The 56,431-nt window shown below is 47.3% G+C and carries 62 protein-coding genes (2 of these 62 running past the window's edge); 50 read left to right on the forward strand and 12 right to left on the reverse strand.

Annotated elements, in window-relative coordinates; all coding sequences use genetic code 11:
- The 29 genes from ACOSVP_RS01340 to ACOSVP_RS01480 form a co-directional block, all read left to right on the forward strand.
- Positions 1 to 677, forward strand: the 3' portion of a protein-coding gene (locus ACOSVP_RS01340; protein ID WP_487345717.1) for a FliH/SctL family protein. It extends 106 nt beyond the left edge of the window; only the last 677 of its 783 coding nucleotides appear in the window; its start codon lies beyond the left edge, outside the window; its stop codon occupies positions 675 to 677.
- A 9-nt stretch (positions 678 to 686) separates the two neighbouring features.
- Positions 687 to 2,024 (forward strand): flagellar protein export ATPase FliI, encoded by a 1,338-nt coding sequence (gene fliI, locus ACOSVP_RS01345; protein ID WP_487345718.1) that lies wholly within the window; start codon positions 687 to 689, stop codon positions 2,022 to 2,024.
- A 49-nt stretch (positions 2,025 to 2,073) separates the two neighbouring features.
- Positions 2,074 to 2,511, forward strand: coding sequence for a flagellar export protein FliJ (gene fliJ / locus ACOSVP_RS01350; protein WP_487345719.1), 438 nt, complete (start codon positions 2,074 to 2,076; stop codon positions 2,509 to 2,511).
- Positions 2,511 to 4,220: a hypothetical protein gene (locus ACOSVP_RS01355; RefSeq protein ID WP_487345720.1), complete on the forward strand. Its 1,710-nt coding sequence runs from the start codon at positions 2,511 to 2,513 to the stop codon at positions 4,218 to 4,220. Before fliJ ends, ACOSVP_RS01355 begins: the two co-directional genes overlap by 1 nt.
- A 1-nt stretch (position 4,221) precedes the next feature.
- Positions 4,222 to 5,958, forward strand: coding sequence for a hypothetical protein (locus ACOSVP_RS01360; protein WP_487345721.1), 1,737 nt, complete (start codon positions 4,222 to 4,224; stop codon positions 5,956 to 5,958).
- A gap of 44 nt (positions 5,959 to 6,002) precedes the next feature.
- A complete protein-coding gene (locus ACOSVP_RS01365) occupies positions 6,003 to 6,302 on the forward strand; it encodes an STAS domain-containing protein (protein WP_487345722.1) in 300 nt (99 codons plus the stop codon).
- A gap of 18 nt (positions 6,303 to 6,320) precedes the next feature.
- Complete coding sequence (locus ACOSVP_RS01370) at positions 6,321 to 8,015, forward strand: SpoIIE family protein phosphatase (protein ID WP_487345723.1); 1,695 nt, start codon at positions 6,321 to 6,323, stop codon at positions 8,013 to 8,015.
- Between the two features lie 49 nt (positions 8,016 to 8,064).
- Positions 8,065 to 9,933: a flagellar hook-length control protein FliK gene (locus tag ACOSVP_RS01375; RefSeq protein ID WP_487345724.1), complete on the forward strand. Its 1,869-nt coding sequence runs from the start codon at positions 8,065 to 8,067 to the stop codon at positions 9,931 to 9,933.
- Positions 9,934 to 10,030: 97 nt separating this feature from the next.
- Complete coding sequence (locus tag ACOSVP_RS01380; protein ID WP_487345725.1) at positions 10,031 to 10,549, forward strand: flagellar basal body-associated FliL family protein; 519 nt, start codon at positions 10,031 to 10,033, stop codon at positions 10,547 to 10,549.
- A gap of 10 nt (positions 10,550 to 10,559) precedes the next feature.
- On the forward strand, positions 10,560 to 11,531 hold the full coding sequence (gene fliM / locus ACOSVP_RS01385; RefSeq protein ID WP_487345726.1) for a flagellar motor switch protein FliM: 972 nt from the start codon (positions 10,560 to 10,562) through the stop codon (positions 11,529 to 11,531).
- A 9-nt stretch (positions 11,532 to 11,540) separates the two neighbouring features.
- Complete coding sequence (gene fliN / locus ACOSVP_RS01390; RefSeq protein ID WP_487345727.1) at positions 11,541 to 11,999, forward strand: flagellar motor switch protein FliN; 459 nt, start codon at positions 11,541 to 11,543, stop codon at positions 11,997 to 11,999.
- A gap of 7 nt (positions 12,000 to 12,006) precedes the next feature.
- The gene (gene fliO, locus ACOSVP_RS01395; protein WP_487345728.1) at positions 12,007 to 12,393 is read left to right on the forward strand and encodes a flagellar biosynthetic protein FliO; all 387 of its coding nucleotides are present in this window, start codon (positions 12,007 to 12,009) and stop codon (positions 12,391 to 12,393) included.
- Positions 12,383 to 13,141, forward strand: a complete 759-nt coding sequence (fliP, locus tag ACOSVP_RS01400) for a flagellar type III secretion system pore protein FliP (protein ID WP_487345729.1) — start codon at positions 12,383 to 12,385, stop codon at positions 13,139 to 13,141. Before fliO ends, fliP begins: the two co-directional genes overlap by 11 nt.
- 2 nt (positions 13,142 to 13,143) lie before the next feature.
- Complete coding sequence (gene fliQ / locus ACOSVP_RS01405) at positions 13,144 to 13,413, forward strand: flagellar biosynthesis protein FliQ (RefSeq protein ID WP_055461985.1); 270 nt, start codon at positions 13,144 to 13,146, stop codon at positions 13,411 to 13,413.
- On the forward strand, positions 13,413 to 14,195 hold the full coding sequence (gene fliR, locus ACOSVP_RS01410) for a flagellar biosynthetic protein FliR (protein ID WP_487345730.1): 783 nt from the start codon (positions 13,413 to 13,415) through the stop codon (positions 14,193 to 14,195). The genes fliQ and fliR overlap by 1 nt, the downstream gene beginning before the upstream one ends.
- Positions 14,188 to 15,327, forward strand: a complete 1,140-nt coding sequence (gene flhB, locus ACOSVP_RS01415) for a flagellar biosynthesis protein FlhB (protein WP_487345731.1) — start codon at positions 14,188 to 14,190, stop codon at positions 15,325 to 15,327. Before fliR ends, flhB begins: the two co-directional genes overlap by 8 nt.
- Positions 15,328 to 15,349: 22 nt before the next feature.
- On the forward strand, positions 15,350 to 17,479 hold the full coding sequence (gene flhA / locus ACOSVP_RS01420) for a flagellar biosynthesis protein FlhA (protein WP_487345732.1): 2,130 nt from the start codon (positions 15,350 to 15,352) through the stop codon (positions 17,477 to 17,479).
- Positions 17,480 to 17,577: 98 nt separating this feature from the next.
- Entirely contained in the window at positions 17,578 to 18,933 is a 1,356-nt protein-coding gene (gene flhF / locus ACOSVP_RS01425; protein ID WP_487345733.1) for a flagellar biosynthesis GTPase FlhF, read from the forward strand.
- A gap of 122 nt (positions 18,934 to 19,055) precedes the next feature.
- Positions 19,056 to 19,775 (forward strand): RNA polymerase sigma factor FliA, encoded by a 720-nt coding sequence (locus tag ACOSVP_RS01430; RefSeq protein WP_487345734.1) that lies wholly within the window; start codon positions 19,056 to 19,058, stop codon positions 19,773 to 19,775.
- Positions 19,776 to 19,832: 57 nt separating this feature from the next.
- The gene (locus tag ACOSVP_RS01435) at positions 19,833 to 20,213 is read left to right on the forward strand and encodes a chemotaxis response regulator CheY (RefSeq protein ID WP_425324508.1); all 381 of its coding nucleotides are present in this window, start codon (positions 19,833 to 19,835) and stop codon (positions 20,211 to 20,213) included.
- 9 nt (positions 20,214 to 20,222) lie between these two features.
- A complete protein-coding gene (locus tag ACOSVP_RS01440) occupies positions 20,223 to 21,017 on the forward strand; it encodes a protein phosphatase CheZ (RefSeq protein ID WP_487345735.1) in 795 nt (264 codons plus the stop codon).
- 15 nt (positions 21,018 to 21,032) lie between these two features.
- Entirely contained in the window at positions 21,033 to 23,306 is a 2,274-nt protein-coding gene (locus tag ACOSVP_RS01445; protein ID WP_487345736.1) for a chemotaxis protein CheA, read from the forward strand.
- A gap of 21 nt (positions 23,307 to 23,327) precedes the next feature.
- A complete protein-coding gene (locus tag ACOSVP_RS01450; protein WP_487345737.1) occupies positions 23,328 to 24,398 on the forward strand; it encodes a protein-glutamate methylesterase/protein-glutamine glutaminase in 1,071 nt (356 codons plus the stop codon).
- A complete protein-coding gene (locus ACOSVP_RS01455; RefSeq protein ID WP_487345738.1) occupies positions 24,398 to 25,135 on the forward strand; it encodes a flagellar motor protein in 738 nt (245 codons plus the stop codon). The genes ACOSVP_RS01450 and ACOSVP_RS01455 overlap by 1 nt, the downstream gene beginning before the upstream one ends.
- Entirely contained in the window at positions 25,128 to 25,934 is an 807-nt protein-coding gene (locus ACOSVP_RS01460) for a flagellar motor protein MotB (protein ID WP_487345739.1), read from the forward strand. Before ACOSVP_RS01455 ends, ACOSVP_RS01460 begins: the two co-directional genes overlap by 8 nt.
- A 68-nt stretch (positions 25,935 to 26,002) precedes the next feature.
- The gene (locus ACOSVP_RS01465) at positions 26,003 to 26,776 is read left to right on the forward strand and encodes a ParA family protein (protein ID WP_487345740.1); all 774 of its coding nucleotides are present in this window, start codon (positions 26,003 to 26,005) and stop codon (positions 26,774 to 26,776) included.
- Positions 26,777 to 26,778: 2 nt separating this feature from the next.
- Entirely contained in the window at positions 26,779 to 28,014 is a 1,236-nt protein-coding gene (locus ACOSVP_RS01470) for a chemotaxis protein CheW (protein WP_487345741.1), read from the forward strand.
- A gap of 16 nt (positions 28,015 to 28,030) precedes the next feature.
- Positions 28,031 to 28,525, forward strand: a complete 495-nt coding sequence (locus ACOSVP_RS01475) for a chemotaxis protein CheW (RefSeq protein WP_487345742.1) — start codon at positions 28,031 to 28,033, stop codon at positions 28,523 to 28,525.
- Positions 28,526 to 28,552: 27 nt separating this feature from the next.
- A complete protein-coding gene (locus tag ACOSVP_RS01480) occupies positions 28,553 to 28,963 on the forward strand; it encodes a DUF2802 domain-containing protein (RefSeq protein WP_487345743.1) in 411 nt (136 codons plus the stop codon).
- An 8-nt stretch (positions 28,964 to 28,971) separates the two neighbouring features.
- Here the strand turns inward: ACOSVP_RS01480 and ACOSVP_RS01485 are convergent, their stop codons facing one another.
- Together ACOSVP_RS01485 and fliK are read right to left on the reverse strand one after the other, a co-directional pair.
- Entirely contained in the window at positions 28,972 to 29,250 is a 279-nt protein-coding gene (locus ACOSVP_RS01485) for an EscU/YscU/HrcU family type III secretion system export apparatus switch protein (protein ID WP_487345744.1), read from the reverse strand.
- On the reverse strand, positions 29,251 to 31,089 hold the full coding sequence (gene fliK / locus ACOSVP_RS01490) for a flagellar hook-length control protein FliK (RefSeq protein ID WP_487345745.1): 1,839 nt from the start codon (positions 31,087 to 31,089) through the stop codon (positions 29,251 to 29,253).
- Between the two features lie 105 nt (positions 31,090 to 31,194).
- Here fliK and ccmA point away from each other — a divergent pair, with 105 nt between their 5' ends.
- From ccmA to ACOSVP_RS01550, 12 genes are all read left to right on the forward strand, one after another.
- Positions 31,195 to 31,809 carry a cytochrome c biogenesis heme-transporting ATPase CcmA gene (ccmA, locus tag ACOSVP_RS01495; RefSeq protein ID WP_487345746.1) on the forward strand — a complete coding sequence of 205 codons (615 nt, stop codon included), beginning with the start codon at positions 31,195 to 31,197 and terminating at the stop codon, positions 31,807 to 31,809.
- Positions 31,806 to 32,468: a heme exporter protein CcmB gene (gene ccmB / locus ACOSVP_RS01500; RefSeq protein ID WP_487345747.1), complete on the forward strand. Its 663-nt coding sequence runs from the start codon at positions 31,806 to 31,808 to the stop codon at positions 32,466 to 32,468. The genes ccmA and ccmB overlap by 4 nt, the downstream gene beginning before the upstream one ends.
- Positions 32,468 to 33,214 carry a heme ABC transporter permease gene (locus ACOSVP_RS01505; protein WP_487345748.1) on the forward strand — a complete coding sequence of 249 codons (747 nt, stop codon included), beginning with the start codon at positions 32,468 to 32,470 and terminating at the stop codon, positions 33,212 to 33,214. The genes ccmB and ACOSVP_RS01505 overlap by 1 nt, the downstream gene beginning before the upstream one ends.
- Positions 33,204 to 33,380 carry a heme exporter protein CcmD gene (ccmD, locus tag ACOSVP_RS01510; protein WP_487345749.1) on the forward strand — a complete coding sequence of 59 codons (177 nt, stop codon included), beginning with the start codon at positions 33,204 to 33,206 and terminating at the stop codon, positions 33,378 to 33,380. The genes ACOSVP_RS01505 and ccmD overlap by 11 nt, the downstream gene beginning before the upstream one ends.
- Complete coding sequence (gene ccmE, locus ACOSVP_RS01515; protein WP_487345750.1) at positions 33,381 to 33,812, forward strand: cytochrome c maturation protein CcmE; 432 nt, start codon at positions 33,381 to 33,383, stop codon at positions 33,810 to 33,812.
- Positions 33,813 to 33,827: 15 nt separating this feature from the next.
- Entirely contained in the window at positions 33,828 to 35,765 is a 1,938-nt protein-coding gene (locus ACOSVP_RS01520; RefSeq protein ID WP_487345751.1) for a heme lyase CcmF/NrfE family subunit, read from the forward strand.
- Position 35,766: 1 nt separating this feature from the next.
- Complete coding sequence (locus ACOSVP_RS01525) at positions 35,767 to 36,279, forward strand: DsbE family thiol:disulfide interchange protein (RefSeq protein WP_487345752.1); 513 nt, start codon at positions 35,767 to 35,769, stop codon at positions 36,277 to 36,279.
- Positions 36,276 to 36,689, forward strand: coding sequence for a cytochrome c-type biogenesis protein (locus ACOSVP_RS01530; RefSeq protein WP_487345753.1), 414 nt, complete (start codon positions 36,276 to 36,278; stop codon positions 36,687 to 36,689). The genes ACOSVP_RS01525 and ACOSVP_RS01530 overlap by 4 nt, the downstream gene beginning before the upstream one ends.
- A 2-nt stretch (positions 36,690 to 36,691) precedes the next feature.
- Positions 36,692 to 37,870 (forward strand): c-type cytochrome biogenesis protein CcmI, encoded by a 1,179-nt coding sequence (gene ccmI, locus ACOSVP_RS01535; RefSeq protein WP_487345754.1) that lies wholly within the window; start codon positions 36,692 to 36,694, stop codon positions 37,868 to 37,870.
- Between the two features lie 66 nt (positions 37,871 to 37,936).
- Positions 37,937 to 38,956 carry a cell division protein ZipA gene (gene zipA, locus ACOSVP_RS01540; protein WP_487345755.1) on the forward strand — a complete coding sequence of 340 codons (1,020 nt, stop codon included), beginning with the start codon at positions 37,937 to 37,939 and terminating at the stop codon, positions 38,954 to 38,956.
- Positions 38,957 to 39,021: 65 nt separating this feature from the next.
- The gene (gene ligA / locus ACOSVP_RS01545) at positions 39,022 to 41,058 is read left to right on the forward strand and encodes an NAD-dependent DNA ligase LigA (protein ID WP_487345756.1); all 2,037 of its coding nucleotides are present in this window, start codon (positions 39,022 to 39,024) and stop codon (positions 41,056 to 41,058) included.
- Entirely contained in the window at positions 41,058 to 41,291 is a 234-nt protein-coding gene (locus ACOSVP_RS01550) for a YheU family protein (protein WP_487345757.1), read from the forward strand. The genes ligA and ACOSVP_RS01550 overlap by 1 nt, the downstream gene beginning before the upstream one ends.
- A gap of 86 nt (positions 41,292 to 41,377) precedes the next feature.
- Here ACOSVP_RS01550 and cysE read toward each other — a convergent pair whose 3' ends face one another.
- A complete protein-coding gene (cysE, locus tag ACOSVP_RS01555; protein WP_487345915.1) occupies positions 41,378 to 42,184 on the reverse strand; it encodes a serine O-acetyltransferase in 807 nt (268 codons plus the stop codon).
- Positions 42,185 to 42,300: 116 nt separating this feature from the next.
- Between cysE and ACOSVP_RS01560 the strand changes: the two genes are divergently transcribed.
- Entirely contained in the window at positions 42,301 to 42,630 is a 330-nt protein-coding gene (locus ACOSVP_RS01560) for a hypothetical protein (protein ID WP_487345758.1), read from the forward strand.
- Positions 42,631 to 42,648: 18 nt separating this feature from the next.
- Here ACOSVP_RS01560 and mnmC read toward each other — a convergent pair whose 3' ends face one another.
- On the reverse strand, positions 42,649 to 44,601 hold the full coding sequence (gene mnmC / locus ACOSVP_RS01565; RefSeq protein ID WP_487345759.1) for a bifunctional tRNA (5-methylaminomethyl-2-thiouridine)(34)-methyltransferase MnmC2/FAD-dependent 5-carboxymethylaminomethyl-2-thiouridine(34) oxidoreductase MnmC1: 1,953 nt from the start codon (positions 44,599 to 44,601) through the stop codon (positions 42,649 to 42,651).
- The gene (locus tag ACOSVP_RS01570; protein ID WP_487345760.1) at positions 44,591 to 45,142 is read right to left on the reverse strand and encodes a peptidylprolyl isomerase; all 552 of its coding nucleotides are present in this window, start codon (positions 45,140 to 45,142) and stop codon (positions 44,591 to 44,593) included. Before ACOSVP_RS01570 ends, mnmC begins: the two co-directional genes overlap by 11 nt.
- 87 nt (positions 45,143 to 45,229) lie before the next feature.
- Here ACOSVP_RS01570 and ACOSVP_RS01575 point away from each other — a divergent pair, with 87 nt between their 5' ends.
- Positions 45,230 to 45,538: an Rdx family protein gene (locus ACOSVP_RS01575; protein ID WP_487345761.1), complete on the forward strand. Its 309-nt coding sequence runs from the start codon at positions 45,230 to 45,232 to the stop codon at positions 45,536 to 45,538.
- A gap of 47 nt (positions 45,539 to 45,585) precedes the next feature.
- On the opposite strand, the gene ACOSVP_RS01580 is transcribed toward ACOSVP_RS01575, so the two are convergent.
- Positions 45,586 to 45,882: a YciI family protein gene (locus ACOSVP_RS01580; RefSeq protein WP_487345762.1), complete on the reverse strand. Its 297-nt coding sequence runs from the start codon at positions 45,880 to 45,882 to the stop codon at positions 45,586 to 45,588.
- 3 nt (positions 45,883 to 45,885) lie between these two features.
- The gene (locus ACOSVP_RS01585) at positions 45,886 to 46,422 is read right to left on the reverse strand and encodes a septation protein A (protein ID WP_487345763.1); all 537 of its coding nucleotides are present in this window, start codon (positions 46,420 to 46,422) and stop codon (positions 45,886 to 45,888) included.
- A gap of 66 nt (positions 46,423 to 46,488) precedes the next feature.
- Between ACOSVP_RS01585 and ACOSVP_RS01590 the strand changes: the two genes are divergently transcribed.
- The 6 genes from ACOSVP_RS01590 to ACOSVP_RS01615 all read left to right on the forward strand — a co-directional run bounded on the left by ACOSVP_RS01590 (position 46,489) and on the right by ACOSVP_RS01615 (position 51,835).
- Positions 46,489 to 47,334 (forward strand): PHP domain-containing protein, encoded by an 846-nt coding sequence (locus ACOSVP_RS01590; protein WP_487345764.1) that lies wholly within the window; start codon positions 46,489 to 46,491, stop codon positions 47,332 to 47,334.
- Between the two features lie 67 nt (positions 47,335 to 47,401).
- Entirely contained in the window at positions 47,402 to 48,022 is a 621-nt protein-coding gene (locus tag ACOSVP_RS01595) for an L-threonylcarbamoyladenylate synthase (RefSeq protein ID WP_487345765.1), read from the forward strand.
- 141 nt (positions 48,023 to 48,163) lie between these two features.
- Complete coding sequence (gene rluB, locus ACOSVP_RS01600; RefSeq protein WP_487345766.1) at positions 48,164 to 49,078, forward strand: 23S rRNA pseudouridine(2605) synthase RluB; 915 nt, start codon at positions 48,164 to 48,166, stop codon at positions 49,076 to 49,078.
- Positions 49,079 to 49,114: 36 nt separating this feature from the next.
- Positions 49,115 to 49,576: a DUF1499 domain-containing protein gene (locus tag ACOSVP_RS01605; RefSeq protein WP_487345767.1), complete on the forward strand. Its 462-nt coding sequence runs from the start codon at positions 49,115 to 49,117 to the stop codon at positions 49,574 to 49,576.
- 43 nt (positions 49,577 to 49,619) lie between these two features.
- Positions 49,620 to 50,339, forward strand: a complete 720-nt coding sequence (locus ACOSVP_RS01610; protein ID WP_487345768.1) for a response regulator — start codon at positions 49,620 to 49,622, stop codon at positions 50,337 to 50,339.
- A gap of 5 nt (positions 50,340 to 50,344) precedes the next feature.
- Entirely contained in the window at positions 50,345 to 51,835 is a 1,491-nt protein-coding gene (locus tag ACOSVP_RS01615) for an ATP-binding protein (RefSeq protein WP_487345769.1), read from the forward strand.
- 27 nt (positions 51,836 to 51,862) lie between these two features.
- On the opposite strand, the gene ACOSVP_RS01620 is transcribed toward ACOSVP_RS01615, so the two are convergent.
- Positions 51,863 to 52,789: a LysR family transcriptional regulator gene (locus tag ACOSVP_RS01620; RefSeq protein ID WP_487345770.1), complete on the reverse strand. Its 927-nt coding sequence runs from the start codon at positions 52,787 to 52,789 to the stop codon at positions 51,863 to 51,865.
- A gap of 92 nt (positions 52,790 to 52,881) precedes the next feature.
- Entirely contained in the window at positions 52,882 to 53,787 is a 906-nt protein-coding gene (gene argF, locus ACOSVP_RS01625; protein ID WP_487345771.1) for an ornithine carbamoyltransferase, read from the reverse strand.
- Positions 53,788 to 54,029: 242 nt separating this feature from the next.
- Between argF and grxD the strand changes: the two genes are divergently transcribed.
- Positions 54,030 to 54,365, forward strand: coding sequence for a Grx4 family monothiol glutaredoxin (grxD, locus tag ACOSVP_RS01630; protein WP_487345772.1), 336 nt, complete (start codon positions 54,030 to 54,032; stop codon positions 54,363 to 54,365).
- 63 nt (positions 54,366 to 54,428) lie between these two features.
- Here the strand turns inward: grxD and gloA2 are convergent, their stop codons facing one another.
- The 3 genes from gloA2 to ACOSVP_RS01645 form a co-directional block, all read right to left on the reverse strand.
- Complete coding sequence (gene gloA2, locus ACOSVP_RS01635) at positions 54,429 to 54,845, reverse strand: SMU1112c/YaeR family gloxylase I-like metalloprotein (protein ID WP_487345773.1); 417 nt, start codon at positions 54,843 to 54,845, stop codon at positions 54,429 to 54,431.
- Positions 54,835 to 55,791 carry a LysR family transcriptional regulator gene (locus tag ACOSVP_RS01640; RefSeq protein WP_487345774.1) on the reverse strand — a complete coding sequence of 319 codons (957 nt, stop codon included), beginning with the start codon at positions 55,789 to 55,791 and terminating at the stop codon, positions 54,835 to 54,837. The genes gloA2 and ACOSVP_RS01640 overlap by 11 nt, the downstream gene beginning before the upstream one ends.
- 145 nt (positions 55,792 to 55,936) lie before the next feature.
- Positions 55,937 to 56,431 carry the final stretch of a 2-hydroxyacid dehydrogenase gene (locus tag ACOSVP_RS01645; protein WP_487345775.1) on the reverse strand. It continues 516 nt past the right edge of the window, so only the last 495 of its 1,011 coding nucleotides appear in the window; the start codon falls outside the window, past its right edge; it ends in the stop codon at positions 55,937 to 55,939.

The raw sequence follows: 56,431 nt of genomic DNA on the forward strand, positions 1-56,431 counted from the left end.
AAGATGAAGAAGCGGTAGAGATCACTGAGGAATTTGATGAAGATTCTGTGGTCTATGAGCCCCTTACCGCACAGCAGCTGGAGGAGATTCGTCTAGCGGCTTACGAGGAAGGCTTTGCACAAGGGCAAGAAGACGGTCAAAAGGCCGGTTACGAAGAAGGCTTCACTAAAGGTCAAGAAGACGGCCTACAACAGGGTCTAGAGCAAGGCCATGAAGCTGGTAAGTCCGAAGCTCATGCGCAAGGTATTGAGCTCGCAAAAGCCCAAATAGGGGAATTAGAAAACCTATTGAACGGTGCTTTGAAAGAATTTGAGCAACCTTTAGAAAGTACTCGTGAGCGGCTAGAGCAGCTGTTACAGGGGGCTACAAAACGTATCGTTGAGCATATCGTGCGCCGTGAGCTGAGCGAAAACTCTAGGGAACTGATCCACGCTGAACTGGAAAAAATCCTTAACACCTTGGGTGATAACGAAGGCCGTGCTGTGCTGCTGGTTCATCCTAATTCTATAGAAGCGATTCAGGCGTTAGCGGCGGAACAGCGTCTTACCATCAAAATTAAACCGGATGCCAGTCTGATGGAAGGGGGCTTTATCCTTGATTCCCATGACTTTTATGTGGACGGCTCGGTTGAATCTCGTTTAAATGAAGTTTTAAAGTCGCTGGATAAGCCTCAATAAGCCGTCTTCATGCCTACACTTTTAGATCGTCTAAGTCGTTTAGCAGAACAGGATTTGCCGGAACACTCAATTGATATTGAGGGAAAGGTCACGCGCATGGTGGGTTTAACCATGGAAGCGGTCGGCTGTGCTGCAGCGCTTGGCGATCGTTGTGCCGTGCAAATTGGCAAAAATCGTTGGGTAGAATCGGAAGTGGTAGGGTTTACCGGTGATCTTACCTATCTTATGCCGACCGAAGCCATTGATGGTATTTCCCCTGGTGCGCGGGTGCGTCCATTGCGTGAAGACAGTCATATGCCGGTGGGACCAGGGCTGCTGGGTCGAGTCGTCAACGGATTAGGTCGTCCTTTGGATGGCAAAGGCCCGATACAGGCTGAGGAAAGCATCAGCTTGCAAGGGGAAATTATTAACCCACTGCAGCGTAAACCTATCAGTGAGCCCCTAGATGTGGGGATCAAGGCGATCAATTCTCTGCTAACGGTTGGTAAAGGCCAGCGTCTTGGCTTATTTGCCGGCAGTGGTGTTGGTAAGAGTATGCTGCTTGGCATGATGACGCGTTTTACTGAGGCCGATATCACCATCGTTGGTTTGATTGGTGAGCGTGGTCGTGAGGTAAAGGAGTTTATTGAGCAAATTCTGGGAGAAGAAGGTCTGGCGCGCTCCGTCGTGGTTGCTTCTCCTGCGGACGATTCTGCCTTGATGCGATTGCGTGCAGCGGTGCTGACCTCGCGGATTGCTGAGTACTACCGTGATCAAGGCAAAAATGTCCTACTGTTGATGGATTCGTTAACCCGTTATGCCCAGGCACAACGTGAAATTGCCTTGTCAGTGGGCGAGCCTCCTGCGACCAAAGGCTATCCACCATCGGTGTTTTCCAAGCTACCTTGGTTGGTGGAACGAGCCGGTAATGGTAAAGAGGGCGGTGGTTCCGTCACCGCGTTTTATACCGTGCTAACGGAAGGGGATGATCAGCAAGATCCGATTGCCGATGCCTCCCGTGCCATTCTTGATGGTCACATAGTGTTGTCGCGCCGCTTGGCTGAAGAGGGGCACTATCCAGCGATTGATATTGAAGCCTCGATTTCACGTGCCATGCCACATATCGTCTCAGATGCCCATTTACAGGGGGCTATGCGCGTAAAGCAGCTTTACTCTCGCTATCAACAGAACCGTGATTTGATTGCCGTAGGGGCTTATACACGTGGCACCGATCCTGAGCTTGATCAAGCGATTGCGTTAATTCCTGCGATCAATGATTTCCTGCGTCAGTCGTTGAGTGAAAGCTTTAATATTGATAAGAGTTTAGAGGCCTTGGTGGCAGCGATGACGTCGACACCGGCAAAGTAGACGCTTTTTCTTTAAGCCGCTAATATCAAGCAAGTTGTGAGGGATTATTATGAAAAAGTCTCAGCGTATGCAGGTGTTAGTTGATCTTTCTCAACGTAAGGAAGATGAAGTCGCGAAAGCGCTCGCAAAAGATCAAGCGCGTCTGCAACATGATCAGCAGAAGTTGCAAGAGTTGAGGGATTACGCAGCGCAATACGATGAACAGCGTAACCTGTTGGGCTTGTCGCCTTATTTAACGACCAACTATCAGCATTTCGTGACGCGCTTACAACAGGCGATTAAACAGCAAGAGCAGCAGGTCAAACGTTCGCAACAGCAGGTCAATATGGCATTGAAACGTTGGCAAGATGCCCGAGCGAAAACCAAAGGCATGGATTGGCTAAAAGAGAAAAGTATTAATGAAGAAGTTGCTTTCGCAGACAAACAAGAGCAAAAGCAAATCGACGAACTGTCTAATCGTGCGTTTTTTGAGCGGATGCGTTCCTAATGTCTGAGGTGGCGATGGCCTCAACTTGTTCCATGGTGTCGGTTCTATTTGATCTTGAAGCCGCCATTTATCAGTCGCACCTTTACCCCCTTAAATCCCACCTTGCTATTCAGTCCCTGTGTCACACACTACAGACTCATTTTGTTTTCCCCGAGGCATTGCGACAGTCCTTAGACAATGTGCTGCAATCGCTTGATCAAGTGGTGGAAGCTGGCAATTTTCTCAACGCTCAGCAGTTGTCTGATTTACTGGCATGGGTGAGCACCTTTCGCTCGGTTTGGGTGGCATGGCAGGGCTTTGACGCGACAGCAGATTATGGCGCGTTGCAAACCATCCAACATCGTTTTAGCGGCTCTTTTTCGAGTGTTAATAGTAGCGATGTCAACCGCTTTGTCGGTGAGTTTTCTGGACGAGTGCCACAAGGCTTTGCCGACTTTTCGACGTTATCTGATGTCGGCTACTGGGTGATTGATCACGCTGAAAATAGCGTGCGAGGCAATCGCCAGCAAAGTGATGCGGTGGCTATGCGGGTTGTTTTGGAGACGGGGTTATCGTTGACGCAATTGAGTGATTGCCTGCCTAGTTGGCAATGGCAAGCACTGCTAGAAGATGAACAGCAAGCGCTTAACTTGCGACCTGAAAGTGAGAATTATTGGGTCGATTGGTTGCATACCATGGCTGCAGAGCGAGAAGTGTGGCGCCGTTCAGCTTCGTTCTTAAGATTCTATAAATCCTTGCAAGATCAAGTACGTGAGCAATTTTCGGTGGCGCTTGATCAACTCTATAATTTGCCACGCAGCGCCAATATCTGGGTCGCAGCCGCTAGCGATACGGCTCCAAATATCAGTCAGTTTGATTTATATGGTGGTCGAATCTACTTACTCGACGCGTCGGGCCATGCACAGCAGGTCTTGGCGTTATCCGAATCGGTTATACCTATTTATGTGCTGGAATTTGCCACAACGAGTCTAGTGGTGCCGGCGTTTCGTGCGCGATTAATGGATGTGGCGCAGGCGTCAAAAGATGAACAGCTTTGGAGCTTTGCTGATGATTGGTGTGAGCAATCGTCAAATGAATTTATTGGACAGAGAATTTATGTGGCGACTCAGGCGGGTGAGGTGTGCATCGGGGCGATAAGCATTACACGTGATTATGGTACGGTACTGCGTAGCACTTGTTTAGCGCATGACTCACGCAATATGTGGCGGGTAAGGGATGCTTTTCTTTGTGAGCCGCTGTTTCCAGAAGAGTCTAACCCGTCCGTACAGCGTCAATGGCGTGCAGACTTCCAGCCTGCCTCTCGTCCTAAAAATCATACGCCTGTGTATTTTCAGCTGGGCAATCAATGTGGCGTGGAGTTGTTTGCCGATATGGTGGTCGGCCTGCAGCCGTATCGCTCAGTAGAGTTTGTAAGGCCCGGTTTTGTCTACCATAGTGGTCAAGTGATGCCATTAATCGAGCCGCAAGAGGCCGATTGCCATCAGGATGATATGGTCATATTGGTGGTGGTACGAGGGAGCTATTTTGCTTTTCGTGGACGCTATAGCTTGGATAAAAATGTGGTGCACGCCTTGGTAGAGGGCGATGCGATTGTGCTAACTTGGCAAATGAATCGGATCAACATAAGCTTGCAGGATAAGGGTTGGTTTTTACTTGATCAGCGACATACCTACTTGTTTCATAAACAGTTGTTAGAGATTTTAAAATAAGATGGATGCGACTAATTCAGCTCATGCTGCTTTTGATCAGCGTCGAACTCGTTTTTCCGACTGGATAGTTCAGTATGGATTGCTGTTCACGTTGCTGTTTTTTGGCCTTCTCGGAGGAACTTATTATGCGCTCAATGAACGCATTGATAGGTCTCTTAAGTCGGCCAGTGAGCTGCATGATATTGCCTACTCGAGTTTGGAGATCGCTCATGGTTGGCAATCGATTTCACCTGAACGAGAGCGAGGAGATATTGCAAATCTGCTGCAACAAGAGCGCTTATTGGTACAACGTTTACGTGAGCAAATTCCGAGTATGGTCGATTTGCCTAGTGCGCCGGTGACTATTTCGCAATTTACCGTGCCTGAACAAGTGCGTTTGGCGCAAAGTCGCTTGACTCAGATTAAGCAGATCGCAACCGAGTACAGTTCTCGTCTCGGGCAAATGGATGTTTTGCAACAACCTATGGCAATTGCTTTGTCGTTAGGCTGGTTGATTTTGCTGGGGTACCTGATTTGGGGATGGCGTCGAGTTCTGATGGATTGTCAGCAGGCGCTCAATTTTTTTCATGTCCAAGTGGATAGGGCGCAGTCAGGTGTTCATCTGCCACCTCCCGTTCATCGTAATGATGAATTTGGCGATTTTGCTCGCTACTTAAATAGTGTTTTGACCTCCATCTCTGGCGACTTGTCCCATCATCGTGGTTTTGCTCAATTGTATCGTTCCGCTCTATCGGCGTCTTTGTCATTGAAACTGGTGGTCAATCAGTCGCATGAAATTCTCAATGTCAGTGAGGGTTTATCTGAGCTTTGGATATTAGAGCCAGTGGCTTTATCGGAGGTGCTGGGGGTCGATGCTCATTTAACGTCATTAGAAGGTGAAATGGTTGCCGACAGTGTGTTTCTGGATGCACCAGCGGACCCTGTCCGTATCGCCAATCGCTTGTATGAAGTGCGCTTATCTAAAATCGATCATGAGCCAATTTCGGGTTACTTAATTGAGTTGGCTGTGATTGAATCCCATGCAGAGCTTAGAGTGTTAGAAGCAACGTTAAGCCTGATGTCGAGTGATGTATGGGATGCCCCGATTCGTATCTTGGATGAGACCTCACCTTACTACAGTTTTTCGGAGAAACTAGAGCGTAGTCGTCAGCGAGTGTTCAAGTTTCTTCAGCAAAGCAATGAATTAGTAAACAATGCTGACAAAGAGTATCCCAAGATTACTAAACTGCAACAGTTGTCTGAATGGCTGATTGCTAAACTTAGCAACAATGAGATGCAATCGAATGAGTGCTCTGAGCGCCGTCAGTTGTTTGTCTCAGAAGTGGATGTTAGCAAGCAAGATTTCTTGCGGGTAAGAGAGCAAATTGAATACCGCTTCGAGCTATATGAAGCTTATCTGCAGCAAATGGTTGAGTGGCAGGCGTCTCAAGCAACTTGGGTGGCCACCGTCAATGAAGGATTGCTGGATACCAAAGAAGCGATATTAAATCTTTTGACCATTGTTCATACGGAACCCACCAGTGCTAGCGTGATTGAACACAGTGTGATCGATCTAACGCACGATATTGATACCGTATTGAATGATATTCTGGACTCCAAACCCATTCCTGGCGAATTGCGAATCGAGCATGTGAAAAGCTCAGAGTCGGAATTGATGAGGCGTTTGAACGAAGTGCAAACCCAGTTGGATCATCTTTCTGATTTGGCGCAGCAGGAGCAAAAAATCTCTCAGCAATAGCTTGCATACGCCAGCTTTCAGCTAAGTATTGTGAGGCAATATGTATGATCATTGGGCAGTTTGATGAAAAGTCAGCGACGGTTACCTTGGTGCTAAAAGGGCGTTTTGATTACGCCTGTCAGCAAGAGTTTCGCGAAAGCTTTGCTCGTTACCCCAAAGGTAGCCATTTTATTATTGACCTGCGTGACGTCAGTTACATTGACAGCTCGGCGTTAGGTATGTTGCTGTTACTGCGCGATCATGCCGGTGGTGATAGTGCTAAAGTGACGATCAAGGGTGCGTCCGAGTTCGTTACCAATGCCTTGAAAATGGCACGATTTGAGCGTCTGTTTGCATTAAGCTGATTAGGATAGGAAGCCCTAATGAAGGAACAAAATCTCAAAATATTAGTGGCTGATGATAATCCGTCGGATCGAATGCTGTTAGAAAGCATGCTTTTGCAATTAGGGCATGTGGTAGAGACTGCGGTTGACGGTCAAGATGCGGTTGAAAAATTTGATCCAAATAGCATTCAGCTGGTCTGTCTTGATGTGCAAATGCCCCGTAAAGATGGCTGGGAAGCGGCGCTTGAGATTTTAAAAATCGCCGACGAAAAGCTTGTTCCAATAGTCTTTCTATCTGGCGTCACAGACCCTGACGTATTGAAAAAGTGTCTGGAGGCTGGGGCGACAGACTTCATTTCAAAGCCCTATAACCCCACTCTAGTTTCCGCCAAGTTAAATGCTATCGCGCGTTTATTGGTGATGCAAAATACCTTGTCGGTACAGCGGGATAGGCTGTCTTTTCTGAACCAACAAATGGTGCATGATCAAGAAGTCGCGAAAATGGTGTATGAACGCATTACCCATTCTAACTGTTTGTCGGACCCTGCTTTGAATACCTTGCACCACGGTAGTCATATTTTTAATGGGGATGTGATTCTAGCGGCCTACAAACCTAATGGCGGCATGCATATTTTGTTAGGTGACTTTACCGGCCATGGTTTGTCTGCTGCCATTGGTGCTTTGCCGTTAGCCGATATCTTCTTTGATTGGACTGAGAAAGGCTTTCTCATGCGCCAGATCCTACCTGAGATCAATAAGCGCTTGCACAACATTTTGCCGCCGAATATGTTCTGTGCCGCAGCCTTTATCGATATCAATGCCCACAACCGAACCGCATCGGTATGGAACGCCGGTTTGCCTGATCTGCTGTATTTCTCCGCGGATTCGGCACAGCCGCGTAAGATCGCGTCCGATTCATTGCCATTAGGCATACTGAATGAATATGAGTTTGAAGCCAATATCGATATGTTGTCCTATGAGTCGGGTGATTATTTGATTGCCTTCACTGATGGAGTGTATGAGGCACGATCGAAAGATAATAAGATACATTACAACAGTGCATTAGATCCTCTCTATGCTGGAGAGGTAGCGGGTAGTCCGTTTGTTTGGCTTGAGAACATGCTGAAGAAAGAAGGCATTTTAGAAAATCCACACGATGATATTTCCGTGCTAGGTATCGATTTAACTAAGGCGTTGGATAATAGTCCTCAATCAAAGCCTGCGGAGGTTGGAAATGCTGTCAATGAGCCTGCTAGCTTTGCCTTTCGTTATGAGCTTAATGCTAAGTCACTTAAGAACACGGACCCACTACCGTACCTGTTGCAAATCCTAACCACCGTACCAGAGCTGAGTAAACGCTCCGGTGAAGTGTTTATGATCCTATCTGAGATGTATTCCAATGCTCTTGAGCATGGCATCTTAAAGCTGGATTCAAGCCTTAAGAAAACCGTGGAGGGTTTTGCGGAATACTACTCTTCCCGTGACTTGAAATTAAAGCAACTGAAAGAAGGTCGAGTGACCATTGAAATACAAGTCAGTGCCGATGCTGATCAGGGCTGTTTGTTCCTGACCATGTCGGACAGTGGTGATGGTTACGATATTAGCCAACTTAACTTTGAAAATTTAGATCATGAGATGCCTTTCAATCGTGGTCTTAGCCTCATCAATCAACTGTGCCATAAATTGGAAATCTCTGAGAATGGCTCACGTATCGCAGTCGAATATCGTTGGTAAACTTGGCCTCCTATTTGCAGTCTAGATTGTGAATAGTGGAGGTCGCCTCATGATTAACAGCCCAACTTTATCCGTTTTATCTTCTGCTCCAAAAGCCGTCAAGGCGCCTACTGTGCCAGTGTCAAATGACGCTCGCCAAAGTTTTGGTTCTGCCTTCGATGCGGCTAATCAAAGCGCACAAAATAAAGCGCCAGTAGAACGAGAAAACATCGAAAAAACTCAGTCTAATCAAGAGTTTTCATCTTCTGATGTCAATCAAAAACAGGCGACTACAGAAGCCAGTAGAAGTGAGCAAGGTCAGCAACCCTCACGCCATTCTGAAACGAACAAACAATCTACGTCAGACGCATCTGCCGAGTCAGTATCAGAGACCGACAGTAACAGTGATGTGACGACGGATAAGGCTAAGTCAGCTTCTTCGATAACAGAGGGAGAAGACACTCAAGGGCAAGAAAACGGCAAAGCATGGCAAGCAGAAGGGCAAAGCCTTGCAGTGGATCCAGAGGTTGTTACGGCCGCTTCAAGCGCCCCTCAAATTATTGCCCAAGCTAGTCCTGATGAGACATTAGAGTCGCCGTTAGAATCAGTGCTTGTTAATGAGGTGGGTGTAGCCGTCGTCGAGGAATCGATTGAGGCATCTTCTGACACCTTGCTTACTACGGAATCCGATAGCACGCCAGCATCAAGCACAGCTAAAAATGTCACCGAGACTATTCTATCTGGTGATGTAGAGGGAGAGAGCGCTCTGTCTGTTGAAGGCGAAGCGGATTTGGGAAATCCTATTACCACTGAATTCGCGGCCGATAAAGAGGAGGTCAGTGTTACTGATGAGACTGATAGCTCGACAGAGGTGTTGGAGAACATCAGCGTTAGTCTTAACGATGTTAATGACTCTACTATGACTGCTCCGGTTAAAGCTAATGAGTCAGCAGAGACTAACGCAGAGGATGCGGCAATTGCTCAAAGCGAAGTCGGGATCGTAACTCAGATGGTCTCGGAGCAAGCAGCTGAAGCTGTACAAGTTGGCGCTGATGCTGCGCAGCTAAGAGAGTCTCGTCCAGTCGACTTAGTGGCGCAAGGCGTCGTTGAGCAAACGGATGTTGATAGTATCGATTCTAAAGCCAGCGATAATCTACGCTGGGTGATGGAGCAGATGTCTAAAAAAGCAGCGGAGCCTGTGGGGCTAAATAATGCCTTAAACCAAGTATCACAAGACAATGGCTCGTTGCTCGAAAGTGACTTTCTTGGTTCGCTCACAGATGGCGAGCTGGTCCTAGACAGTGACAAGATTGAGTTACCAAAAGATATCAGTGAAATGCTTGGCGGCAAGAAAACGTTGGATCAATTGATGGCGAATTTGGGCAGTCAATTGCAACCTGCAGCGGCGCAAACCAATTCTCAGGGAGCCTTGAATGCGCTACAGAACAATCCAGCAAGCGCCCGTCCTGAAGGGGCTGCGGCACAACTGACGATGCAAGCACCACCGAATGCGACGGCTTTTCCTTCGGAAATGGCTGCTAAGGTTTCTTGGATAGCGAAAGAAGGCTTTAAAACCGCTCATATTCACTTGGATCCACCGGAGCTTGGTAGTTTAACCGTGAAGATTAGTGTGGATCATGAATCGAATGCCCATGTAAGTTTTGTCGCCAGTTCTGCACAGGCCAAAGACGCCCTCGAAGGACAAATGCAGCGTTTAAGAGAGATGCTGCAGCAGCAAGGTGTTGAGCTGGACTCGGTGGATGTAGAAGTGTCTCAGGGAAATGATCAAGCGTTTAGCTCAGGGCAATTTGCCGGTGATGATGGACAGGGTGGAAGTGCTTCAGGAATTGGGGCTGGCGATGATCTTGTTGATGGGGATGAGCTTGAAAACGTGGCATATGTCGAGCCCGCAGAGCAAGGGATTGATTATTACGCATAGAAAACCGTGGTGATTCACTATAATCTTTGTAGAATAGTGGTCTTGCACATTCATACATAGAATGTAACTCGCTAATTTGCATGAACAAGGGTTGTATATGGCAGATGAATTAGATGTTGGCGCTGAAGAAGGGAAAAAAGGCGGCAAAAAGAAGCTGATCATCATTATTCTGGTGGCGTTGTTAGTACTCGGTGGCGGCGGTGCAGCGGCTTATTTCTTGTTGTTGAGTGGTGACGACTCCGAAGCTGCTGTTGAAGGGGACGGTGCCGCGGCAACGGAAATGGTACAAACCGAAGGCCCTGCGATTTATTTGGATCTAGATCAGCCATTTGTGGTGGATTTCTTAGTCTCAGGTAAGCAGCGTTACTTGCAGTTGAATATGACATTGAAATCCCGTGATCAAGGTCAGATTGACGCGGTAAAACTGCACATGCCATTGATTCGTAACAGCTTAGTATTACTGTTCTCGAGCCAGTCTTTCGATGAACTGCAGACCATTGAAGGTAAGCAAAAGCTTAAAAGCTCATCGGTTGAAGCCATTAATAATATCCTAACTCAGGAAACTGGGATGGGTGGTATTGAAGACGTATTGTTCACAAACTTTGTGATGCAATAGGGACGGTTAGATGGCTGCGCAAGATTTATTATCTCAAGACGAAATTGATGCGTTATTACATGGCGCAGATGAAAAACCTGATACGGATGATAATGCCGATTCAGGTGGTATCTTGTCTTATGATATTACCAGCCAAGAGCGCATTGTACGTGGGCGAATGCCCACGTTGGAAATGATTAACGAGCGTTTCGCCCGTTATACGCGTATCAGCTTGTTTAATTTGCTACGCCGTACCGCGGATGTATCATCCGGTGGCTTGCAAATTATGAAATTTGGTGAGTATGTACATACCTTGTATGTACCGACCAGTTTGAACCTTGTTAAATTTCGTCCTTTACGCAGCACGGCGTTGTTTATTCTCGATGCTAAACTGGTTTTTAAGCTGGTGGATAACTTTTTTGGTGGTGATGGTCGTCACGCCAAAATTGAAGGTCGTGAATTTACCCCGACCGAGATTCGTATCGTTCAATTGATGCTAGAGCAAGTATTCGTTGATTTAACGGAAGCTTGGGCGCCAGTATTGAAAGTGGATCTTGAATACATCAGTTCCGAAGTAAACCCGGCGATGGCCAACATTGTTAGTCCAAGTGAGGTGGTGGTGGTCTCTACTTTCCACATCGAGCTTGATGGCGGTGGTGGTGAACTGCACATTACCCTCCCTTATTCAATGATTGAGCCGGTCCGAGAACTTTTGGATGCCGGTGTACAAAGTGATGTCGATGAAAAAGATGAGCGTTGGGGTAAATCATTAGAACAGGATGTGCGCGAGTTAGACGTTAAATTACAGGTCAATGTGGTTAATAAAAAAGTCAGACTTGGCGATGTAATGAAATTTAAAGCTGGTGACGTAATCCCGATTGAAATGCCTGAATTGGTAACGGTAAGAGCCAATAATGTGCCGACCTTCAGGGGTAAGCTAGGTGTCAGTAATGGACACTATGCCGTCGAAATGATTGAAAGTTGTAAGAATTCAAAAAATTAGGTTTTAGATATGGCTGAAGAAACAAACCCAGATGCAGAAGGAATGGATCAGGACTTAGCGGATGAATGGGCCGCGGCAATGTCCGAAGCGGGCGATGCTGGAGAAGGTGGTGATCTAGATGATGAATGGGCAGCGGCTATGTCTGAACAGGAAGTGAAACCAGTTCAGCTTGACCAGTTAGGTTCTGTCCCAAGTGTGGCAGGTCTGAGTTCCGATATGGAGCTAATCATGGACATCCCAGTGACCTTGTCGATGGAGCTGGGTAACACTGAAATCGCCATCCGTAACCTATTGCAGCTGACTCAGGGGTCTGTTGTTGAATTGGATCGATTTGCCGGTGAACCACTAGATGTGTTGGTTAATGGTACCTTGATTGCTCATGGCGAGGTGGTTGTGGTCAACGACAAATACGGTATTCGTTTGACTGATGTGGTCAGTCCGAGTGAACGTATCAAGCGCCTGAAGTAAATCATTGATGTTTCGCTTAATAGGCTTTATTGCCCTGTCTTTGCTACCTGTGGTGGTGTTTGCTGAACCTTATTCTGGCGGCATAAAAATGGCTGACGCTTCTTCTATTTGGCGTTTATTCTTAGCGTTGGCGTTTTTAATCGTTTTGATCCCTTTAGTGATTTGGGGCTTAAAGCGGTTGCAGGGCTTACAGCATAAATTGTCTAAATCTGAGATTCAGGTTATCGCCTCGCAATCTATTGGTGCTAAAGAGAAACTGATCTTGGTTGAAGTGCAAGGTAAGCGACTGTTACTAGGAGCGACGGCTCATAACATTACTTGTTTGAATGAATTTGAGGCTAGCGGAAATCAGTTTGCCGAAGTGATGAATGAACAGTTAGCCAATGAAAAATAACCTCTCCAATGTTTGCCGCGTGATCTTTGCGTTATTTTTAATAACGCCTTTGTTTGCGTGGGCTGAGCCCGGCTTGCAGGCGATCACTGTGACGACCAATCCAGACGGCAGTCAGGAATACACAGTAACGTTACAAATCCTCTTTATCATGACGGCGCTGACGCTATTGCCAGCCGCATTGATCATGATGACATCCTTTACCCGCATCATTATAGTGCTGTCGATTCTGCGACAAGCCATGGGTTTGCAACAGTCACCATCGAACCAAATTATGTTAGGTATGGCGTTATTTCTGACCTTGTTCATCATGACGCCTACCCTAGATAAAATAAATGAACTGGCACTGCAGCCGTATCTCAATAACGAAATGACCTCTATGCAGGCGGTGGAAGCCGCCTCTGGACCTGTGCGAGAGTTTATGTTGGCGCAGACTCGAGAAGACGATGTGGCCTTGTATGTAAAGCTGGCGGGTAAAGAGGGAGAGATTAATTCTCTCGATGAGCTTCCTTTTACTATATTGATGCCTGCATTTGTTACCAGTGAATTGAAGACCGCATTTCAAATCGGCTTTATGTTGTTTATTCCATTTCTGATAGTGGACATGGTTGTGGCCAGTGTCTTGATGGCCATGGGTATGATGATGCTGTCACCGGTAATTATCTCTTTGCCATTTAAAATTATGCTCTTTGTCATGGTGGACGGTTGGTCGATGATTATGGGCACATTAGCTGCTAGCTTTGGGGTGTAACTATGGATCCGCAGGTAATTCTCGATCTTTATGGGCAAGGCTTCTATCTCATCGTTGTTATGGTGTCTGCGGTAATGGTGCCGAGCTTGGTGGTTGGCTTAATGGTAAGTGTGTTTCAAGCCGCGACACAAATTAACGAGCAGACGTTGACCTTTTTACCGCGTTTTGTGGTAACTATTTTTGCCATTATGCATTTGGGACCTTGGCTATTGATGAGTCTGACGGACTTTTTCAATCAACTCTTTATTGATATTCCTATGTTGATTGGCTGATGTTGGAGCTTAATCCTGATCAATTGATGGCGTTAGTGGTCAGTTTTCTGCTGCCGTTTTTTCGAATCGGGGCGTTTTTAATGGCCTTGCCATTGTTTGGTAGCCAATTAGTCAGCGTGCGTGTACGACTAATTTTTGCCTTTGTGATCTCTATTATTGTTACCCCTGTGATCACGATTCCGACCTACGATCCTATTTCCCCCGCGTTTATTCTATTGATTGCTGAACAACTGATTGTCGGCATTGTCCTAGGCTTTGTTGTCACTGTTTTGTTTCAGATTTTTGCTTTAGCGGGGCAATTGGCGGCGATGAAAGCGGGCTTAGGTTTTGCTATGTCAAACGACCCTGCAAACGGTATTACGGTTGCTACTGTTGGTCAGTATTATATGACCATGGCTGGCTTGGCTTTTCTCGGTACTAATGGTCACTTGATCATGATTGAGTATTTAGTCGAGAGTTTCGACTATTGGCCTGTAGGCAGTGGCTTTGATAGTCAGCGTTACTGGGATGTGGTGATGTTGGGGGGCTGGTTGTTTGAGAAAGGCTTATTGGTAGTGCTTCCGCTTGCTGTGGCAACGCTGATTATGAATATCTCATTTGGTATCGTGGCGAAAGCGTCGCCGCAGCTAAATATCTTTGCCATGGGCTTTCCTGTGATCATGCTGTTCTCACTGCTGTTTATCTGGATCATGCTGCAAGACTTTTTGGATATCTATCGGTTATTCTTCCAAGAAATGACAACTTGGTTGCAAGAAACGTGGGGGATCAGCGCACATGGCTGAGAACGAAGACGGTACCGAAAAAACCGAAGACGCCAGTGCCAAGAAAGTCCAAGACGCCCGTGAAAAAGGTAACGTTGCTCGGTCTAGAGATCTAAGCAGCGCAGCGCTCTTGGTCGTTTCGGCACTGGCGATGTATATGGTGGGCATGCTGATCGTTGACGATCTCATGCGACTCTATTCGTTCAATTTCTCAATTGCCCGAGAAGATTTATTTGATGTCGCCATGATGATTCATCATTTGTATGTCTCCATCATGACGGCCATAGATTCCATCACCATATTTATGTTGATCGTCGCGGCGGCGGGGATTATCGGTAGCGTGGCTTTAGGGGGCTTTAACTTTACCCTACAAGCGGTGGCGCCCAAGTTTTCCAAAATGAATCCTATTGCTGGTCTGAAACGAATGTTTTCGGTGCAGTCTTTAGTAGAGCTCCTAAAGTCCACGTTAAAAATTTTGTTGGTGGGGACGGTTGCTGCGTTTGTTTTGATGCACTATTTGCCAACCTTGACTGGGTTGGCATTTGAGACCATTGGAACGGCGTTAAGTCATACTTTGGAAATCTTGATTTGGGCATTTATTTTGGTGTCATCGTCTTTGATTATTATTGCCGCGATTGATGTGCCGTTTCAGGCTTGGCAGCACAAAGACAAATTAAAAATGACCAAGCAAGAGGTAAAAGACGAATACAAGCAATCTGAAGGTGACCCTCAGGTGAAAGGCCGTATTCGTCAGTTGCAACGCCAAGCGGCTATGCGTCGTATGATGTCAGATGTACCAAAAGCTGATGTGATTATTACCAACCCGACGCACTATTCTGTGGCCCTAAAGTACGATCAGACCAGTGGTAAAGCGCCGGTCCTGCTCGCGAAAGGTAATGATTTTATTGCCTTGAAGATTCGGGAGATTGGCAATTTCTACGATATCCCTGTGATACAATCTCCGGCATTAACCCGTGCAGTGTATAAACACACTGAAATCGGTGATGAAATCCCTGAAGGTCTATTTAAGGTGATTGCTCAGTTACTTGCCTATGTTTATCAGCTAAGGCTGGCTCGAAGTGGTGAAAAACCACCCGAGCGAATGCCAGATCTAGATGTGCCAGATGAGTTTCAATGGAATGGGGATCTTTGATTGTTTATGTACCGAGGTATAAGTGGAGTTTGATCGTCAGCGCATAACTGGACAGATGAAGGGTATCCTAAGTGGTAATATAGGGGTGCCATTTATTCTATTAGCGTTGCTGGCTATGATGGTCTTGCCGCTGCCAGCCTTCCTCTTAGATGTCTTATTTACCTTCAATATTGCATTGGCCATCGTGGTTTTATTGGTGGCAGTGTATTCCATGCGCCCATTAGATTTCGCCGTATTCCCGACCATACTGCTGGTGTCCACCTTGATGCGCTTGGCGCTGAACGTGGCCTCGACTCGTGTTGTACTGCTGAATGGTCATGAAGGGGGGGATGCCGCGGGTAAGGTTATCCAAGCCTTTGGTGAGGTGGTGATCGGTGGTGACTATGTGGTGGGTTTTGTTGTGTTCGCCATCTTGATGATCATCAACTTTGCCGTAGTGACCAAGGGTGCAGGGCGTATTTCCGAAGTAAGTGCGCGTTTTACCTTGGATGCTATGCCGGGTAAACAGATGGCGATCGATGCAGATTTGAACGCTGGCATGATTGATGCTGACCAAGCGAAGCAGCGCCGTGATGAGGTTTCTGCTGAAGCGGAATTCTACGGCTCCATGGACGGTGCCTCGAAATTCGTAAAGGGCGATGCTGTCGCGGGTATGATGATCTTGGGTATCAACATTGTTGGTGGTCTGTTGATTGGGACTATGCAGCATGGCTTGTCGTTTGTTGAGGCGATCCAAGTCTACTCATTGCTGACCATTGGTGATGGTCTAGTGGCGCAAATTCCCTCGCTAATGTTGTCGACCGCAGCGGCGATCATGGTGACCCGAGTGAATGAATCGGGGGACATGGGCCAGCAAATTTATGGTCAAATGTTTGGTTCAAGCAAAGCTTTATATGTTGCTGCCGCCATTCTAACGATCATGGGTATTGTGCCGGGGATGCCGCACTTTTCATTCCTCTCACTGGCTGCCTTGGTGGCGGCTGGTGCTTACTACAGTGAGTATCGAAAAAAACAGAAAGCAACGGTTCGCTCTGCTGCTAAAGGTGCAACGCAAGGAGACGGTTCTAGTACGGCACAGCCGCCTGCTGAGAGTAAAGACCTCAGCTGGGAAGATGTGGCGCCAGTCGATATGCTTGGTTTAGAAGTGGGTTATCGTCTTATTCCTTTAGTAGATAAAAGCCAAGGCGGGGAGCTGTTGGCGCGTATTAAAGGGGTGCGTCGCAAGCTGTCACAAGAGTTAGGCTTTCTGGTGCCCAGTGTGCATATACGCGATAACCTAGATTTAATGCCCAATGCTTACCGCATTACCCTAATGGGAGTGAGCCTCGCCGAAGCAGAAGTGCATCCTGATAAAGAGCTAGCGATCGATCCTGGGCAGGTGTTTGGTACTATTGATGGTATTCCAGGTAAAGATCCCTCCTTCGGTTTGGATGCGGTTTGGATTGATGTGAAAAAGCGCGACCAAGCACAAACCTATGGTTATACCGTGGTGGATGTCAGTACTGTGGTGGCCACACATATTAACCAAGTGATGCAGAAGCATGCTTATGAGCTGATTGGGCATGATGAAGTGCAGCAGTTGTTAGGATTACTTAAACAGCACAATCCTAAGCTGGCGGAAGAGCTAGTGCCCAATACCGTACCATTAAGTGTCTTGCTCAAGGTGTTGCAGAACCTATTGCAAGAGAGCGTTCCCCTGCGCGATATGCGTACCATTGCTGAGGCGATCATGGGGGTTCAGCCTAAGTCACAGGATCCTATGATTTTAACGGCTGCAGTGCGTACTTCATTGGCGCGTATGATTATGCAGTCCTTGGCAGAAGGGGTAGAGGAAGTGCCTGTGATGACTCTGGATCCTCAGCTTGAGAAAATGCTCATGCAAACGGTGCAGCAGAGTCAGCAGTCTGGTATTAAAAATGAAGAAGCTCTTATCTTAGAGCCGCAAATGGCGGAACAGTTACAGCGTTCATTCCGTGAGCATGCTGAGCAACAGGAAGCGATGGGTAATGCACCAATTCTCATTGTATCTGCTCCGATTCGACCCATGTTAGCGCGTTTTATGCGTTACGGCGGGGTTGGTATGTCTGTGCTTTCTTACCAAGAAGTACCGGATAATAAACGTGTCACCGTGGTGGCTGTAATTGGTGGGTGAAATAAGGAAAAGCATTGATTTTCGAGCTATATTTATCAAAACCTTTCGGGTAAGCTATGGATTTGTATGCATAAATAGACTTAAAGGACTGGTATTCAATGCAGTATAGGCGGTTTCGAGCTCCCGATATGCAAAAGGCGATACGTAAGATACGTGACGCTGTGGGGCCTGATGCTGTCATAATGTCCAATAAGCGCCTTCCTACTGGGGAAGTCGAAATTCTCATTGCCATTGATTACGATGGCTCTATATCGCCCACGTCTGCAGGATCAAGTCATCAGAATCCTGCGCAAAAAAGTGCTCCAGCTGCCGCTAGCAATGCTCGAGTCGCTCAACCAAGTGCTTCCTATCAAGAACGCATTCAACAAGCGCGTAACTTAAGTGGTAATGCCGCTTCGCCCAAATCTAAACCAAAAGGGGAAGCGTACGAGGTATTTGAAGAAGCCCCTGTTGCTCCGCCAAATCGTTACGTTGAGTCTGAACCTGCCATTCAAGAAGATCTCTCTATCAGACCTCATGTTCAGGTACGGCCGTCTCCAGATGAAGAGAAGCTTCGAGCGATGGAGAAAGAGCTTGAGCAGGTGCGACGACTGCTCGAACAAAGCCAAGAAGATAAACACCAAGCCGCGGCTCAAGCGAATGCCGTAAAACGTCAGACATTAGATCAACGACTCCATGAGCAACTAAAAACGCTAGGTTTATCGGATCGCGTGATTGATAAAATCGTTTCAGATCTTTCTTTAACAGGACGAGAGGAAGATTGGAAAAAAGCTTTGTCACATTTAGCTGATAGTATCCCCATCCGTTCTTCTAGCGAAGCCTTCAGTGGCTGCATCGCATTTATGGGGCCAACAGGCGTTGGTAAAACGACAACGATTGGTAAAATTGCCGCACAGTATGTGTTGAAATATGGCTCACAAAGTGTTGTTTTGATTACCACGGATACCTACCGTATCGCCGCGCATGAGCAACTTAGAACCTTTGGTCGCATTCTCAATGTACCAGTCGAAGTGGTCAATGAGTACACTGACCTGAATGAAGTGTTAGATAAGTATTCGGACTATTCGCTGATTTTGGTGGATACGGCTGGGATGAATCCTCGCGACCGCAACCTTGAGCGTCAGCTTGCTATGATGAAGCGTGCACGGGGTTACCTCAAGAAACTGTTGGTTTTACCTTGCACCAGCCAACGACAAGTTTTAAAAACAGTGGTGGATGTTTATTCTCAAATTCAGCTTGATGGCTGCGTTTTAAGTAAGCTAGATGAGTCTGCCTCGTTAGGTGAAGCTATCAGTGTGGTGATAGAAGAAGGTCTGCCTGTTATGTATGTGGCAGACGGCCAGAGAATTCCCGATGATATAGAACCTGCTAGGGCCCACAACCTGATTAGCCGAGCGGTTTATACTGCTGAACAGTTCGGTCAATTATATGGAGCTCTTAAGTACGGAAGTTAGTTTCGTAAAATTACGTTATTTGGCAGAGAAATTCTGAGGACTGTATAGTACATTGATAGCAAATGTACTTCAGATAACAGTTTTACAGTTTTAGCGTATAACAACGCAAAGATGGATGTAGCATGTATACAAAGAAGGCGACGTTATCGATAGATGCGATGGTACAGAAATATGATTTTCTGGTTAAAAAAATCGCCTATCATTTGCTGGCTCGATTGCCAAGCAGTGTGGATATCGATGACCTAATACAAGCAGGGATGATGGGCCTTATTGAAGCCTACAAACGCTTCGAATCGACTAAAGGTGCCTCATTCGAGACCTATGCTGGTATTCGTATTCGTGGCGCCATGATGGACGAAGTGCGTAAGAGTGATTGGGCGCCTCGCTCAGTTCGACGTAATAGCCGAGCGGTAAGTAGTGCCATTCGAGAAGTAGAATCCATCAGTGGTCGTGAGGCAACGGATATTGAAGTTGCTGCCCATATGGGTATTAGTATTGACGAATATCATGAAATCCTGCATTCCTCTATGTCTACTCAGTTGTTTAGCTATGAAGAAATGTTGGATAGTGAGACGGGTAGCCATGAATTGGATATAAAGGTTGAGGGCGAAAGCAGTCAGCCTGATCAGTTAGTGGCTGAAGCGGGCTTCCAATCCCAACTAGCACAAGAGATCGACCGTTTACCAGAACGTGAAAAGCTGGTGTTGTCTTTGTATTACAATGACGAATTGAATTTAAAAGAAATTGGTGCCGTTTTGGGCGTCAGTGAATCACGAGTTAGCCAAATACATAGTCAAGCTGCGATGCGTTTGCGTTCAAGGCTGAGTGGCTGGCAAGATTAATGAATATGATAGAAATGACTTTACCTAAGGGTTGTGGAGGTTGCATTGGATAAAAATATGAAAATCCTGATTGTTGATGATTTCTCAACGATGAGACGTATCATCAAAAATCTACTGAGGGATTTGGGATTTACCAATACAGTCGAGGCAGATGATGGAACGACTGCGCTACCTATTCTGCAAACAGGCACAATTGATTTTCTTGTGACGGACTGGAACATGCCTGGTATGACAGGTATTGAGTTGCTTCGAGCTGTTCGAGCTGACGAAAAACTGAAAACTATTCCTGTTTTAATGGTTACTGCTGAAGCCAAACGTGATCAGATCATTGCTGCGGCTCAAGCGGGCGTGAACGGTTATGTTGTGAAACCTTTTACTGCAGTGGCCTTGAAGGAAAAAATCGAAAAGATTTTCGAACGTATCGATTCCGCAAAATAGGGGCTGGAAATGTCTAGTGAAAACGAGTCAAAACTTGGGGAATTCGAGACCGTCGTAAAAGATGGTGCGGTTGATTTGCTCAATAAAATTGAAGTCGGTGACTTTAGTGGAGCAATCAAGGTTATCCAAGAATTAAGCGAGGCTCGCCATAAAAGTTTTTATAACGAAGTTGGTTGTTTAACTCGTAGCTTGCATGATGCCATTCGAGATTTTCAAATCGACTCGGTAGACATGATGGTGAAAAGCGGCGTTTCTGATGCCGAAGCCGGCTCTCGAATCACAGATGCTTCAGATCGCTTGAATTATGTTATTGAGATGACCAGCTCTGCTGCTAACAAAACCATGGATATGGTGGATAGTAGTGTGCCGGTTGCCAGTGAGTTGCAAAATCAAGCTCGAGAACTTCATAAAGATTGGAATCGTCTGATTCAGCGTGATTTAACACCACAAGAATTTCGCGATTTGTACAAACGAATTGATGCGTTTTTGAAGTACACGGATGAAAGCGCGACAACCTTGCATAACAATTTAAATACTATTTTGTTAGAGCAAGGCTATCAAGACCTAACTGGACAAGTGATTACACGTGTTAACGAGCTAATACGCGATGTAGAAGAGCGTTTAGTGCACCTTGTTTCTGTTGCCGGTCGAGTTGATAGCATCTCTGGTATCGAGCATGAGTCAGAGAACAAGGAACGTGATGACGATCGAGGCCATGGGCCAGCGATTAATAAGAATGATAACCCTGAAGTACTAAATAACCAGGACGAAGTTGACGATCTACTTTCGAGTCTTGGTTTTTAAAAGGAGCTGCTGCGGATGAGTTTCGAGGTCGATGAAGAAATTCTACAGGATTTTTTGGTAGAAGCTGGAGAAATCCTGGAACAGCTCTCAGAGCAATTGGTGGATTTGGAGCAAAACCCGGAAGATACGGCGTTATTAAATGCGATTTTCCGAGGTTTCCATACGGTTAAGGGTGGTGCTGGATTTCTTCAGCTGACCGCATTGGTAGACTGTTGTCACTATGCGGAGAACGTCTTCGATATCCTCCGTAACCATCAGCGTAAAGTTGACTCTGAGTTGATGGATGTTGTGTTACAGGCGCTTGATGCTGTCAATGAGATGTTTGAAACCGTTCGCGCTGGCGGAGAGCCTGAGCCTGCAGATCCTCAAATTATCGAATCGTTAAGTTACTTTGCTAAGCCTCAAACTGAAGATGAGCTGCAGGACGACTCTGATGAAGAGGAAGACGAAGCGGCTGAAGACGTTGTTGAGGAAGTGGCCGAAGAGTCAGTAGAGTCAGCTCCAGAGCATGAAGATATTTCCGACGACGAATTTGAGTCATTACTCAGTGCATTAGGTTCATCTGATGATGTTCCTGAGAGCAGTGCTACGAGTAGTAATAGCGAACCTGAATCTGACGATATTACAGAAGACGAATTCGATGCTTTGCTTGATCAACTGCATGGCAATAGTGCACCAGGAATGGATGCGCCTGCAGAATCGCCAGCGGCCGCTGAATCAGATGATATTACCGAAGATGAATTCGAAGCCTTATTAGACCAGCTTCATGGTAGTGGTGCACCGGGCGTATCGGATGATGTTGCAAGCAATGATTCAGCTAAAAATGAATCGTTACAAAATGATGCGCCAGCTTCTTCTGAATCCGACCTGATTACGGAAGATGAGTTTGAGCAGCTACTAGACAGCTTACATGGCAAAGGTCAGGGGCCAAACGCTAAAGAAGAATCGGTAGCGAAAGACCAAGCTAAACCTGAAGCCGCCGCGGCAAAACCTGAACCAGAGAAGAAAGCCGAAAAACCAAAAGCTAAAGCAGCACCTAAGAAACCTGCGCCGCCTGCACCTAAACCGAAAGCAGAAGTGCCGGAGCAAGACAAAGAGAAATCTCAGCATGCGCCAGTGGTGCAAGAAACCACTGTGCGTGTTGATACCAAACGTCTAGATGACATCATGAACATGGTGGGCGAGCTAGTATTGGTGCGTAACCGATTGGTTCGTTTAGGTTTGCAAAGCGACGATGAGTCCATGAGCAAAGCCGTTGCTAACCTTGACGTGGTAACAGGTGATTTGCAAAACGCGGTAATGAAAACGCGTATGCAACCTATTAAAAAGGTATTCGGTCGTTTCCCGCGAGTGGTTCGAGATCTGGCCCGTAACCTGAAAAAAGAAGTGAATTTAGAGCTTCGTGGTGAAGAAACGGACCTAGACAAAAACTTGGTTGAAGCCCTTGCCGATCCATTGGTCCACTTGGTGCGTAACTCGGTTGACCATGGTGTAGAAGCTCCGGATGTCCGTGAAGCGAAAGGTAAGCCGCGCGTTGGTACGGTGATCCTGTCGGCTGAGCAAGAAGGTGACCATATCTTGCTATCCATCGATGATGATGGTGCTGGTATGGATGCTGACTTGCTGCGTAGAAAGGCCGTAGAAAAAGGCTTAATGGACAGTGATAGTGCTGAACGCCTGTCCGATGATGAAGCCTTTAATCTGATTTTTGCGCCGGGCTTCTCAACAAAAGCTGAGATCACAGATGTATCAGGTCGTGGTGTAGGGATGGACGTTGTTAAAACGAAGATCTCACAACTGAACGGTACCCTGGATATCAAGTCAGTATTAGGCCAAGGCTCGCGCTTTAGTATTAAGGTGCCTTTGACACTAGCGATCATGCCAACCTTGATGGTGATGTTAAACAATCAAGCGTTTGCTTTCCCGCTAGTCAGTGTCAATGAAATCTTTCATTTGAATCTTAAGAAGACCAACATTGTTGATGGTCAGCAAGTGGTCGTGATTCGTGGCAAAACTCTGCCAATCTTCCATTTGAAAGACTGGTTGATTAAAGGCGCTGCCTACGAAGACAAACCTGCGGAAGCGCACGTTGTCGTGGTGCAAGTTGGAATGAATGAAGTTGGCTTCGTGGTAGACCAATTGGTTGGCCAAGAAGAAGTAGTGATTAAGCCGCTTGGAAAAATGTTGCAAGGTACGCCGGGTATGGCGGGTGCAACCATTACCGGTGATGGTCGAATTGCCATCATCTTGGATGTGCCGAGTATGCTGAAATCCTATGCTTCGCGATAGACAAGTTATAGGAGCTGTATTATGCCAGTGAAGGTGCTGGTGGTTGATGACTCGGGTTTTTTCCGTCGTCGACTCGTCGAAATATTCAGTGCAGACCCACGCCTACAAGTGGTGGGGACTGCGAACAATGGCAGGGAAGCCGTTGATAAGGTTCAAGCTCTATCTCCTGATGTCGTAACCATGGACTATGAGATGCCTGTTCTTGACGGTATCTCTGCTGTGTCCGAAATTATGAAGCGTAAGCCTACTCCTGTGTTGATGTTTTCATCATTAACACATGAAGGTGCACGGGTGACGCTTGATGCTTTGGAAGCGGGCGCTGTCGACTTTATGCCGAAGAATTTCGAGGATATTTCTCGTGATTCAGCGGTGGTCAAGCAGACCTTGATTGAACGTGTGCTGACGGTAGCTCGTACCCGTGTGGGAGGCAGTTTAGCGCCTGCCGCTCGAGTGGTTACCAAAGTGGCGCCGAGACCAATCGTCGTCAGTGGCGATCGTGGTGTCATCATTCCACGAGCGCGTAAAAAAGTCAGCTTGGTTGCGATCGGTACTTCGACCGGTGGACCAATGGCGTTACAGGCGGTATTGACTAAGCTACCTAAAGACTTTCCTGTGCCATTAGTGCTAGTGCAGCACATGCCAGCTGCGTTCACTCATGCTTTTGCCGATCGTTTAAACAATATCTGTCAAATCAAAGTGAAAGAAGCTGAAGATGGCGATAAATTGGTGCCGGGCGTAGCTTTATTAGCACCGGGTGGCAAACAGATGATGGTGGATTCTCGTAATGGTGGCTGTGTGCGCATTCTCGAAGGAGATGAGCGTCTCAATTACAAGCCATCTGTCGACATTACTTTTGGTTCTGCTTCCAAATGTTACCCAGGCAAAGTGTTGTCTGTTGTGATGACGGGAATGGGCGCAGATGGCCGCGATGGCGCACGTATGTTGAAAAACTCAGGCTCTCGAGTTTGGATTCAAAGTGAAGAATCCTGTGTTATCTATGGTATGCCGCAAGCGGTTGAGAAAGCCGGTTTAGCCGATGATGTGATTCATTTGGATCATATCGGTGAGCGTATTGTAAAAGAGGTTGGTTAGTGGACTTATTAACGCTAGGTGGGTTAATCGTAGCCTTTGCTTCGGTATTCCTAGCGAACTGGCTAGGAGGCGGTGAGGTCGTTTTATTACTTAACCTGCCTTCTGCCATTATTGTTGTGGTAGGCAGTCTCGGTGCCGCCTTAGCACAAAGTACCGTTCACGAAGCGGTTGCTGCGCTGCGCATGTTGTCCTGGTCTTTATTTCCACCTATTTTCGATCTAGAAAGTAACCGACGTACTATTAATCATTTGGCACATAAGGCAAGGCGCTTTTCGATTTTGGCGTTAGAGAATGATGTGCAGGCGTTGAATAATGATTTTGCCATGCGTGCCATGCAGATGGCCGTTGATGGTGCAGACCCCGAGCTGCTTTCGGAGCGTTTGCATGACGAAGCTGAGCGTATTCGCGACCAGCGTGGCGCACATATCAGCTTTCTAGAATCAATCGGTGGTTATGCGCCAACCCTTGGCATTATGGGATCGGTGTTAGGTTTGATTCAAGCGATGGCGAACTTAGACAGTCCCGAAGCCTTGGGCCATGGTATTGCGGTGGCGTTTGTTTCCACCTTGTATGGTCAAGGTTTTGCCAACCTGGTTATTTTTCCGATCTGTCGTAAGCTGTATCGCTACGCAGACCGTGAATTACTTAATAATCAGATGTTCATTGATGGCATTCATGGCATTGCCATTGGTAAGCATCCGCAGCGTTTAGACTTGGAGTTGAGTGGCTATGAGTAGCCCGCGCCGACGCCGTTCACGTAACCGAGATGCTGATGCCCCTCACCGTGACCGCTGGATATTGTCTTACGCTGATTTTATTACCTTATTGTTTGCCTTCTTTGTGGCCCTGTATTCCATTTCGTTAAGGGATGCAGGGGATCAAAAGGTGCTCAGTGAAACACTCAATGGCGTATTTGAAGCCGTACAAAAGTCGATTAAGCCCATCAATGTTGGTGATCCGGTAGCGGGGCAGCCTGATAGTGAGCGTTTGCTAGAGGTGGCTCCGCCAGAAGATTCCGAGGCCGATAATCCGCCAGGGGAAGTAGAAGGGCGCAGTCCATTATATGAAGCCTTGAACCAGTCGATTAATTCGCAATTTCCTACGCTTCAATCTCAAGGGAATATTTCGATCACCGAAGATGCCAATTGGATCACGCTCGATATGAAGGCGGCCTTGGTTTTCGATCAAGGTGATTTTGAGTTGACCAATGAGGCGGTCGCTTTGATGATTGTCATTTCTAATATTTTACGCAGCTATCCCGCTCCTATTATGGTGTTGGGTAACACGGATGATACCCCGACAAATTCCACTCGTATCCCTTCGAACTGGCACCTTTCCAGTTTGCGTGCGGCCTCGGTAGTGGATGAATTAGTATACCGTGGTATTGATCCTAAGTTATTGGCGCCTATAGGCTTTTCCAGTGAAAACCCGCAGGTTAGAAATACCAATGACTTTGCTCGAGCACAAAATCGCCGAGTAACACTTAAAATTAGCAAGCAGAGATCGGATAACTTGCACGATTACTTGTTTAACTAGCAAGTTAATGTATATGATTGTGGTGCAATAATTACGTAAATTTCTTGCATAGCATCTAAGGGGTCGGTGTGCACATTTGGGCGGTGGCAAATCAAAAGGGTGGCGTAGGGAAAACCACGACCGTTGTTAGTTTATCCGGATTGTTAGCGGATGCTGGCCATCGTGTGTTAATGATCGATTTGGATCCACATGGCTCACTAACTAGCTATTTTCGCTTTGACCCAGATTCCATCGAGCACAGTGCTTACGACTTATTTCAAGTAAGCGGTAAAATCCCTGAGACATTGCCGCGTTCAGTGATTCTTGAAACGGGGCATCCTAATCTTTCACTCATACCAGCCTCGACTGCTTTAGCAACCCTAGAGCGAAATGCTCAAGCTCAAGGTGGCATGGGATTGGTCATTTCCAAAACCTTAGCAATTCTTTGGGATGATTACGATTATGTGTTAATTGATAGTCCGCCAGTGTTAGGTGTGTTAATGATTAATGCCTTGGCCGCTTGTCAGCAGCTGGTGATTCCTGTGCAGACCGAGTTCTTAGCGATCAAAGGATTAGAACGCATGATTCGTACTTTGACCATGATCAACCGCGCTCGAAAAAGACCTGTTCCTTATACCATTGTCCCGACACTATACGATCGTCGCACCCAAGCATCGAATAAAAGCCTGCGCAGCTTAAAGGACCTTTATGAAGATGCGGTGTGGCACTCGGTAATCCCTGTTGATACCAAATTACGTGATGCCAGTACGGCTGGGGTTGCGCCTTCAGCATTAGACGCAAGTGCTCGGGGTGTTAAAGCCTACGCCAGTTTGATGGATACTTTGCTTAATCCATCTGGTTAGAAATGATGAAAGATACCAAAACGAAAGACCAATCGCTTAACGGCCCACAGCAAGCACTGCAAAACTATCTGAATGAACTGCTGCAAGAGACAGCTTTTAACTCAACTGAAAAAGTAGATGAGGTCAGCGCCCCAGAAGAGCTTGAGCCCTCGTACGAGCCAGAGCCTAGTGTGACAGAATCACTGTCGGTTGTTGAGGCCACTGAGCTGGCGCACGAGCCAGAAGAGTTAAGTGAAATAGATGAGCCAAGTGCTGATGCTGATTCGTTGAATGAGTCTGAATTTGAGATGGCTTTTGAAGCGCATATCGATGTGTCTGACTCAGGAGCAAGTACCGCAATAGATGACTTGGATTATTCAGCTTTAGATGCTTCTTTTGCAGAATTTGAAACGGCTATTCAGACCTTGCAAGAAGAATACCCTGCGTCACTGCCACAGGCAGAAACGATTCCAACTTGGAATATTGACACGGATCTATCCTCAGTCGCTGATGAGCCTGAGGCAGACATTACAGAATCGCAAGATGACACTGACAGTCTAGAGCATCAGACCTTAGCCTCTGATGAAGAAGAGGCTGACTTTGACTTAGAAAAAGCTTTTGCCGAAGTCGCGGCGCAAGAAGCCGCGATGCAGACCGTTGACGAGGTTGAAGAAACTGCGTTAATTGAACAACCAGAGCCAGAGCCAGAGCCAACAGAGTTAGACACTGTTGAGGTTGAACAAGAATACGTTCCTGAACCGTCAAAATACGTGGCCAAAACGGAGCCATTACCTTGGGCTAAAAGTCGTTTCGAGTGTCTGCTGTTTTACGTTGGTGGCTTGAAAATGGCGGTGCCGTTAGTGGAGCTGGGCGGTATTTATCAGTCTAACGATGAGAAGCTAACAGAGATCTTTGGTCAGCCTAAATGGTTTATGGGGGTGGCCAATGTCGGTGATCATAATATTCGTACCGTTGACACGGCTCGATGGGTAATGCCAAATCACTACGATGGCGAGTTAAAGGATCACTTTAAATTTGTCATTCAGTTGGATCGTTCGGATTGGGGGTTGGCTTGTGAAAAAGTGGCAGAGGCCATTTCTCTCGAACCATCGCAAGTAAAATGGCGCTCAGACCGTAGTCGTCGTCCTTGGTTGGCAGGTACGGTAATTGATCATATGTGCGCTATATTAGATGTTCAGGGGTTCATTGAATTACTCGAAGACCCAGTGAACGGTTTTCGAAAACATTTAAAAGATTAAGCTTGTAGAGGTCGTTATGTCGACGAGTATCGCTTTAAAAAAAGAAGTCAAAGAAAACGATGATCCAATGCTGCAGTGGGTAACTTTCCGCCTTGATCAAGAGATCTATGGTGTGAACGTTATGCAGGTCAAAGAAGTTTTGCGTTATTCTGAGATTGCGCCAGTGCCAGGCGCGCCAGCGTTCGTGCTAGGTATCATCCATTTGCGTGGTACCGTAGTGACGGTCATTGATACTTGCCAGCGCTTTGGTCTAATTTCCGGCGAAATCACCGACGCCACACGTATTATGATCGTGGAAGTGGAAGGTCATGTGATTGGTATTTTGGTCGATGCCGTATCAGAAGTGGTGTACTTACGCCAGTCTGAGATTGAAGCTTCGCCAAGTGTAGGTAACGATGAATCGTCTAAATTCATTCAAGGTGTCTGTCATAAAAATGATACTTTGTTGATTCTGGTAGATTTAGATAAAATGCTTTCTGAAGATGAGTGGAGCGAAATCGGTTCCATGTAAACTAGATCCAGTTTTGGAAGGCGATTGATGGAATCTCAGTGGATTTTTAACTTATTGCTAGTGCTGCAGTTTATCTTGTTGCTGGCATTGGCAGTGTGGGCGTATCGTCTTTCGCGCAAGCTAAAGAAGTTTGAACGCTCGGTACATGAGGCCGAGCTAGCACAGAAGAAACAAGTGCAGGTGTTGGCCTCTGGTTCGATTGGTATGGGGCGCCGTCTGGTAGCAATTGAGAAACGCTTAAATATGGCGGTCGAACGCCAATCGGAGCTGATCTCAAAAGAAGGCAGCAGTGTGTCTTATAATCGCGCCATGGAGCTACTGGAAATGGGCGCGTCGGTGGATGATCTAGTGTCTAAGTGTGGTTTGATTCGTGCGGAAGCGGAATTGATCAGCTTGCTAAAAAAAGAGTCCCGTCGTAATTCCAACCAATCACACTGATTGGTTGGCTATCCTTTCTTATAAAAATCCGATGTGCCTTTGAGCGAATGTGAGAAGGCAATGATTTCCGCGACCGCCAAATACAAGGTTTCAGGTATTTCATCCCCTAACTCAAGCGTCGATAGTACTTCCACCAACTCTGGGCTTTTGTGAAGTAAGACGTTATTTTCTTCTGCCACACGCATGATTTGTTCCGCCAAATAACCGGTGCCTTTTGCGGTCACGGTGGGAGCACTTTGAAAATCGTATTTTAGCGCCACTGCTTTTTTCGGGTTGGGTTGACTCATTTAGGTTCTCACATCAATTAGGCGTGGTTGGGTCGGTTCATGATACTGATTAGGCTTGTCGTTCAGTTTGGCACGAAAACAATCGAGTGTTTCTATTTCAACTTGTTTGTTTCTTAAGCTAGTGCGCAGCTCATCCAGTCGCTGGCGAATCATCAGTTCGGTGTTGGGGTCTTCGACGGCGAACAAAATGCCCACTTTTTTATCTTGTACACTGGCGCGTGCTTCGAAGCGTCCTGTTTCTTCAAAGTCGAATTTAAGCTGCACCAACCAACGTCGATTGTGGGGCTCAATATCCTTGTCTTTATCCGCTGTATCTTTATCAATCTTTAGGTTCACCACAGAAGTGCTTTGGCCGTCTTTAATAGGGATCTCGATGCTCAACGGTAGGATAGAGCCGTCCTGTTGTGCGTTTTCAATCAGATGACGGACTTGGTTGGTGGTAATACGTTCGATAGCACCAGCAACTAAGTTCATTGCTTGTTGTGAATTTGCAGCCTGAACACCTGTTAAACTAGCCTGCTTTGAGGTTTCTAGGTTGGCACCTTCTAGACGAGAAAGATTGAGCTTTAAATCAGTCGTCAAATTGGTTTTCTGTGCCAAGTTGTTTTCGCTAAACAAACCAGAGTTTTGGATGGCTTGTTTTATGGCATCACTGGATTGCGTCAAACTCTGCAAGTTGGGCAGTTGTTTGACCAATTGCTCAAGGGCGCTGGCAACTTTCTCAGGGAGTGCGCTACCACTTTGTGCCAAGGTATTCAGTTGGCGAATCATGGTCACAAATTCTTGTGGTGAGATCTGCTTAGGTAAGGTCTGCTTAAGGCCCTCAGTCAAAGTGGTTGCCGTGGGCGAATGGCGTTCAGCAGGGTAGAGCTGTACTTGTCCCTGTTTGTCGACCACCACCGTGAGAGTGTCTCCGACCTTTAATGGATGTTGTGTATTGAGGGTGAATTGCTCGTTGCCATCACTGACCACTACGCTAAAGGTTTGTGTCGCTAGGCTATTGGTTGTTGCAGACGTCGCGATTTGAGTTGGTTGCGTAACGCTGCTTTGAATAGCAGTAGCTTGGCTAGGTGTAGCACGACGGGTTGTTGCTTCGGCATTTGGATTAAGTGAAGCGGTTGTGCCAGTTTGGCTGCTTAGCACTGGATTCTGGGCAGTAGACGAGGGTGCGGGACTAGCTGGCTGAGGATTCGTTTGTCCCTGTGTGGCTGTGCTATTGGCTGTTTGAGTACTGTTCATATTGCTGCCAATGACCGTCAATACAATAGGGCGGCTGGCAATCGCGACTTGAGCAATGGTCTGGGCTTGTTGGCTACTTATAGGTGCCTGGTGTTGTGACAGCGATGAATTTTGCGTGATATTGGTCAAGCTATTGTTACTCAGCAGGGAACTTGAGGGCGACCCAATACTCGAACTGGGCTGTGTACTATTTGCTGGCTGAGTAGTCCCTGAAGCGGCAGTATTTGCAGTCTGGCTAGAGGGTGTCTGTGGCACGCTAGCATGGGTGTTTTGAATTGGGCGTTGTGGTGTGACGGTTAGGGTCACCTGATTACCGGTCACATTTAGGGTGCCCTTATCACCTGCTTGTAAGTTTGGGCTTGGTTTATCGTTGACTAGAGTGTATTGCTGCTGGTCACTTCGGGTAACACCGATCAGTTGCAGGTTGCCCGTTGCGGTTTGTGCATTCTTAACCGAGGTGATTTGGATAGGGTGTAAGCCATCGATCAGTTTTAATTCGCTGCTGAGTTTTGCAAGGGCACCTAGGTTGGCCGTTGACGAGGTCAGCGGAGCCGAGGTTTTTCCTTGCCCAGAAACAAGCGAATTTATGTCCGTGATCATGCTTTCACCACCCTTTCTTTCTGAAAAGCTAGAAATATATTTTATAATAGGCGCCAATTTAGAGACGTGCTCTAACTCTGTTAACGGCCAATACAGGTAATTCTTTTGCAAAAAACAGTCAACTTACAGGTAAAAAACCTTTGCATCGAACGGGGGGAGCGGGATCTCTGCCGTGAGCTGACGTTTTCGGTCGAAAGTGGTGAGCTGGTGCGTATTGCAGGGGAAAATGGTGCCGGTAAAAGTTCTCTGATGAAAGCCATTTTAGGCTGGGTTCGTTTCGAAGACGGTGAGCTGCTATTTAATGGCGAAGATGTCACCCAGCATCGCGATATGTTGTTACTAAGTCAGCTTTATCTTGGCCATACGCCCGGTATTAAAAATGTCTTCACGGCACTTGAGAACCTTAAGCTTTACTGCCCTAAGGCAACTGAAACCGAGCTAGAAGATGCCCTTGAACAAGTGCAATTGGGCGCATTTGCCGACACGCCAGCGGCTCAGCTTTCCGCCGGACAAAAGCGTCGTATTGCTTTGGCGCGATTGTGGTTGACCGACAAGGTATTATGGTTTTTGGATGAACCCTTTACTGCATTGGATGTGAAAGGTGTCGAAGCCTTAGAGCAACGTATGGCTGAACATTTAAAGGTAGGCGGGGCGATTGTGATTACGACTCATCAACCTTTGTTAAATTTGTCGCCCAAGGTGGTTGAGCTCGCAGTATGAATTATCGCTCCTATTTTAAGGCTGAATGGCTGTCTTTGTTGCGTCGTAAGCAAGATACGCTCAATGCACTGCTGTTTTTTGTCATGGTGATTACGTTGTTTCCTTTAGGCGTGGATCCAAGCTCAGAGTTTCTGGCACCGGCAGCAGGCGGCATTATTTGGTGCGCTACCGCCTTATCGGTACTAATGGCCGTCGAGGGCATGTACAAAGAAGACTATAACGACGGTTCTTTAGAGCAGTGGTTGAGCAGTGGTTTGTCGGTCACCTTGCTGGTGTTTTTGAAAGTCTTAGCCCAGTGGTTGATGGTGGTTGTACCGCTACTGGTTGTGTTGCCTCTGCTCGCACAAATGCTGTTTTTACCCATGTCAGTCCTCGGTGTGGTGATGTTATCGATTTTACTGGGAACGCCAGCTTTGTTTTTTATTGGCTCGATTGGAGCCGCTTTGACAGTATCACTGCGTCGCGGTGCAGTGTTAATGCTGTTGTTAATACTGCCTCTTTATATCCCAGTGATTATTTTTGCTACCGGAGCGATCAGAGCCGCTCAGTTGGAGATGGCCTATTCCGGTCAATTAGCGATTTTGGCGGCCATTTCCTTGGTCGCTCTGGCGCTGTCCCCAGTAATGGCGGCGATTTCAATTAGAGCGAGTGTGAATTAATGAATTGGACGTGGTTTCATAAGCTTGGCTCACCTAAGTGGTTTTACCAATGGGCCTCAAACTGGGGTGGACGTTGTGTGTATCTTGGCTTGGCCTTATTGGTGGTTGGGGTGGCTTGGGGCTTAGGCTTTGCCCCAGCGGATTATCAGCAGGGTAATAGCTTTCGCATTATTTATATCCACGTACCGGTCGCGGTTCTGGCGCAAAGCTGTTACCTCGGTATGGGCATTGCAGGTTTTGTCGCGCTCGTTTGGCAAATGAAGTTGGCGCCAGTCTTTATTAAATCGGTGGCGCCAGTCGGTGCCGTGATGGCCTTTATTGCGCTGGTGTCCGGTGCGATTTGGGGTAAGCCCACTTGGGGCACTTGGTGGGTATGGGATGCGCGTTTAACCTCTGTTTTAGTGCTGTTTTTGCTCTATATGGGGGTGATTGCGATTCAAAATGCCTTAGACGATCAGGTTTTTGCTGACAAAGCGGTAGCGGTGGTGAGTTTGGTGGGGGTGATTAACCTGCCGATCATTAAATACTCGGTAGAGTGGTGGAACACGCTCCATCAGCCAGCCACTTTTAAGTTAACAGAGAAACCGTCTATGCCCATGGAAATGTGGCTACCTTTGCTGTTCTCTGCGTTAGGACTCTATTTATTTGCCGCAGGACTCGCCATGTGGCGCATGCAAAATGAAGTATTAGTTCGTGAGCGCAAAGCGAACTGGGTCAAAAAAGAGGTGTTAGAGCATGGCGTTTGAGTCGTTGTCTGATTTCTTGCAAATGGGCACTCATGGTGTCTATGTCTGGTCTACCTATGGCATCAGTCTAGTGGCCTTGGTTGGGCTATTTATTTCCACTCGACGTAGTAATGCGCAGCTGCGCAAGCAATTGAAGAAACGCTATCAAAGGGAGCAGAGCCGTTAAATGCATCCAGTTCGAAAAAAACGCATGATCACGATTGGCGTGATTTTAGTGGTGTTGGCGGCGGCCATTGGTTTGGTTATGTACGCCTTATCGCAAAACATCAATCTGTTCTACTCGCCGACGCAAATTGCCCAAGGGGAAGCGCCACAGAAGGTTACCATTCGTGCGGGTGGTATGGTGGTAGATGGCAGTGTTGAACGCCATTCAGAAACATTAGACGTGGCCTTTAGTGTGACCGATTATCAGCATAGTGTGCGCATCGAATACAACGGCATCTTGCCGGATTTATTCCGCGAGGGGCAAGGTATTGTCGCGCAAGGTAAGTTGGATGAACGCGGCGTGCTGATTGCGAGTGAAGTCTTGGCAAAACATGACGAAGAATACATGCCGCCAGAAGTCAGTGATGCCCTAGAAAAAGCCAAGGCTCAGTAAGGACACAAGATGATAATGTTACCCGAGATCGGGCACTATGTTTTAATTCTGGCGATGATGTTTGCCTTGGCGTTAGCGGTGTTGCCAATGATGGGCTATTTGCAGCGCAACGCTATTCTCCTGTCAACCGCCAAGCCACTCACCTATGTGATGACTGCGCTCACCTGCGCTAGCTTTGTGGTGTTGGCCATAGCCTTTGCGCAAGACGATTTCTCTATCCTGTATGTCAGCCAGAACTCCAATAGCCTGCTGCCGATCTGGTACAAGATCAGTGCCGTGTGGGGCGGTCATGAAGGCTCCCTGTTGCTGTGGATTACTATCCTGACCTTATGGGCGGCGCTGTTAGCTTATAAAAGTGAAACCTTGCCCAACAGTACGGGGCCTGTGGTGCTAAGTGTTTTAGGTATAGTCGCGACTGGCTTTTTGGCGTTTATTCTGTTTACCTCATCGCCCTTTATTCGTTTGTTACCTGATCAGCCTGCGGACGGTGTGGATCTAAACCCGCTGTTACAAGATATTGGTTTGATCATCCACCCGCCCATGTTGTACATGGGCTATGTGGGCTTCTCGGTGGCGTTTGCGTTTGCCATCGCGGCTTTGATTACCGGTAACCTGAATGCCTCTTGGGCTCGCTGGGCCCGCCCTTGGACCAATGTATCTTGGGCATTTTTGACCCTGGGAATTGCCTTAGGCAGTTGGTGGGCTTACTACGAGCTTGGTTGGGGCGGCTGGTGGTTCTGGGATCCAGTTGAAAATGCTTCATTGATGCCTTGGTTGGCCGGCACAGCACTGATCCACTCGTTAGCGGTCACGGAAAAGCGTGGGGTGTTCAAAAGTTGGACCGTGTTACTGGCCATTTTTACCTTTAGCTTGTCTTTATTAGGTACCTTTTTGGTCCGTTCTGGGGTGCTAACGTCAGTGCATGCGTTTGCCTCGGATCCGACTCGAGGCGTGTTTATATTGGCGTTGCTGGTGATTATCATCGGCAGCAGCTTATTCCTCTATGCCTTGCGTGCGTCGCAAGTGAAATCTCAGGTGAGCTTTGGTCTGACGGGACGAGAGTCTTGGCTTCTGATCAATAATATTTTGCTGACCATTCTGACTCTAACGGTCTTGCTAGGCACCTTGTATCCGCTGATCTTTGATGCCTTTAACCTAGGTAAAATTTCCGTTGGCGCGCCCTACTTTAATGCCGTTTTCAGCCCGATTGCGCTGTTACTGATCGTGTTTATGGGTATTGGGCCGTTGGCGAAGTGGCACAGTACTAAAGGTTCGATGCTATGGCGCATGGCATGGCTGCCGGCCGTGTTAGCGGTGGGGTTGGCTGCCTTAGTATTTACCTTCCATGAGTTTGATGCTTACCTTTGGTTAAGCTTTGCTATCGCCCTATGGCTAGTGTTGATGTGCGCTCGTGATTGGTTGGATAAGGTGCTGACAGCGCGTCAGTCCCTGTGGCAGCGCGCCCGTAAGCTGCCACGTCATTACTATGGTATGCAGCTAGCGCATATCGGTGTCGCGGTCAGCTTGATTGGGGTGATTTTTGTCAGCATGAACAGTACTGAGACCACTGTTCGACTGGCACCAGGGGATCGAGTCACTGTAGGCGACTACGAGTTTGAATTTTTGGGCACACGCCATGTCGAAGGTCCTAACTACACGGCCGATACCGGCGTGATCAATGTTTATCAAGATGGCGATGCGATTGCGCAGATGTTGCCGCAAAAACGCTTGTATAAGGCACGTCAGCAGATGATGACCGAAGCCGCATTGAATCCCGGTTTCACCCGTGACCTATATATTTCCCTAGGTGAGCCATTAGCAGATGGGGCTTGGGGCGTTCGAATCTATATCAAATCCTTTGTCCGTTGGATTTGGTTGGGCGGTTTGATGATGATGGCCGGTGGCTTGTTGGCTGCTTGGGATAAACGTTACCGTCGCAAAACAGGAGCTTAACGTGAAAAAAATACTCTTCTTTATTCCTTTCCTAGCCTTTGTTGCATTGGGCGTGGTGTTTTATCAGCAGCTCGGTAAAGACACGGAATACATGCCATCGGCGTTGGTTGGCAAACAAATGCCTGAGTTTAAGTTGGTGGACATGGAGTCGGATACGGTGGTGAGCAATAGCGCCATGCCCAACGAGCCTTACCTGCTCAATTTCTGGGCTACTTGGTGTCCGTCTTGTAGCGTGGAGCATGCCTATCTTGGTGAGCTAGCCGAACAGGGCGTGAACATTGTTGGTGTGGATTATAAAGACGAAACCTCAGCCGCGAAAAAATGGTTAGCTGAGCGCGGTAACCCATATTCTTTAGTGCTGCTAGATGAAATGGGCCGCTTTGGTGTGGATATGGGGATTACCGGTGCGCCAGAAACCTTTGTCGTCAGCGCTGAGGGTAAAATCCTTTACCGTCACCAAGGGGTGGTCGATGCAAATGTCTGGGAAAACCTGCTTAAGGAACATATGCAATGATCGCACGCTTGTTCAGTACTGTGTTGCTTTCATTGAGCTTATGGGCCAGCACAGCGATTGCCATGGAAGTGTTAGAGTTTAACTCGCCAGAGGATCAGCAGCGCTACCGCCTCTTAACCGAGGAATTGCGTTGTCCTAAATGTCAAAATCAGAACTTGGAAGATTCCAATGCCGGTATTGCTGTTGATCTTCGTAATCAGATTTACAGCATGATCAATGAGGGACAGTCCAATGAGCAAATTGTCGACTACATGGTAGCTCGTTACGGTGAGTTTGTGTTGTATCGCCCAGTGCACGATCAAAGTACCGCGGTGTTATGGTATGGCCCATTTGCATTGCTACTGATTGGAGCACTGATTTTTATCATCGTGGTGCTGAGAAACAAACGTCAATCTAACAAGGACGCCTAATTATGATGCTCGCTTGGATCGTCATGATCGCTGTGACTGTGGTCAGTCTGTTGTACTTAGTTCGTTCGATCCTGCGTCAACGTGGTTACTCGCAGCAAGAAGATGCTGGGCAAAGCTTTCTCGCTATTCGTAAGCAAGAAGTAGCAGAAGAACGTGCGGCAGGGCGTCTAACCGATGCAGAAGCGGAGCAACTGCTGGAGGATATCGTCAGTGAAGCGCACTATATCAATCAGCATGGTGCGTTAACATTAAATAGAGAAGTGCGTTGGGCGCGTGTGGCGTTAGCTGCCACGGTTGCCGTGATCTTGGTCGGTTCCGTGTTTCTTTATCAGCGTTTAGGGTTTGCCCCTGATGTTCTCTTTACTCAGAAAATGATCGAGCGCAGCGCTGATGATCAGGATATTGCTGAATTTCTGAACTATCGCGTGGCGCGCTATGACCGAGCTGAAGATTGGTATTATTTGGCCAGTGAACAGGTGTTGGCAGAAGATTACCCGTCGGCGATCGCTTCGTACCGTCAAGTATTACAAAAGTTAGAAGTGGATTCCCCTGATCGCATTAATGTTCAAGTTGAGTTGGCACAGGCCATGTTTTACGCCAACAATAATACGGTCTCACAGAGCATGCGTGAAACTGTGGCAGAGGTGTTAAAAGCCGCGCCTGACAATGTTAAAGCCCTAGGCTTACAGGGCATTATTGAGTTTGATGCGGCGGATTATCAAGCGGCTATTCTGAGCTGGCAAAAAGCCATTCGTCTTGGCAGTGATCGTCAGGAACGTATGGATTTATTGTCAGGAATCGCGGCAGCTCGTAAGCAAGGTGGAATTAGTGAGGAGCAAGTTCCGGCTTTGATCACCCATAGGTTACAGTTGCAATTGGTATTGGACAAAGGCGCGTTGGCAAATGACGATGTCTTTTTGGTGTATGCTAAATCTTCGGAGCAACCGATGCCGATTGCCATTCAGAGAGTTTCAGCAGCGGAATTTGGCGTACCTATCGTATTAACCAATATTGATAATCTGATGCCAGGGAAGACATTATCTGATGTGGAGCAGGTGGAAGTCATTGTGAAACGTTCTCAACATGGTGCCCAAGACCTTACTCAGGGTGAAATAGTTGGTTATTTATCGTCCGTACCGAGCCATAGCAGTAAGATTTTTAAGGTCAATGTATCCTTATAATTGAAACCAGCTTCGCTTCGACTGATAATACGGACAAATATATTGATCTAAAGCGGATTTTTAATAATGGATTTTAGCTTGCGTGAGTGGCTAATATTAATTGGTGTCATCATTATCATCGGCATACTTGTTGATGGTTTCCGTCGTTATCGCAAATCACAGGCGTTGGCCAGCGCCTCAGATGACGATGAGGTATATGAAGACCCAGAAGAACGCCAGAAAGAAGCAATGTTGCGTCGAGAGTTACCGAATGGTGGTGCTCGTCCTGTAGCACGCTCCGTGGAACCTGCTGACCCAGTTATGAATGCTTTCGAGAATGCTCGAAAGACAGCTCGTAGCCCGTTAACGGATATGCCTCATAAAGTCGATGCAGGTCCGCAAATGGATCGTAATGATGAATTCAAACTTGATGAATTGGCTTCACTGGTTCCGGAACGCTTTGATCGGTCTGACAAAAAGACTGTCAAATCTGATCAAGACTACGGCGATGTGCTTTATGATGGCTATGACGAATTGGATGTCGGTCATGAAGAATCCGATTTAGAAGAAATTGATTTAGAACGCAGTTACTCAAGTGTCGATTTGGATCAGTCTTCTTATCTTACGCCCGTGGCAGAAACGCCAGATGAGGTAGATGAAGAAGCCGAAATCGAAGAAGTGATTGTGATTAACGTGTTTGCGCCGAAAGATGAGCCTTTCACCGGTATGGAGCTACTTCAGCTAGTTCTGAACTGCGGCATGCGTTATGGCGAAATGGATATCTTCCACCGCCATGAAGAAGGCTTCGACAAAGGCAAGGTACAATTCTCCATGGCCAATGCGATTGAGCCAGGAACGTTCAATCTGGATACCATGGGTGAAACTGAATGCCCTGGAGTGAGCTTCTTTATGGGCTTGCCAGGACCGAAGAACAGCATGAAAGCCTTTGACTTCATGTTGGAAACCGCGCAAGCCCTAGTACGAAACTTAGGTGGTGAATTGCGTGACGAACGCCGTGAGCCAATGAGTGAGCAAACCATTGCCCATTGCCGTCAGCGCATCAAAGACTTTGAGCGCCGCCAACTGACCAAAAAACTGCGTCGGTAACCTACCAAATATAAGGCCCCTGATGGGGCCTTTATTCTTTTTATCTGTATTTGTTTGAGAACACTATGAGCGACCACCAAGCCTATACTTTGGCAGACCTTCAAGCGTTAACGAAAAAATTAAACGACTACAGTTACGCCTACCATGTACAAGATGCACCTATGGTGCCGGATGTGGAATACGATCGCTGCTACCGTGAACTGCAGCAAATGGAAGCCCAGCACCCTGAATGGGTTCAGCAAGATTCACCCACTCAGCGTGTCGGTGAAAAGCCGGACAATGGTTTTGCCTCGGTCGAGCACACCATTCCCATGTTGTCGCTGGATAATGCTTTTGATAACGACAGCATGGTCGATTTTGATGAGCGTGTACGCAAGTTAGCGAACACCAGCTTGATTACTTATTGCTGTGAGCCAAAGTTAGATGGTTTGGCCATCAGTATTCGCTACGAAGACGGCCTTTTGGTACGTGGTGTAACTCGTGGGGATGGTCTGACAGGGGAAGACATCACCTCCAATATTAAAACCATCTACTCGGTGCCTCTGAAGCTGCGTACCGACAATCCGCCACCGGTACTGGAAGTGCGTGGTGAGATCTACATGCCCAAAGCGGGCTTTGACAAGTTGAATCAGCAAGCGGCGGAGAAGGGTGAAAAGACCTTTGTGAACCCGCGTAATGCCGCAGCGGGTAGCTTGCGTCAGTTGGATCCGAAGGTGACAGCATCGCGTCCCTTGGTGTTGTGTGCCTACAGCATTGGTTATGCAGAAGGTTGGGAGCAACCAGAAAGCCACTACGAGGGCTTGCTGCAACTAGCCGAGTGGGGCTTTAAAACCAACAATCTGATGGCCCGTGTCGAAGGCGTGCAAGGTTGTTTGGACTACTACGACAAGCTGGCGGCTGAGCGTGATGGCCTAAGCTATGACATCGACGGTATTGTTTATAAAGTCGACAGCATTGCCCAGCAAAAACAACTGGGTTTTGTCGCCCGTGCACCGCGTTGGGCGATTGCCCGTAAATTCCCAGCCCAAGAAGAAGTGACACAAATCCTTGGTGTGGATTTCCAAGTGGGCCGTACTGGCGCAATTACACCGGTGGCCCGTTTACAGCCAACCTTTGTCGGTGGTGTGACCGTATCTAATGCCACCTTGCATAACCAAGATGAAATCGAGCGTTTAGGTGTGAAGGTTAACGACTGGGTGGTGATTCGCCGTGCGGGGGATGTGATCCCACAGGTGGTGCAAGTGCTTGAGGAGCGCCGTCCAGAAGATGCCCAAGAAGTGGTGTTCCCAACTCAGTGTCCTGTCTGTAACTCGGATATTGAGCGTGTCGAAGGGGAAGCGGTACAGCGTTGTACGGGTGGTTTGGTGTGTGGCGCTCAGCTAAAAGAACGCTTAAAGCATTTTGTTTCGCGCAAAGCCATGGACATTGATGGTCTTGGCGACAAACTGATTGAGCAGCTAGTCGATGCCAAGTTAGTGACCACGCCCGTAGATATCTATTTGCTAAAAGATAAACCAGCACGCTTGCTGGCGATGGAACGTATGGGGGATAAGTCGGTTGAGAAACTACTCAATGCCATTGAGCAGTCTAAGCAAACCCTATTCAACCGTTTCTTATATGCCTTGGGCATTCGTGAAGTAGGCGAAGCCACCGCACGTACTCTAACGCAATACTTTGGCACGCTAGAAAAGTTGATGTCTGCCACGCAAGAGGAGCTGATCGAAGTGGAAGATGTGGGCCCGATCGTGGCGCAGCATATTCGTATGTTCTTCGATCAAGAGGACAATGTGGCCACCGTAGAAGGCTTGTTAGCGCAAGGCATAACCTGGCAAGCAGCGGTCAAGGCCGATGCTAGTGAACAACCACTCGCGGGTAAAACCTATGTGGTCACCGGTACTCTAAGTCGTTATTCCCGTGATGAGGTGAAAGACTTGCTGATCAAGCTTGGCGCTAAGGTGAGCGGCTCGGTGTCGGCGAAAACCGATTGTTTGGTGGCAGGTGAGAAAGCCGGTTCCAAATTAACCAAGGCGCAATCGCTAGAGGTGCCTGTGATGGACGAAGAAGCACTGCATAGCATGTTGCTTGAGTTAGGAGCGGTCTAATGGATACTGTGATTCCTTTTGATTCATTGGAACGAGAAACGCTTGAGAACGTGTTAAACGACATTGTCTCTCGAGATGGGACTGATTACGGCGAATACGATTTATCCCTTGAGCAAAAGCGAGAGCAGGCTTTACGTGCATTGAAATCAGGGGAAGCCGTGCTGTTATTTGATACGGAAAGCGAAACCATCCAGCTAGTGTCGAAACGAGCGTTGCAACAACGCTACGACTAGGTGTTAACTAAGAGTATGAAAAAGGGCGCCTACTCCCGTTGAGTAGGCGCCCTTTTTATTGCTCTGCGGCAAATCTAAACGAAGGTTTAATCGCGGATGCAACCACGGATGGTGTGATCCATCTCGCGCGATGGTTCTTTCTCTTTGTTGCGACCAACCACCTTTGAAGGTACGCCCGCCACCGTGGTATGTGGTTCCACTGGGTCGAGTACCACACTACCTGCGCCGATTTTCGCCCCTTCGCCGATTTCGATGTTGCCAAGAATCTTCGCCCCCGCACCGATCAATACGCCGGAGCGGATCTTAGGATGACGATCGCCAGTTTCTTTACCGGTACCACCTAGGGTCACCGATTGCAGAATCGACACGTTATCTTCGATGACACAGGTTTCACCCACCACTAAGCCTGTGGCATGGTCGAGCATGATGCCACAGCCAATGCGCGCTGCAGGGTGAATATCCACTCCAAACACCATGGACATTTGACCTTGCAGATACAATGCTAAACTTTCGCGACCTTGTTTCCACAGCCAATTTGCCACACGGTAAGTTTGCAGCGCATGGAAGCCTTTGAAGAATAACAACGGTGTCGTCAGACAATCACAGGCCGCATCGCGCTCCTTGATTGACAGAATATCTTGAGAAACGCAGTCAACGATTCCTGAGCCTGGGGCAGACATTGCTTCTTCAAAAACTTCACGTAAAACCATCGCTGGAATGGAAATACTGTCCAGCTTGCTGGCCAACAATAAGCTCAACGCAGAGCTGATGGAGTCATGGCGCAAGATGGTGGTATTAAAATAACTTGCCAAAATGGGTTCATCTTGTGCTAGCTTTTCAGCCTCAGCTTGTAATGATGGCCACAGATTGTCAGATGTCACGTCAGATTGGATTGTATTAGTCAAAATCAATTTACCTACATGTTTTCGTGGCTAGAACGTGGTTATGGGGGTAGCATCTACCAATACAAGGGTGAATGTAAACAGAATGCTCGCTTTATGGAGACACTATGAGTCAAAAAACCGTATCTGATGCGTTACACATATTTTACGAACTAAATAGCGCTTTGTCTGATGCATATTGGGAAACAAATGATATTCACTGCAAGGATTTATTTTTTGCGATGAAATCCATGCTACAGGATGAGCTTGATGAACTGCATAAGCTAAGTATCCAAGATCATATTTATCCTTATGAACCGATTAACCCTGGTGTGGTTCAGCTAAGTGATAAGTTACGCGATCTGCATCCAGAGCTGAGCGATATTGTCTATCGTCCAAAGACTTTCCGTCGTTTGGATGATTTGATTCCAAATGCCTGCGATCTATTTGAGCGCTAAGAATTCAAGAGGAGAAGCCTAGGCTTCTCCTCGTTTTAGCTGACGAATGCTAAAGCGGTTTGGGTGCAAGGCCTCAATCACGTCTTGTTCTAATGCCGTCAGCTCATTCAAGATCAAGTTACTGATATAAAAGCCACTGAGCGGGGCGCTGACCAGTCCTCGTGAGCCATGCCCAAGGTTCACAAACAATCCCGTGATTAAGTCACAAGACTCGCCCGATTGCCATTTAGCGTTTTGGCGTAGGGTAGCATATTTCTCAATCAGCCCACTGTGTTGGCTTAACGGCCCAACAATCGGGGTATAGTCCGTTACGGTACAGCGCATAGCAACACGCCCGTTGCAGAGATCTAGATCGATTTGATCGGTATGGATTGGCATCAAGGCGGCAAGCTTGTTCAGGTTATCCCGATGACTTTGTTCAGATAGCTCAAGGTTAGTATCACCTAAGTCGTAGGTGGCACCAAAGTTAATCTGGCCATCCAACTCTGGTGATAAATAGCCCTCAGCACATAAGACTTTATCAACTTGATGAATCAGATCTTGATCGACTTGCGCTAAGTCATTCAGCGCAAGCTGTGTCACCTGACCACGAATCGGCTTAGTCGGCCATTGCTGCCAAGGCGCTAACATCTCATGGTTATTTGCGCTGCAGATCACCACATGAGAATACTCAATACTCGCTTGCTGATTGCTCGCCCGCCAGCCGTTTTCTGTTTTCTCTAAGCTTTGCAGCTGGGTATTCAAAGACAACTGAATGTGCGGATGTTGAAGTAATCGCTCACATACGGCTTGTGGACGAACCCAGCCAGATAAGGGCAGCTCTAAGCCTTGCTTATGGGCTTTGATAATGCTCTCTGGGTAAAGTTGGCTGTCGAGCATTTTGATAAACTTGGCTTGCTCGGCAGTGTTCTTCGGTAGCTGCAATAAGCCCGACTGCTGCCAAAGCTTAGCTTCTTGATCGAGCTCGTTATAAAAGCGATTGGCGTAGAGGTAAGCGCTCAGATAGAAACGATTGACCGGTGTGTCCGAGGCCCCTAGTTTGGGATAAAGCATTCCTTGGGCATTGCCTGATGCACCGCAGGCCACTTGTGCACCTTGTTCCCAGACATCGACCTCGATGCCTTTGCTGGCCAAAGCGGCCGCGGTGGTTGCTCCAGCGATGCCACTGCCGACCACCAATACCTTGCTAACCTTGGCAGTTTGCTGGATAGCAAACCAAGGTGCGGGTTGCGATACCTTAGGCGTGTCATCCGTCGGGGCGAAGGTGCCGATCATCATTTCCCGTTTGTGGCCAAAGCCTTTTACCTTTTGTACCTCAAAACCATGAGCTTTTAGTCCGCGACGGACAATGCCTGCAGCGGTAAAGGTGGCAAAGGTAGTACCGGTTTGGCTTAAGCGTTGAATGTTTTGAAACAGCTCATCACTCCACATTTCGGGGTTTTTACTGGGCGCAAAGCCATCTAAAAACCAGGCATCCACTTGGCCGTTAAAAGCGCTAAAGCCGTCACTGGCTTCACCAAACCAAAGCGTAAGCGTAGTGCGTTGCTCTGGGAAAAACAGTGTATGCAGGCCGTGACACAAAGTGGGGTAATGCTTAAGCAATGGCTTGGCAAACTCTGCCAAGCTTGGCCACATAGCTAACGATTGTTCCAGTTTGTCTTTACTTAGCGGGAATTTTTCCACCGAAGCAAAGTGTAACCAACTGTCTTGTGGTGCCGTTTCTAAAAAAAGCTGCCAAGCACAGAGAAAGTTTAGGCCGGTGCCAAAACCTGTTTCAGCAATGGTGAAACGCTGCTGTGGGGCTAATTGTGCAAAACGCTCGGCCAACTGGTTATGCTGTAAGAACACATAATGGGTTTCATCAAGGCCGGCGTCTCTGTCAAAGTACACATCGTCAAAGGCACTGGAGCGAGGCACGCCGTCCTCGCCAAAGTTCAGTGCTGGGAGTTCAAGCTGATAACTAGTTAACACGGGTGATTTTCTCGATCGTCACCGGAGTAGAGGGTACATTTTGGTATGGGCCGACGGTACGCGTTGGCACGCTAGCAATTTGGTCGACCACTTCCATGCCAGAGGTCACCTTACCGAAGACCGTGTAACCTGCGCCGCCTTGGGCACCATGGTTAAGAAACGCATTGCTCACATGGTTGATGAAAAACTGAGAGGTGGCACTGTTAGGATCGTTCGTACGTGCCATGGCTAGAGTGCCACGATCGTTGTTTAAACCATTGTTGCCTTCGTAGGCAATCGCTCGATGGGTGTCCTTGCGATCTAGATCGGCCGTAAAACCACCGCCTTGTACCATAAAGCCTTTAATAACACGGTGGAAAATCACCCCTTCGTAAAAGCCTTCGTCCACATAACGTAGGAAGTTTTTAACCGTATTCGGAGCCGCTTGCTCATTTAAGTCCACGCGGATGTTGCCAAGATTGGTTTGGATATCCACTTCGGTAGCGAAGCTAGGTAAGCTCAGTGCAGACAGCACTAGGCCTGTTAGTAAAGTTTTTTTCATGAGAGTCTTCCTTATTGGCAATGCGCCCATAATATTAGGGGGTTCACTAACGAACGCCAAGATGAAATTGATTTGAGAGGTCGAAACATGAGAACTGCAGTGGTTGAAATCGAATATTGCACCCTATGTCGCTGGATGTTGCGTGCCGCATGGCTGTCTCAAGAGTTGTTGACGACCTTTGATGATGACATCAAGAGCGTGACTTTGATCCCGACTCAGGGCGGTATCTTTAAGGTGCGTGTGAATGGTGAAGAAATTTGGTGTCGTAAAACCGAGGGCGGTTTTCCTGAGGCAAAAGTATTAAAGCAGCGTATGCGCGATGTCATCGACCCAGAGCGGGATCTCGGGCATTCCGATGTAAAAAAGCCTGAAAGCGATGAAGAAGACAAAAAATAAGCGGCCTAAGCCGCTTATTTTTTTAACTATATTGGCGAAGCAAAATCTTAGAAAACCTGTTTGAAAGGTTTAATCTCAACGCTTGCGTAAACGCCTGCTGCGACGTATGGGTCCGCATCGGCCCATGCTTTGGCCTCTTCTAGAGAAGCGAATTCAGCCACTACTACACTGCCAGTGAAACCCGCTGCGCCTGGGTCGTTAGAATCGATCGCTGGGTTTGGGCCAGCTAACACTAGACGACCTTGATCGCGTAGCGCTTGTAGACGTTCAAGATGCGCTGGGCGTGCTGCTAGGCGGTTCTCAAGACTGTTTGCTACATCTTGTCCAACAATTGAGTAAAGCATGTACTAATCCTTATTTTGCATTTGGGACGTTAGGTAAAGTCCCTGAAGAATAATAAACACTATGGTCATACCGAGTAGACCAAACAATTTAAAATCGACCCATATGTCTTCGCTGAAGTTAAAGGCAACGTATAAATTCACAGCGCCAGACAGGATAAAAAAGCCAACCCAAGCTAGGTTTAGGGTGCGCCAAGTCTTATGTGGCAACTCAATTTTGTCGCCCATCATGCGCTCGATAAAGTTTTTATGACCGATAAATTGGCTACCGAAGAAGGCAATGGCAAACAACCAATTCACGATGGTGGGTTTCCACTTAATAAAATCGCCGTCACCTAATAGCACGGTCGCACCCCCCAATAACACTACTAGCGCTAGAGAAATAACATGCATCTTTTCCACGGTGCGGTGTTTTAACCAGGTGTAACCCACTTGGATTAAGGTCGCTGGAATCAGTACGGCGGTCGCCATGATGATGTCGCCGGTGGTTTTGTATACCAAGAAAAATACAAGAATTGGTAAAAAGTCGAATAGTAATTTCATAGTCAAGCCAGTTTATGTATGCTCGAATGATAATACCTAGCAACTGCCTGAAAGAATACCCCTTTAATGCCAGATAAGACTTACCAACATATCGATCTCCATATGCATTCCACCGCGTCGGATGGCAAATTATCGCCATCGGAACTGCTCGCTTTAGCCCATCAAGAGGGCGTAGAAATGCTGGCGTTAACCGATCACGACACCATTGCGGGATTGGCTGAAGCGCGATCTGCAGCGACGGATTTTGGTATCCAATTTGTCAATGGCTGTGAGCTGTCGGTGGCTTGGAAAAAGATTCCGCTACATATGGTGGCGCTGGGGTTTCAAGAAGACTGTCCGCGTATGGCCTATTGGACGCAGCGTAATCAAGCGGTGCGTCTTGAACGTGCGCGCCAGATCGCGGATTTATTGCGTAAAAAAGGGCTGCCAGATCTATTTGATAAAGCGGTAGAAGAGGCGGGGCAGAGTCAGCTGGGGCGTCCACATTTCGCTAAAGTGATGGTGCGCGAAGGTATTGTCAAAGATATGAATAAGGCCTTTGACCATTATTTGGGGAATAAAAAACTCGGGCAAATCCGTGATGTTTGGCCACAGTTAGAAGAGATTATGCCTGATCTAGCGACGACTGGGTGTGAGTTGGTGTTGGCCCATCCTAAGCGTTATCCGCTGACTGTGACTAAACTTAAGTCGGTGATGCAGGATTTTAAAGCCCTCGGCGGCAGCGCTATTGAAGTGGCTTCCGGTAATGAGCGGCCGGACTGCGTGCGCTTTTTAGAGCGATTATCGCGAGATTTTGAGTTTAAAGCCTCGGCCGGCAGCGACTATCATGGTCCCTTCGGTCCTTGGACTCAGATCGGACGTTACACCCAAGTACATGAACAAGAGATTTCACCCATTTGGTATCAATGGTAGTGCGACACCCGCTAAGCCATGAATTTGATAAGTTCGCCTCTATCCGAGGTGCTATGGAGAGAATACTTTGAGCCAGTTTTTTCAGATCCACCCAGAAAACCCACAGGCCCGTCTCATTAAACAAGCGGCACAAATGATCCGTGACGGTGCCGTGATTGCTTACCCAACCGATTGTGGTTACTCGTTAGGTTGTCACATTGGTGATAAAGCCGCGTTGGAAAAGATTCGTGCCATTCGCCGTTTAGATGACAAGCATAACTTTACCTTGGTGTGTCGAGATCTGTCGGAGATCTCCACTTATGCTCGCTATGACAACGCCATCTACCGACTGCTGAAGCATCATACCCCAGGCCCTTACACCTTTATTTTCAATGGTACGTCAGAAGTACCGCGTCGCCTGATGCACCCGAAGCGTAAAACCATCGGCATTCGTATCCCGGATAATAAAATAGTGCAGGCGCTGTTGGAGGAATTAGGCGAGCCAATTATGAGTTCGTCGCTGATTTTGCCGGGCGAAACGGATCCCATGATGGACCCTTATGATATTCGCGACACCTTGCAGCATCAGTTAGATTTGGTCATCGATGGCGGCTTCTGCGGTATGCAACCCACTACTGTGATCGGGATGGATTCGGATGAAATTACCGTGTTGCGTGTTGGCGCTGGTGATCCTACGCCATTTGAGTAAAAACACAGGGCTGCACGCTATCAACTGTCACTTGATATGACTATAATTGCGGTCAGAGTTTTGCTAAGCATCAATAAGACTTAGCGCATTTAAGCATTTAACAATATGGGTTGCTGCGAAGCATTCCCGAAAGAGGTCGTAATGGACGAAAAATTACAGAAAGTGTTGGCGAGGGCAGGTGCAGGATCTCGTCGTGAAATGGAAAACCGCATTCGTGAAGGTCGTGTCACTGTTAACGGTGAAGTGGCGACTTTAGGGGATCGTGTTGGTCCTAACGATGCGATTGAGCTGGATGGTGTGGAAGTAAAAACCAGCGCTTCAAACGAAGTTGAGCGCCGTGTAATTATTTACAACAAACCTGAAGGCGAAGTCTGTACCCGTAAAGACCCAGAAGGTCGCCCAACCGTATTTGATCGTTTACCAAAATTGCGTGGTAGCCGTTGGATCGCTGTTGGCCGTCTGGATATCAATACTTCTGGTTTGTTGCTGTTTACAACGGATGGTGAGTTGGCCAATCGCCTAATGCACCCATCCACAGAAATTGACCGCGAGTACCTAGTGCGTGTCATGGGTAATGTGACTGAAGAGAACATCACTAACCTTAAAAAAGGCGTGTTGCTAGAAGATGGCATGGCACAATTTACCGACATCGTTGACGGTGGTGGTGAAGGTATTAACCATTGGTTCTACGTGTGTTTGATGGAAGGCCGTAACCGTGAGGTACGTCGTCTATGGGAATCGCAAGCGCTTAAAGTAAACCGTTTGAAACGTGTACGCTTCGGTCCAGTATTCCTACCATCCAAAGCCAAAGTAGGCCGTTGGGTTGAAATGGAAGAGTCAGACGTCAGTGCTCTATGTGAAGTTGTGGGACTTGAGCACCAAATCACTGGGCTTAAGAGCCAGCAAGAGAAACATGACCGCCGTCGTACCAGCGGCTCTCGTGTTTCTGGAAGTGTGGCGAAAACCAAACGTCGTGAAAAAGGGTTTGATTGGCAGTCTTCTGATAAACAACCAGAATTCAAGCCACGTCGACCAGGTCGCCGATCGTTTCGATAGACTCTGATCGTTTAGTAAAAAAGGGGATGTAATGTTATGAGCATGGTGCGATGGATATTAGTTGTTGTCATTGCAATGCTAATCGGTTTTTTTGTTTATGTGGATTTAAACAATGATGTACCGGAAAACTTGGGCGTTAATGAAGGACTGCTAGCGCCATGCCCAGATACACCCAACTGCGTATCGTCCCAGGCCTCACCTGACGATACGGAGCATTTTTTCGAGCCAGTATTCTACCATTCGAGCGTTATTGAAGCTCAGTTAGCGGTTGAACAATTTATGTTGAATACCGGCAATGCTCGAGTGGTGAGCAGCTCGTTAGGTTACACACACTTCGAAGTGAGCAGTGACCTGCTCGGCTTCAAAGATGATCTCGAGATCTACTTTCCTGAAGCGGACAGCGTAATGCATGTCCGCTCCGCTTCTCGTGTTGGCTACGATGATTTGGATGTAAATCGTGAACGCGTTAGACAAATTCGAGATCTTCTAGTAGATTGATCTTCAAGGCTTTATTCAAATATCAAATGGACGAGGATGGACTATGAGCGCGAATGAACCCCAATCAATCTTGATTGTTGAAGACGATGAGCGCCTTGCTACGCTGACTCAAGAATACCTACAAAAGAATGGCTTTAAAGTCTCTGTTGAACCGGATGGCCGTAATGCCATTGCTCGCATTGTCGATGAACAGCCATCGTTGGTGATTCTGGATTTAATGCTTCCCGGTGCGGATGGTTTTACTGTATGTCGTAGTGTACGCAATGATTACCGAGGTCCAATCCTAATGCTGACGGCGCGTAGTGACGATGTCGATCAGATTCTAGGGCTTGAAATCGGTGCTGATGATTACGTGTCTAAACCTGCGAAACCTCGTGTTCTGCTTGCGCGAGTTCAATCGTTATTACGTCGTAGCACACAAGACGTTGACTTGAATGTTGTCGCTACTGAAGCGGAACAGACGCTTGAGTTCGGTAGTTTGGTGATCGACAACTCGCGTCGTGAAGCGTGGCGTGAAGGTGAGGAAATCGAACTGACCAGTGCTGAATTCGACCTGCTGTGGTTGCTAGCCAGCAACTCTGGTCGTATTTTGAGTCGTGAAGAAATCTTCGGTGAGCTACGTGGTATCGAATACGATGGCCAAGATCGTTCGGTCGATGTACGAATTTCCCGTATCCGCTCAAAAATTGGCGATGACCCAATTCATCCTCGCCGTATCAAAACGATTCGAAGTAAAGGTTACTTGTTCGTTAAAGAGGTTTAGATAGTATGCGAAGCGATATGTGGCGCCTCTATCGGCATGTTTTGATTGGGGGCATCATCATATCGCTTGGGTGTTATGGTGCTATCGAATGGATGCAACAGCGCTACTACAGCCATCAGCATGAAAAACTTTGGCTGATCGATGCTGAGCTCTCGTCTCAGCTTTATCAGCACTCTCATTTCTCTCTCGAAGAGCTCAATGCCTTCTCTGTTTACGCTTGGGATAACACCTCCAATCAAGCGATCTCTGCTAGCACTCCGATTGATATTCACTACAGCGATATTGCACAGGTGAGCATGTCTGCGGATGGGCAAATATTGTTGTCTGGGACTTTGCGTGAAAAACGCAAAGAGTCTGTGCTAATGCTGATGCGGCATTTCCTTAAGTCGAGTGTTTCGACCAATGAAAAACTCATTATATTGAAATCTCTAGACGCTATCTCGTTGCAGTCGGTGGAGAGTAAAGCATGGCCCGAAGTGGACTTGTACCTGAAGCATATTTCGCCAGATCTGCTCGAAGTGCAATGGCAGCCAGAGGACAGTCATCAAGCTTGGATTTTACAAGTGCAAGTGGGGTCACCGGTGCCTATTAGTCTGGCGGTTCTACTGGTGATTTTGCTGGCGATTTCAGCATTATTAGTCCTAGTCTGGATTGAGTTCTTAGGGCTGGATCGTAAACGCGCTCACTTTGAAACGGTCACGCGCCAAATTGCTCGGGGTCGAGGCACCTTACCCCAAGGGGTGGTGGACAGTTCTGGCACGCTAAAAGAGTTGGCGTATTCCTTTGATTCCATGTCGACGCATATTCAACGCTTGCTGAAAGTTCAGCGGGAAATGATTAACGCCATTTCCCATGAATTGAGAACGCCGATCGCACGTCTGCGCTTTGGTCTAGAAGTGTTAAAAGACGATGTAGATGATCAGTTAGAACAGTCGATTACGGCCTTGGAGTTTGATGTTGAGGAGCTGAATACGCTGGTTGATGAGGTGCTCACCTACGGTAAGTTAGAAGAAGGTACCTTAGCGCTGAACTTTGAAAAAACCAGTATCCAGCAGATTCTTGATAGCATCGTCGATCACAATCATGCCTTGCTCAAAAAATTTGATGTCCGTATTACGGTAGATGGGGATGAGCTTGTTAACGCTGATGCCCACCATTTGCATCGTGCACTGCAAAACTTGATTCTGAACGCGTCTAAGTACGCCAACTCTTCCATTGCTATTACCTTTACGGCAGATGAAGAGCGTTGGCAGGTCGATATTGAAGACGATGGCCCTGGCATTCCGGTTGCGGATCGAGATAAAGTCTTTATTCCGTTTCAACGTTTAGATAACTCGCGCACCCGAGCATCGGGAGGCTACGGCCTAGGGTTGGCCATCGTGCAGCGCATTGCCTTTTGGCATGGCGGCGCAGTGTTGATTGACTCCAGTGAATTGGGTGGTGCCAAGTTTAGCTTTATCTGGTCTCGAAGCCAGCACCAAAACAGTTTGAGCTAGTGCTGGCTGTGTTCTTTAAGCTAAGGATTAAAGATCGGGTGCTAAAATACCGCGAAGGTTTTTAAAGCAGGTCTTTGAAGCGGTGGTAATCAAATCGTCCATGTAAGCATTCTCTCGTTGATCCTTGCGGATCGCGAGATACAGCTTACACCAGACGCCTTCCTCTCCCAAGGATTTGGTGATGGCATATTGGCGGTTGGTGTATTCCGTTAAGGCCCAATTCGGCAAACAGCAAACGCCGCGGCCACTCGCCACCAATTGCATCATCATCAAGGTCAATTCACTGTGGCGAATCTTTGCTGGCGTGATACCCGCAGGCGTTAGGAAATGTTTGAAAATGTCTAAACGCTCTGATTCAACCGGGTAGGTAATCAAGGTTTCATTTTTAAAGTCTTCTGGTACCAGATAGTCTTTTTTCGCCAACGGATGATGACGAGATAACGCTACTTGAGACTCATATTGGAACAGCGGAATGTATTCAATATTGGGTAAGTCTTGTGGGTCAGAGGTGACTACCAAATCCAAATCACCACGAGCTAAGGCCGGTAACGGCATAAAGCTAAAAGCGGTCGATAGATCGAGTTCAACATCAGGCCAATGTTCACGGAAGTGATCGATGGTTGGCATCAGCCATTCGTAACAACTGTGGCATTCAATGGCAATGTGTAAGCGACCACTTTCGCCTTCGGCAAAACGTTGAATATCACGTTGTGCAGAACGAAAGGCCATTAACACGTCATCCGCTAATTGTAGTAATCGCAAGCCTGCGCTGGTGAAGCGTACTGGTTTGGTCTTACGGATAAACAAAGGGCAACCCAGTTTTTCTTCTAGGTCTTTTAATTGGTGGGAAAGTGCGGACTGAGTCAGGTGTACTCGTTCAGCCGCTTCAACTAGGCTTCCAGTTTCTCTTAATGCGGTCAGGGTTTTTAGATGCCTAACTTCAATAATGCTCATAATAATCTCGAGTTTTTGAGTTTTATTCAGCTCATAACGTATAAAAAAGGCCCGTGCTAGATCACTCTAACCACGAGCCTTACGAGATTGTCTTAGTTACGGATCAAAAATTCAAGTAATGCTTTCTGAGCGTGCAGGCGGTTTTCCGCTTCGTCCCAAACCACTGAGTCTGGGTGGTCAATCACTTCAGCGGTCACTTCTTCACCGCGGTGAGCTGGCAAGCAATGCATAAATAAGGCATCAGCTTTGGCTAGCGACATCAGCTCTTTGTTGACTTGGAAACCATCGAAGTCACGTAGACGTTGTTCTTGCTCGTCTTCTTGACCCATAGAGGCAAACACATCAGTTACCACTAGGTCGGCATCTTGAACGGCTTCTTTGACATTGTTCGTGACGGTCACACAATGTTGATTTTCAGACAATATCTGTTTATTTGGCTCGTAGCCTTGTGGACAAGCCACAACTAGGTGGAAGCCTAGAAGGTCGGCGGCATTCATGTAGGAATGGCACATGTTGTTGCCATCACCAACCCAAACCACGCGTTTGCCTTCAATTGAACCGCGGTGCTCAAGGTAAGTCTGCATATCTGCCAGTAGCTGACATGGGTGGTAATCATCGGTCAGGGCGTTGATTACTGGCACGCGAGAGTTGGCTGCAAAGGTTTCTACCATGGCATGGTCAAAGGTACGGATCATCACCGCATCTACCATGCTAGAAATAACACGTGCGCTGTCTTCAACAGGTTCACCACGACCTAATTGGGTGTCGCGTGGTGATAGAAATAGAGCGTGTCCGCCAAATTGCGCCATACCTGCTTCAAAAGAGACTCGGGTTCGAGTTGAGGATTTTTCAAAAATCATCGCTAGAACTTTGTTCTTTAAAGGCTGGTATTGCGTACCTTCACGGTGCATTTTTTTTAGCTCAATGGCACGTGAAAGTAGTTGCTTTAGCTCGTCAGACGAAAGGTCTTTCAGAGTCAAAAAATGTCTCGGCGACACGATATTGCTCCTGTCAAAATATAACCAATAATATAAGGAATCCGCCAATTTAATACACGGGTCGCCTCTAGTAAAGAGCGGGTCGCATATATTGAAGTGCCTTTCGCTGAAAAAAGCGGATTGATCAAGGGTTTTCCCCGTTTGAGGGTTGTAAAAAAAATAAACATCCCCATACTTCCAGAAAATGAATCCCTACACGCCACAGCCATAGTGGCCGAATAGAATAATGAGGTTTAGCGATCGTGAGCAACACTATTGAGACTATCCAAGAGCAAATTAACAACAACCCAATTTTGCTTTACATGAAAGGCACACCACGTATGCCTCAGTGCGGTTTCTCTGCACAAACTGTACAAGCATTGATGGCATGTGGTGAGCGTTTTGCGTTCGTTAACATTCTTGAAAACCCAGATATCCGCGCAGAGCTACCAAAATACGCAAACTGGCCGACTTTCCCACAACTATGGGTAAACGGTGAGCTTGTTGGCGGCTGTGATATCGTGGTTGAAATGGCGCAAAACGGTGAGCTACAAACATTGATCACTGAAGCGGCAGCAGCGACGAAAGACGCTGAGTAATTCCTTGCTTTGATTAGCAAAATAAAAAACGCGCTTCGGCGCGTTTTTTATTTTAAAGGGCTTTTATAGCTCATATAACTCAAGGGGCAAGCCATCTGGATCGGCAAAGAAGGTAAAGCGCTTTCCGGTCAATTCATCTAGGCGGATGTCTTCTACCGCAATTTTCTGACGCTTTAAATACTTCACGGCTTGATCCAATTCCTGTGTCGCAAAAGCTAGGTGACGTAAGCCTTGTGCTTCAGGATAAGAGGGACGCTTAGGGGATTCAGGGAATGAAAACAGCTCAAGTTGGGTGTTGTCATTTACCTTTAAATCCAATTTGTAAGAGTCCCGTTCAGCACGATAGGTTTCTCGTAACACTGTTAAGCCGAGTAATTCTGTATAGAACGCTTTTGAACGAGGGTAATCCGAACAAATAATTGCCACATGATGCACGTTCTGAATCTTAAGCGGATTGGCTTCGTTTGGTTTAGCGCACATAGCTTTGTGATTTTAGCTCGTTGGCCAATTCAATCACCTGCTTTCTGAACCAAATATGGCTGGCGTCGTGATGCAGTAACGGACTCCAAATCATCTTCAGCTCAATCGGTGGAATCGCAAACGGTGGCTCAAGGATCACCAAGTCTGGGTTGTTACGGTTAATCAGAGCGACTTTTCTTGGCAGTGTAGCAATCAAATCCTGTTCTAACGCCAAGTGCATGGCCGTGTGGTAACTTCGAGTGAAAACTCGAATGCTACGTTTACGACCTTGACGTTGAAGTGCTTCGTCCACCCAGCCCAGTTTTTGCACATCGGTCGGGTCCATGCCCACGCCCACACCGAAACCAGTTTTACTCACCCAAATATGCTGTGCTTCTAAATAGGTTTCCAAGGTGAAATTCTGTGCCACAGGGTTATCGGCTGCCATCATGCAAACAAAAGTATCTAGCCAGACGCTTTTCTCATGAAAGGACTGAGGTAGTTCTTCAAAGCGGTTAATCGCCATATCGATCTTGCCCGCTTCCACATCATGGAAGGTCACGTCACTTGGGGTCATGATATCGATGGTAATGCCCGGCGCGTTTTCACGAAGACGGTTGAGTAGACGTGGGATCACTGTAGAGGCAGCGTAATCACTGGCCATGATGCGAAATACACGCGTTGATGTCTTTTCGTTGAAGTCTGCTTCTGGCTGTAAGGCTTCTTCTAGCTCCAACAGCACTTTTCGCACAATAGGTTGTAGACGCAAGGCTTTTTCGGTCGGTTTCATGCCTTCGCTGGTGCGCACTAGCAGAGGATCATTGAGCAGATCCCGCAAGCGTTTTAATCCGTTACTCATAGCAGGCTGAGTGATGTTCAACTTGTTGGCTGAGCGGGTTACGTTGCACTCGCGCAGTAACACATCTAAGTAAATGAGCAGATTAAGATCGATCTTATTTATATTCATTTGTCTTATGCTGATCGGAAAATTAATAATTGATGTGATTGATTGTATTCCAGTCAACTGAAAGTACAACCCTTTTTCTCGGGAAGGTTTTGCGGCTTAAATCAACAAGCCTAGCCAAAATAGGCTTGTTGATTGCGAGGTAGCGTTAATATTGGTTTTTGCTGGTTAGCTCACGCTTAAAGGTGGCTGGGTCTTGGTTCAATTGTTCTAAATTCGCGAGGGTAGTGTCTGCGATATGGCGCAGGGCAATATCCGTGAAATAGCCTTGATGTCCAGTGACCACCACATTCGGGAAGGTGAGCAACAACTGGAAAACACTGTCGTAAATAATATGAGACGACATATCCTCGAAGAAGATCTTACCTTCCTGCTCATAAACATCTAATCCTAGATAGCCGATCTTGCCACTGTATAAACCATCGATGGCTTCTTGAGCATTCACTAGGGCACCACGACTGGTATTGATGATCATCACGCCGTCTTTCATCTTATTAATAGAAGACTTATTGATAAGGTGATGAGTGGAGGCATTTAGAGGGCAGTGCAGGCTGATAATATCGCTGTCCCCGTAGAGGGTTTCTAGGTCGACGTATTCTGCGCCTAACGCCAGTAAGCGTTCATTCTCGAACAAGTCGTAGCA

It is taken from the genome of Marinomonas sp. HM11-D (genome assembly GCF_057626615.1).

Excerpts from the sequence above, each read along its gene's own strand:
- ACOSVP_RS01590 (WP_487345764.1), top strand. The coding sequence starts at position 46,489 with ATGCCAGATAAGACTTACCAACATATCGATCTCCATATGCATTCCACC.
- fliN (WP_487345727.1), top strand. The coding sequence starts at position 11,541 with ATGGCTGAAGAAACAAACCCAGATGCAGAAGGAATGGATCAGGACTTA.
- ACOSVP_RS01480 (WP_487345743.1), top strand. The coding sequence starts at position 28,553 with ATGGAATCTCAGTGGATTTTTAACTTATTGCTAGTGCTGCAGTTTATC.
- ACOSVP_RS01470 (WP_487345741.1), top strand. The coding sequence starts at position 26,779 with ATGATGAAAGATACCAAAACGAAAGACCAATCGCTTAACGGCCCACAG.
- ACOSVP_RS01580 (WP_487345762.1), bottom strand. The coding sequence starts at position 45,882 with ATGCTTTACTCAATTGTTGGACAAGATGTAGCAAACAGTCTTGAGAAC.
- ACOSVP_RS01605 (WP_487345767.1), top strand. The coding sequence starts at position 49,115 with ATGAGCATGGTGCGATGGATATTAGTTGTTGTCATTGCAATGCTAATC.
- ccmI (WP_487345754.1), top strand. The coding sequence starts at position 36,692 with ATGATGCTCGCTTGGATCGTCATGATCGCTGTGACTGTGGTCAGTCTG.
- ACOSVP_RS01365 (WP_487345722.1), top strand. The coding sequence starts at position 6,003 with ATGATCATTGGGCAGTTTGATGAAAAGTCAGCGACGGTTACCTTGGTG.
- ACOSVP_RS01445 (WP_487345736.1), top strand. The coding sequence starts at position 21,033 with ATGAGTTTCGAGGTCGATGAAGAAATTCTACAGGATTTTTTGGTAGAA.
- rluB (WP_487345766.1), top strand. The coding sequence starts at position 48,164 with ATGGACGAAAAATTACAGAAAGTGTTGGCGAGGGCAGGTGCAGGATCT.
- ACOSVP_RS01610 (WP_487345768.1), top strand. The coding sequence starts at position 49,620 with ATGAGCGCGAATGAACCCCAATCAATCTTGATTGTTGAAGACGATGAG.
- zipA (WP_487345755.1), top strand. The coding sequence starts at position 37,937 with ATGGATTTTAGCTTGCGTGAGTGGCTAATATTAATTGGTGTCATCATT.
- ACOSVP_RS01640 (WP_487345774.1), bottom strand. The coding sequence starts at position 55,791 with ATGAATATAAATAAGATCGATCTTAATCTGCTCATTTACTTAGATGTG.
- ccmD (WP_487345749.1), top strand. The coding sequence starts at position 33,204 with ATGGCGTTTGAGTCGTTGTCTGATTTCTTGCAAATGGGCACTCATGGT.
- ACOSVP_RS01450 (WP_487345737.1), top strand. The coding sequence starts at position 23,328 with ATGCCAGTGAAGGTGCTGGTGGTTGATGACTCGGGTTTTTTCCGTCGT.
- ACOSVP_RS01575 (WP_487345761.1), top strand. The coding sequence starts at position 45,230 with ATGAGAACTGCAGTGGTTGAAATCGAATATTGCACCCTATGTCGCTGG.
- fliR (WP_487345730.1), top strand. The coding sequence starts at position 13,413 with ATGTTGGAGCTTAATCCTGATCAATTGATGGCGTTAGTGGTCAGTTTT.
- ACOSVP_RS01520 (WP_487345751.1), top strand. The coding sequence starts at position 33,828 with ATGTTACCCGAGATCGGGCACTATGTTTTAATTCTGGCGATGATGTTT.
- ACOSVP_RS01505 (WP_487345748.1), top strand. The coding sequence starts at position 32,468 with ATGAATTGGACGTGGTTTCATAAGCTTGGCTCACCTAAGTGGTTTTAC.
- ACOSVP_RS01360 (WP_487345721.1), top strand. The coding sequence starts at position 4,222 with ATGGATGCGACTAATTCAGCTCATGCTGCTTTTGATCAGCGTCGAACT.
- ACOSVP_RS01615 (WP_487345769.1), top strand. The coding sequence starts at position 50,345 with ATGCGAAGCGATATGTGGCGCCTCTATCGGCATGTTTTGATTGGGGGC.
- fliP (WP_487345729.1), top strand. The coding sequence starts at position 12,383 with ATGAAAAATAACCTCTCCAATGTTTGCCGCGTGATCTTTGCGTTATTT.
- ACOSVP_RS01570 (WP_487345760.1), bottom strand. The coding sequence starts at position 45,142 with ATGAAAAAAACTTTACTAACAGGCCTAGTGCTGTCTGCACTGAGCTTA.
- ACOSVP_RS01375 (WP_487345724.1), top strand. The coding sequence starts at position 8,065 with ATGATTAACAGCCCAACTTTATCCGTTTTATCTTCTGCTCCAAAAGCC.
- ACOSVP_RS01475 (WP_487345742.1), top strand. The coding sequence starts at position 28,031 with ATGTCGACGAGTATCGCTTTAAAAAAAGAAGTCAAAGAAAACGATGAT.
- ligA (WP_487345756.1), top strand. The coding sequence starts at position 39,022 with ATGAGCGACCACCAAGCCTATACTTTGGCAGACCTTCAAGCGTTAACG.
- fliM (WP_487345726.1), top strand. The coding sequence starts at position 10,560 with ATGGCTGCGCAAGATTTATTATCTCAAGACGAAATTGATGCGTTATTA.
- ccmB (WP_487345747.1), top strand. The coding sequence starts at position 31,806 with ATGAATTATCGCTCCTATTTTAAGGCTGAATGGCTGTCTTTGTTGCGT.
- ACOSVP_RS01485 (WP_487345744.1), bottom strand. The coding sequence starts at position 29,250 with ATGAGTCAACCCAACCCGAAAAAAGCAGTGGCGCTAAAATACGATTTT.
- ACOSVP_RS01620 (WP_487345770.1), bottom strand. The coding sequence starts at position 52,789 with ATGAGCATTATTGAAGTTAGGCATCTAAAAACCCTGACCGCATTAAGA.
- flhB (WP_487345731.1), top strand. The coding sequence starts at position 14,188 with ATGGCTGAGAACGAAGACGGTACCGAAAAAACCGAAGACGCCAGTGCC.
- ACOSVP_RS01370 (WP_487345723.1), top strand. The coding sequence starts at position 6,321 with ATGAAGGAACAAAATCTCAAAATATTAGTGGCTGATGATAATCCGTCG.
- ACOSVP_RS01560 (WP_487345758.1), top strand. The coding sequence starts at position 42,301 with ATGAGTCAAAAAACCGTATCTGATGCGTTACACATATTTTACGAACTA.
- ACOSVP_RS01430 (WP_487345734.1), top strand. The coding sequence starts at position 19,056 with ATGTATACAAAGAAGGCGACGTTATCGATAGATGCGATGGTACAGAAA.
- fliO (WP_487345728.1), top strand. The coding sequence starts at position 12,007 with ATGTTTCGCTTAATAGGCTTTATTGCCCTGTCTTTGCTACCTGTGGTG.
- ACOSVP_RS01530 (WP_487345753.1), top strand. The coding sequence starts at position 36,276 with ATGATCGCACGCTTGTTCAGTACTGTGTTGCTTTCATTGAGCTTATGG.
- gloA2 (WP_487345773.1), bottom strand. The coding sequence starts at position 54,845 with ATGTGCGCTAAACCAAACGAAGCCAATCCGCTTAAGATTCAGAACGTG.
- flhF (WP_487345733.1), top strand. The coding sequence starts at position 17,578 with ATGCAGTATAGGCGGTTTCGAGCTCCCGATATGCAAAAGGCGATACGT.
- ACOSVP_RS01585 (WP_487345763.1), bottom strand. The coding sequence starts at position 46,422 with ATGAAATTACTATTCGACTTTTTACCAATTCTTGTATTTTTCTTGGTA.
- ACOSVP_RS01380 (WP_487345725.1), top strand. The coding sequence starts at position 10,031 with ATGGCAGATGAATTAGATGTTGGCGCTGAAGAAGGGAAAAAAGGCGGC.
- fliQ (WP_055461985.1), top strand. The coding sequence starts at position 13,144 with ATGGATCCGCAGGTAATTCTCGATCTTTATGGGCAAGGCTTCTATCTC.
- ACOSVP_RS01460 (WP_487345739.1), top strand. The coding sequence starts at position 25,128 with ATGAGTAGCCCGCGCCGACGCCGTTCACGTAACCGAGATGCTGATGCC.
- ACOSVP_RS01440 (WP_487345735.1), top strand. The coding sequence starts at position 20,223 with ATGTCTAGTGAAAACGAGTCAAAACTTGGGGAATTCGAGACCGTCGTA.
- fliI (WP_487345718.1), top strand. The coding sequence starts at position 687 with ATGCCTACACTTTTAGATCGTCTAAGTCGTTTAGCAGAACAGGATTTG.
- fliJ (WP_487345719.1), top strand. The coding sequence starts at position 2,074 with ATGAAAAAGTCTCAGCGTATGCAGGTGTTAGTTGATCTTTCTCAACGT.
- fliK (WP_487345745.1), bottom strand. The coding sequence starts at position 31,089 with ATGATCACGGACATAAATTCGCTTGTTTCTGGGCAAGGAAAAACCTCG.
- ACOSVP_RS01355 (WP_487345720.1), top strand. The coding sequence starts at position 2,511 with ATGTCTGAGGTGGCGATGGCCTCAACTTGTTCCATGGTGTCGGTTCTA.
- ccmE (WP_487345750.1), top strand. The coding sequence starts at position 33,381 with ATGCATCCAGTTCGAAAAAAACGCATGATCACGATTGGCGTGATTTTA.
- ACOSVP_RS01550 (WP_487345757.1), top strand. The coding sequence starts at position 41,058 with ATGGATACTGTGATTCCTTTTGATTCATTGGAACGAGAAACGCTTGAG.
- ACOSVP_RS01435 (WP_425324508.1), top strand. The coding sequence starts at position 19,833 with ATGAAAATCCTGATTGTTGATGATTTCTCAACGATGAGACGTATCATC.